The following is a 57120-nucleotide window of genomic DNA, read 5'->3' on the forward strand; positions in this document are numbered from 1 at the left end:
GAAGTGTTCCCAGTTGGCCCAGTGTGGCACCAGGTTGGAGTTGGCGATCAGCACGCGCGGGGCATTGGCGTGGGTCTTGAAGACACCGACCGGCTTGCCGGACTGGACCAGCAGGGTCTCGTCGTCTTCCAGGCGGGTCAGGGTCTCGACGATCTTGTCGTAGCACTCCCAGTTACGTGCGGCACGGCCGATACCGCCGTAGACCACCAGCTCCTTCGGATTCTCGGCGACCTGAGGGTCGAGGTTGTTCATCAACATGCGCAGCGGCGCTTCGGTCAGCCAGCTCTTGGCGGTCAGCTTGTTGCCACGCGGGGCGCGGATTTCTACGTCACGGTATTTGTTGTTGTCGGTCACGGGAATGTCCTCTGCGGTCAGGTCGACGGCGGTGTGTCGATGTGAATATACAAACACACCTTTACTTGTATGTACAAGCATGGACAACCAAATTTTTCGTACCGTTCCTCGGGAAGCCGAAAAACAAAAAGGGCCGCTGCGCGACCCAACCGCAGGAAAACCCGCGATCAGGCCGCGCAGCAGCCCCTTTCACAATGCCGGGTTTACCGCGGCATCAATTCGATCAGGCAGAACCGCCCTTGCACATCCAACCCGAGCAATCCGTCATTGCCTTCCAGGTGCAGACAGTCATACAAACCGAGCTGCTGCTTGGCCTGTCCCGATGCCGACACCTCTACCTGCCCGCTGGCGGCGAACAGCAATACCGTCGAGGCCGAGCTGAATATCCGGCTGGTGCCGTCGAACCACTGCAACCGCGCGCGGTAGCGTTGCGGCGCGTAGATCAGGTTGAAATCGCGGATCGCGCCACCGAGCAGCTTGCAACTGACCTGGCTTTCGCCATTGAAAGCAAAGGCGTCGAACGGCAGCAGCGGCCGGCTGGCCTGGCCATCGACCAGCAAACGCATGCCATCGCCTTGCAGCACGGTGATGATCCGCTGATAGCCAGCGAAGGTGGAAAATCCACCAGACTCCTCGATGTCGGCGATCGACAGGCGCCAGCCGAAGCCATCCAGGCCTTCGCCGGCGTCGCGGGTGATCTCTTCGGTGAAACCGCCACCGTTCTTCCAAGGCATGCGCGGGTAATCTTTGGCACGCAGCAACTGCAAATGAGTCATTTACTGAATCGTCCTTCGAGGCGATGACGGGAACCGGGGTGGATCAGCCGCGCCGCAGTCACCGGCTGGCGACCGGACCAAGTGCGGCGGCGAATCAGCAAGCAAGGCTCACCTTGCTCGATTTGCAGCAATCGGCATTCCTCGGGTTCGGCGAGGATCGCCTCCACCACGTGCTCGCCCTCGGTCAGTGGCGCGACCTGCGAAAGGTACGCATAGGGCGTTTGCTGGGTGAAGTCCTGCTTGAGGTAGTCCGGCGCGATCTGGGCATTGACGTAGCGATCTTCGATCTGCACCGGCACGCCGTTCTCGTAGTGCACGATCAGCGAATGGAACACCCGCTGGCCTTCGCGCATGTCCAAGGCCAGGGCGCGCTCGGAACCGGCGGTCTCCTCGGCGAGACGGATGACCTGGCAGCTATGCTGATGGCCACGGCCGGCGATCTCGTCAGCGATGTTGTTGACCTCGAACAGCGCCGAACGGGTCTTGGGCTCGGCGACGAACGTGCCCACGCCCTGCATGCGCACCAGCAGCCCTTCTGCGGTGAGCTCTCGCAGGGCACGGTTGATGGTCATGCGACTGAAGCCCAGTTGGCTGACCAGCTCGCTCTCGGACGGTACCCGGTGATGCGGCGGCCAGCTGCCGTTTTCGATCTGCTGGACGATCATCTGCTTGACCCGGGCGTAGAGCGGCGCCGGCCCTTCGCCCATCTGGGCAACCAGCGCGGAGACAGGAGGTGTCGGCACGGCGTTGAATCCTTGTGCAATTTGATTGAGCGGTAGCTTGCCGCAGTTTACCCGGCAGGCAAACGCCTGTATATGTATATACAAGTTAAACAATAACAGGATTTTCCCCGATGCCTGCCTTTTTCGCCGAACGCGCCCTGCTGCCTACTGGATGGGCCAGCAATGTCCGCCTGGAAGTTGCCGAGGATGGCCGCTTGACCCATGTCGAGGCCGACGCCTCGGCCGAAGGCGCCGAGCGCCTGGGTGGTCCGGTGCTGCCGGGCATGCCGAACCTGCACTCCCACGCCTTCCAACGTGCGATGGCAGGCCTGGCGGAAGTGGCTGGCAACCCTAACGACAGTTTCTGGACATGGCGCGACCTGATGTACCGTCTGGTCGGGCGCATTACCCCCGAGCAAGTGCAGGTCATCGCCCGCCAGCTGTACATCGAGATGCTCAAGGCCGGTTACACCTCGGTCGCCGAGTTCCACTACGTCCACCACGACCACAACGGCCACGCCTACGCCGACCCGGGCGAGCTGTCGCTGCGTATCAGCGCCGCCGCCGCCGACACGGGTATCGGCCTGACCCTGCTGCCCGTGCTCTACAGCCACGCAGGCTTCGGCGGTCAGGCGCCGAGCGAGGGCCAGCGCCGCTTCATCAACTCCAGCGAGCAGTACCTGCGTCTGCAGGAGCGCCTCGCCCCGCACCTGGCGGCCCAGCCAGCCCAGCGCCTGGGTTTGTGCTTCCACTCCCTGCGCGCAGTCACGCCGCAGCAGATCGCCGAAGTGCTGGCTGCCGGCGACCAGGCGTGCCCCGTGCACATCCATATCGCCGAGCAACAGAAGGAAGTCGACGATTGCCTGGCCTGGAGTGGTCGCCGTCCCTTGCAGTGGCTCTATGAGAATGTCGAGGTAGACGCGCGCTGGTGCCTGGTCCATGCCACTCACGCCGAGGCCGACGAGGTCAGCGCAATGGCCCGCAGCCATGCCGTGGCCGGCCTGTGCCTGACCACCGAAGCCAACCTGGGCGACGGCATCTTCCCCGCCGTCGACTTCATGGCCCAAGGTGGGCGCATGGGCATCGGCTCGGACAGCCATGTGTCACTCAGCGTCGTGGAGGAATTGCGCTGGCTGGAATACGGCCAGCGCCTGCGTGACCAGCGCCGCAACCGGCTGTATCGCGGCGACCAGCCAATGGTCGGTCGTACCTTGTACGACGCAGCCTTGGTCGGCGGCGCCCAAGCGATGGGCCAGGCTGTCGGCGAGCTGGCTGTCGGCAAACGCGCCGATTGGCTGGTGCTGGATGGACAGGACCCCTACCTCGCCACAGCCAGCGGTGATGGGATCCTCAATCGCTGGCTGTTCGCCGGGGGCGATCGCCAGGTGCGCGACGTGATGGTCAATGGGCAATGGGTTGTGCGCCAGGGCCGCCACGCGCAGGAGCAAACGAGCGCTCGAGCGTTCATGGAGGTACTGCGTCAGTTGCTGGACTGATCCGTCACCTGCCCAAACGCAATCGCGGCGGCCCGTTATGCCGGACCGCCGCGATTGCGTTCAACCTGCCTGAATTAGTGCGAAGCGACGATCTGCTTGTCCGAGGCACGCCAGATCAGGCGGGTAGTGTCATAGCCTTGCTGACGCGCCTTGGCCAGCAGGCTTTCGCGCTCCACCGCCGGCAGGGTCTGGGTTCGCGAGAGCAGCCATAGGTACTTGCGGTCCGGGCTGCCGACAATCGCCGTGCGGTAGCGCTCGTCCACATACAACACCCAGTACTCGCCCTTGGCCACGCCCGGCACCAGCTTCGTGAACCAATTGTTGAACTCTACCCACAGCCGGTCATTGTGCCCCGGCTCCTGCGGCCAGGCCGAACCTTCGGCGCGCAGCCATTCGCCATCGAACATGCGGCAGCGATTGAGCACACCCATCGTGCCATCGGGCCGCAGGTTGTAGTGGGCTTCGGACTGGGCGCAGTCACGCTGGAACAGCATCGGCAAGCGTGCCAGCTCGAACCACTTGCCTTCATAGCGCTTGAGGTCGATGTTTCCGGCAGTCTTGGGTACCAGAGGATCGGTCGCCGAAGTGGCGCAGCCACCCAGGACGACTACCGCGCAGAACGCCAACAGCAGGTGCAAACGCTTCATTTGAGACCCTGCCCGGAATAGATAAGGACTTTGTCCGCCGCATACTGCACGCTGATGAAGCTCTTTTCGTCCCCCCAGGTACAGCTGCTCATGCCCAGCGCGCCCGAACACTCAGCCGGGGTGCCGAGCAGTTGCTCCACTTCAGCCTTGCTCATGCCCGTCTTGAGCTTGGAATAGTTTTCCTGGTTGATCTTGCTGCAAGCGGTCAGGACGACGCACAAGGACAACAGGGCGAGGGAACGCAACGACATGAAGGGACACTCCTGGAGATGAAGGCACAGGCATGGTGGCCTGCAGACAGCTTAGAAGACAAAAAGCCGCCTCGGTTCCCTAGTCCCTTGGTTTTCACCCTACGCCATTGGTCGGCTGGCGCGCGCCGTGAGACGCTGATCACAGCGGAAACGATTGCGGGGCAGTTCACGTCCACGACAAGCGTGGGAGCGAACTGCCCCGCAATCGATTCAAATGCTCAGAAACGCGAACCCGGCTCCAGCAGAAAGTCAATTTCTTCGCTGGTGCTCGGTCGGCCCAGCACCAGGTTGCGGTGTGGGAAGCGGCCGAAGCGAGCGATCACCCGTTGATGCTGCTCGGCATAATCGAGGAAACCCTCGAACAACCGGGCATTGGCCTCGGGCTGCTCGTCGAGCAGCATCTGGTAGCGCTCGACACACAGGTTTTGCCAGTCCAGCACCTCGGCATGCTCCAGCACCAGCAGCACGAACACACGCTGGATCGGCAGCAGCTGGTAGTCCCAGCCCTTCTGCAGGCCCTGCATGGCGATCACCTGGGCACGACGGTCGCCATCGAAGGCGCGCGGCGTGTCACGGTAGATCATGCGCGGCAGCTGATCGAGCAGCAGGAGCAGGCCTAGCCAACCCTGGGGGCTTTGCTGCCACTCGTCCAAGCCGCCGGCCAGGGCATGCTCGACCAGCTCGCCGAAATACTCACGGGCTTCATCGTCATGGTGCTTGCCGAACCACAGCGAGCTCTTCTCGTCAGCCACGGCCTGGGGGCTACTACCCCATCCGAACCACCATTCCAGTAACGGCTGCCAAGGTGCGAGCATGACTTACTCCTTGTGGTAGGCGGTGACGCGCTCGACCTCTTCCTTCGAGCCGAGGATCACCGACACACGCTGGTGCAGGCTCTCTGGCTGGATGTCGAGGATGCGATCGTAACCGTTGGTGGACGCGCCGCCAGCCTGCTCGATGATGAACGACATCGGGTTGGCCTCGTACATCAGGCGCAGCTTGCCCGGCTTGCTCGGCTCGCGGGCATCGCGTGGGTACATGAACAGGCCGCCACGGGTCAGGATCCGGTGCACATCGGCCACCATCGAAGCGATCCAGCGCATGTTGTAGTTCTTTTTCAGCGGACCGGTCTCACCGGCCAGCAGCTCGCCCACGTAGCGCTGGACCGGAGCTTCCCAGTGACGCTGGTTGGACATGTTGATGGCGAACTCGGCGGTGGTTTCCGGTACGCGGATGTTTTCGTGGGTCAGGACGAAGCTGCCCAGTTCACGATCCAGGGTGAAGCCCTTGACGCCATTGCCCAGGGTCAGGATCAGCATGGTTTGCGGGCCGTAGATGGCGTAACCGGCGGCGACCTGCTGGGTGCCGGGCTGCAGGAAGGCTTTTTCGTTGAGGGTTTCGTTCTGGCTCAGGTATTCGTTGGGGCAACGCAGTACCGAGAAGATGGTGCCGACCGAAACGTTGACATCGATGTTCGACGAGCCGTCGAGCGGGTCGAAGACCAGCAGGTAGGCGCCTTTGGGATATTTGCCCGGAATCTGGTAGGCGTTGTCCATTTCCTCGGAGGCCATGCCGGCCAGGTGGCCACCCCATTCGTTGGCTTCGAGCAGGATGTCGTTGGAGATGACGTCCAGCTTCTTCTGCACTTCGCCCTGCACGTTTTCGGTGCCCATGCTGCCCAGGACACCGCCCAGGGCGCCCTTGGAAACGTGGTGGCTGATTTCCTTGCACGCACGCGCCACCACTTCGATCAGGAAGCGCAGATCGGCAGGGGTATTGTTGCTGCGGGTCTGCTCAATCAGATAGCGACTCAGGGTAACGCGGGACATGTATGGCTCCGAAATGGAAAGGGGGAGAAAAACCCCCGCAGTTTACAGGGAGAGTTGCGGGCTAGCGAGCGATGAGACTCGCCACGGCTCTCAGACGGCACAATAGGTGGGTAGTTCAGCCCTTGCCAGGCCGGTGGTCGGCGTTAGGGTCCATTCGCGGGCGGGCCGGTTCCCAAAGGACCGCATTCCCCCCAGGCCTGCGATGCACCCGTGGAGGCGGTCTACCCGCGAATGGCGACACCTCAGTCCAATGCCTTCCAGATCTCGCTGGCATATTCGCGAATGGTCCGGTCCGAGGAGAACCAGCCCATGCGCGCCGTGTTGAGCACCGCCATGCGCCACCAGTCCTGCGGCGCATGCCACAACGCCTCGACCCGCCGCTGGGCGTCCCAGTACGCATCGAAATCGGCGCACACCAGGAAACGGTCGTAGGCCACCAGCGCGTCCACAAGCCCGGTGTATCGCGCCGGATCATCCGGCGAGAACACCCCGCTGCGGATCGCTTGCAGCACATCGGCCAGGCGGCTGGACGCCGAGACCGCAGCGCCGGCACCAAAGTCACCGGAGCGCCGCCGTTCCTCCACCTGCTGGGCGGTCAGGCCGAAGATGAACATGTTCTCGCCTCCCACTTGCTCGCACATCTCCACGTTGGCGCCGTCGAGGGTGCCGATGGTCAGCGCGCCGTTGAGGGCGAACTTCATGTTGCTGGTGCCGGAAGCCTCATAGCCGGCCGTGGAGATCTGCTCGGAAAGATCGGCTGCCGGAATGATGCTCTCGGCCAGGCTCACGTTGTAGTTGGGCAGGAATACCACCTTGAGCAGGCCGCGCACGGTCGGGTCGTTGTTGACCACCCGGGCGATGTCGTTGGCCAGCTTGATGATCAGCTTGGCTTGGTGATAGCTGGCCGCAGCCTTGCCCGCAAAGATCTTCACCCGCGGCACCCAGTCGGTCCCGGGCTCGGCGCGCATGGCCTGGTACAGGGCCACGGTGTGCAGCAGGTTGAGCAATTGGCGCTTGTACTCGTGGATGCGCTTGACCTGCACGTCGAACAGCGCCTGCGGGTCGACCGTGACCCCGACCCGATCCTGGATGATGCTGGCCAGCGCCCGCTTGCTGTGCAGGCGCTGGGCGGCGAACTGTTTGCGGAAGGTCGCCTTCTCGGCAAACGGCACCAACGCCTTGAGCCTGCTTTCCGGGTCGTCCAGCACCTCCGGGCCCAGCGCGTCGACCAGCATCGCGGTGAGCTGCGGGTTGGCCTGGTACAGCCAGCGTCGGAAGGTGATGCCGTTGGTCTTGTTGTTGATCCGTTGCGGGTAGAGCTTGTGCAGCTCGGCGAACACCGTACTGCGCATCAGCCGGCTGTGCAGGGCCGACACGCCGTTGACGCTGTGTGAGCCGAGGAAGGCCAGGTTGCCCATGCGCACCCGACGGCCGTTGTCCTCTTCGATCAGCGACACCGCCCGCAGCACGTCGAAGTCATGCAGGCCTTTGGCCCGCAGCGCATCGATGTGGTAGGCGTTGATCAGATAGATGATCTGCATGTGCCGTGGCAGCATGCGCTCCATCAACGCCACCGGCCAGGTTTCCAGGGCTTCGGGCAGCAAGGTGTGGTTGGTGTAGGCCAGGGTGTTGACGGTCAGCTCCCAGGCGGTATCCCAGGGGATCTCGTGCTGATCCACCAACAGGCGCATCAACTCGGCCACAGCTATGGATGGGTGCGTGTCGTTGAGCTGAATGGCCGCCGCGTCCGGCAGGTTGAGCAGGTTGTCATGCATGTTCAAGTGGCGGCGCAACAGGTCCTGCAGGGAGGCCGACACGAAGAAGTACTCCTGGCGCAGGCGAAGTTCCTGGCCCGCCTCGGTGCTGTCGGCCGGGTACAGCACCCGCGAGATACTCTCGGCCCGTGCCACCTCGGCCACAGCGCCCAAATGGTCCCCGGCATTGAAGCGCTCCAAGTGCAGCTCTTCGAGTGCCCGGGCGCGCCACAAGCGCAGCGTGTTGACGCTCGCCCCGCGCCAGCCGACCACCGGCGTGTCGTAGGCCACCGCCCGCACCGTCTCGCCCGGCCACCAGACCTGACGCGGTTGGCCGTGGGTGTCCTGCACCGTCTCGACGCTGCCGCCGAAGCTGATCGGGTAGATCACCTCGGCCCGCTCGAACTCCCAAGGGTTGCCGAAATCCAGCCAGTTCTCGGTCTGCTCCTGCTGCCAGCCATCGACCATGGCCTGGCGGAACAGACCATGCTCGTAGCGGATACCGTAGCCATGGGCGGCAATCCCCAAGGTCGACATGCTCTCCATGAAGCAGGCCGCCAGCCGCCCCAGGCCGCCATTGCCCAGCGCAGCATCCGGCTCGAGCAGGCGGATGCGTTCGAGGTCTACGTCCAGGCCTTCGAGGGCCTCGCGGGCGATGTCCAGCAGTCCGAGGTTGCTCAGGCTGTCGTAGAGCAGCCGGCCGATGAGAAATTCCAGCGAGAGGTAATAGACCCGCTTCTGGCTGCGTCGATACGCCTGGCGGGTGTGGTCCATCCAATGATCGACCATGTGGTCGCGGGCAGCCAGGGCAATGGCTTCGAACCAATCGTGATCGAAGGCATGCTCCGGATCCTTGCCGACCGCGTAGGTCAGCTTGGCCAGTACAGCGGCGCGGAACTCAGCCACTTCTGCATCACGCGCTTTGGGTTCCTGGGACATGCGGCATCCTCGGGCAAGTTTGACGAAAGCACAGGTTGTTCAGCCTAGACGCTTCGACACAGAGCGACAGCGTGGGTTCGCGGTTTTCACATCCACTCGGCGATTCGGGCGAAAGGTTGTTCACAATTTGAACAACTCCGGTATTATCGCGCGCCCCAACTGTGATACGCCCACACAACGATGAAACCGACCCTGATCGCCGCCGCCGAAGTCGACCGCCTGGAAACCTGGCAACGCTATGCCAGCCATATGTGCGGGGGCTGCCACTCGACCTGCTGCACCCTGCCGGTGGAGGTCAAGATCAAGGACCTGATCCGCATCGGCGTGGTGGACGAGTTCGAAAAGGACGAACCCCCGAAGAACATCGCCAAGCGCCTGCAAAAGGACGGCATCATCGAGCGCTTCAACCAGAAGTCGGGGATCTTCACCCTGACCCGGATGAGCAACGACGACTGCCTGTACCTGGATCGCAAGAGCCGGCTGTGCACCATCTACGACAAGCGCCCGGACACCTGCCGCAATCACCCGAAAATCGGGCCACGCCCCGGGTATTGCGCCTACAAGCCCAAGGCGACCACCCGCTGATCGCTTGCCTGTAACGACCTGTTCGCGGCTCACCCCCCCACAGCGGTCACTGGGATCCCTGTGGGCGCGGTTTCCGACAGCCAGGGCGATACCAGAACATAAGACAAACAAAAACGCCCCCGGCCTTTCGACCGGGGGCGTTTTCGTTCAGCTCAGGCTAGTACATCAAGCCTTGGCTTTCTTGGCAGCGCGGGTACGCTCGCCTTCGTCGAGGATCTTCTTGCGCAGACGGATCGACTTCGGCGTGACTTCGCACAGCTCGTCGTCCTGGATGAATTCCAGGGCCTGTTCGAGGGTGTGGCGAACCGGCGGAACCAGAGCGATGACTTCGTCCTTGCCCGAAGCACGCATGTTGTCGAGCTTCTTGCCTTTGGTCGGGTTCACGCCCAGGTCGTTGTCACGGCTGTTCAGGCCGATGATCTGACCGTTGTAGATGTCCTGGCCGTGCTCGATGAACAGCTTGCCGCGAGCCTGCAGGGTTTCCAGCGAGTAAGTCAGGGCCTTGCCGGTCTCGATCGAAACCAGAACACCGTTCAGACGGCCCGACATGGTGCCTGGCTTCATGGTGTCGTAACGATCGAAGATCGAGGTCAGGATGCCTGCACCGTTGGTCAGGGTCAGGAACTGGTTACGGAAACCGATCAGGCCACGGGCCGGAACGTTGTACTCCAGACGCACACGGCCTTTGCCATCTGGCGCCATGTTGGTCAGGTCGCCCTTACGCAGACCCATTTCTTCCATGACCTTGCCCTGGGATTCTTCAGGGATGTCGATGGTGACGTTCTCGAACGGCTCCTGCTTGACGCCGTTGACTTCGCGGATGATCACTTCAGGACGGCCTACGGCCATTTCGAAGCCTTCGCGACGCATGGTTTCGATCAGAACCGACAGGTGCAGCTCACCACGACCGGAAACCTTGAACTTGTCGGCCGAGTCGCCTTCTTCAACGCGCAGGGCAACGTTGTACAGCAGCTCTTTGTCCAGACGCTCTTTGATGTTACGGCTGGTGACGAACTTGCCTTCCTTGCCGCAGAACGGCGAGTCGTTGACCTGGAAGGTCATCGAAACGGTCGGCTCGTCGACGGTCAGCGGCTTCATCGCTTCGACGTGGTTCATGTCGCACAGGGTGTCGGAGATGAACAGCTCGTCGAAACCGCTGATGCAGACGATGTCGCCGGCGGTGGCTTCTTCGACGTCAACGCGGTGCAGACCGTGGTGACCCATCAGCTTGAGGATACGACCGTTGCGCTTCTTGCCTTCGGTGTCGATGGCGACGACCGGGGTGTTCGGCTTGATGCGGCCACGGGCGATACGACCAACGCCGATAACGCCCAGGAAGCTGTTGTAGTCCAGTGCGGAGATCTGCATCTGGAACGGGCCGTCGACGTCGACGGTCGGTGCCGGCACGTGGTCGACGATGGCCTGGTACAGCGGGGTCATGTCTTCGGCCATGTTGGTGTGGTCCAGGCCGGCAATGCCGTTCAGGGCCGAGGCGTAGACCACCTGGAAGTCCAGCTGGTCGTCGGTGGCGCCAAGGTTGTCGAACAGATCGAAGATCTGGTCCAGAACCCAGTCAGGACGCGCGCCCGGACGGTCAACCTTGTTGATCACGACGATCGGCTTCAGGCCGGCTTCGAACGCTTTCTTGGTCACGAAGCGGGTTTGCGGCATCGGGCCGTCCTGGGCGTCGACCAGCAGCAGCACGGAGTCGACCATCGACATCACGCGCTCGACCTCGCCACCGAAGTCGGCGTGGCCGGGGGTGTCGACGATGTTGATGCGGTAGTCGTTCCAGCGGATGGCGGTGTTCTTCGCCAGGATGGTAATGCCGCGCTCTTTTTCCTGGTCGTTGGAGTCCATCACGCGCTCGTCGTTGAGCTCGTTACGCTCCAAGGTGCCCGACTGGCGCAGGAGTTTGTCGACCAGGGTGGTTTTGCCATGGTCAACGTGGGCGATGATGGCGATGTTACGCAGATTTTCGATCACAACTGTATCTCGATCAGAGGATTCGGTTGCCGCCAGTGTAGGCGGCGAATATGTACGGTTTGAGGCTCAGCGGGCCCGATGGTCGGGAGGGCGATGGCGGATGCTGCCGCCATACAGCCCTGGCGTCTTATGCCGGACGATAAACACGCACATTGGCATGTCCCTCACTGAGCAGGTGGTGTGCGTGCAGACGGCTCATCACACCCTTGTCGCAATACAGCAGGTACTGGCGGTTGGCATCCAGATGCTTGAACTTGCTGTTGATCGCGTAGAACGGCATGGCCTGGACTTCGACGCCGTCGATCACCAGGGGTTCGTCTTCCTGGGCATCGGGATGACGAATGTCGAGAACGATCTGGCCTGGCAAGGCCTCGGCCACTTCCTCGATCTCGATGTCCTTGCCCAGCTCGTCGATGACGTGGTCGATCGAGATGAACTTGGCGCGCTCCAGGGCTCGCTCGAGCACCGCCATGTCGAATTGCTTCTCTTCGTGCTCCATGCGGTGGCGCTTGGCATGGGTGGTCGGGTTCACCGAAATCACGCCGCAGTATTCAGGCATGTGCTTGGCGAACTCGGCGGTGCCGATCTGATAAGCGGTGTCGATGATGTCCTGCTTGTGGCTGGCGAGCAGCGGGCGCAGCACCAGCTTGTCGGTAGCCGAGTCGATGATCGACAGGTTCGGCAGGGTCTGGCTGGAAACCTGGGAGATCGCCTCGCCGGTGACCAGCGCCTCGATTTCCAGGCGGTCGGCCATGCGTGCGGCGGCGCGCAGCATCATGCGCTTAAGGGTCACGCCCATGTAGCTGTTGTCGACCTTGTTCAGGATCTCGCCGACCACTTCTTCGAACGGCACGCTGATGAACAGTACGCGCTGGCTGCTGCCAAACTTCTTCCACAGGTAGTGGGCGACTTCCATCACGCCGAGCTCGTGGGCGCGGCCGCCAAGGTTGAAGAAGCAGAAGTGGGTCATCAGGCCACGGCGCATCATCTGGTAGGCCGCGACGGTGGAGTCGAAGCCACCGGACATCAGCACCAGGGTCTGCTCCAAGGCGCCCAGCGGATAGCCGCCGATGCCCTGATGCTGGTTATGGATCACGTACAGGCGCTGATCGCGGATCTCGATGCGCACCAGGACTTCCGGGGTCTTGAGGTCGATGCCGGTGGCGCCGCACTGCTGGCGCAGTTGGCTGCCGACATAACGGTCGACATCCATGGAGGTGAAGTCGTGGTGACCACCGCGCTTGCAGCGTACGGCGAAGCGCTTGCCGGCCAGCAGGTGGCCGAAGTGGTGCTTGCACTTGGCGACGATGTCGTCGAAGTCGCCCAGCGGATACTCCTCCACCTGCAGGAAGTGGGTGATGCCCGGCGTGCAGGTCAGGCGTTCGATCATCTCGCGCTGGATCTTTTCGTCCTCGACGCGGGTGACCACCTCGAGATTGTCCCAGACGCCATCGACCGCGAGCTCAGGATCCAGATCCTTGAGCACGACGCGGATGTTCTTGCCGAGCTGGCGGATGAAACGCTTGCGCACCGGCCGGCTTTTGATGGTGATCTCTGGGAAGACTTTGACGATAAGTTTCATTGGTTTAACAGCGCGCACCGGGCCTGCCGAAAATGAGGGGCGCGAATTATAGCGGAAATTGCTCAAGCTTTGAGCAACTTTTGATCAGAAGCTTCCAGATATTGCCGAAGGCGCATTTTGCGCTGCCTGTGCTGCCCCTTTTGGGGTAATGCCCCTGCCGCCAGGGTCAGCATGAATTGCAGCCGGTGTGCGCCCCTTGCAGGAGCGCTTTTAGTCGCGAACGGACCTCAAGGGAAACACGCCACCCAAAGAATGCACACATTTGGTGCGCGCACTTAAAAGCACGCCTCGCAAGAGTGCATTTCTCGCCGCACCGGGGGCCCCAATTGCCTGTAACCGCCCCCTTTTGTCCCGCCTTCGCCATTTTCGGGCACTGGCATGCAATTTGCTCCCTTGTGAGGCAGGCAAGCTTGGCCGACTATCCGCGCCCGGCGACACCCTTTTTCCAGGGCAGCGGCCCACCGCGCCCTAGACCATCCGGAGGACACTATGTCGAAGTCGGTTCAACTCATCAAAGATCATGACGTCAAGTGGATTGATCTGCGTTTCACGGACACCAAAGGCACTCAGCATCACGTGACCATGCCGGCGCGCGATGCGCTGGAAGACGACTTCTTCGAAGTCGGCAAGATGTTCGACGGTTCCTCCATCGCTGGCTGGAAAGGCATCGAAGCCTCCGACATGATCCTGATGCCGGTCGATGAAACCGCCGTACTGGACCCGTTCACCGAAGAGCCGACCCTGATCCTGACCTGCGACATCGTCGATCCTTCGAGCATGCAGGGCTACGACCGCGACCCACGTGCGATCGCCAAGCGCGCCGAAGAGTACCTCAAGAGCACCGGCATCGGTGACACCGTCTTCGCCGGTCCGGAGCCTGAGTTCTTCATCTTCGACGAAGTGAAGTTCAAATCGGACATCTCCGGCTCGATGTTCAAGATCTTCTCCGAGCAAGGCTCGTGGATGACCGACGCCGACGTGGAAGGCGGCAACAAAGGCCACCGTCCAGGCGTCAAAGGCGGCTACTTCCCGGTCCCACCGTTCGACCACGACCACGAAATCCGTACTGCCATGTGCAACGCACTGGAAGAAATGGGTCAGACCGTCGAAGTTCACCACCACGAAGTGGCGACTGCCGGCCAGAACGAAATCGGCGTCAAGTTCAACACCCTGGTTAAGAAGGCTGACGAAGTACAGGCCCTGAAGTACGTCGTGCACAACGTTGCCGATGCCTACGGCCGCACCGCCACCTTCATGCCGAAACCACTGTACGGCGACAACGGCTCGGGCATGCACGTGCACATGTCGATCTGGAAAGACGGCAAGAACACCTTCGCCGGCGAAGGTTATGCCGGCCTGTCCGACACCGCCCTGTACTTCATCGGCGGCATCATCAAGCACGGTAAGGCCCTGAACGGCTTCACCAACCCATCGACCAACTCCTACAAGCGTCTGGTCCCAGGTTTCGAAGCCCCGGTCATGCTGGCCTACTCGGCTCGCAACCGTTCCGCCTCGATCCGTATTCCTTACGTCGGCAGCCCTAAAGCCCGCCGTATCGAAGCGCGCTTCCCGGACCCATCGGCCAACCCGTACCTGGCCTTCGCAGCCCTGCTGATGGCCGGCCTGGACGGTATCCAGAACAAGATCCACCCAGGCGATGCTGCCGACAAGAACCTGTACGACCTGCCGCCTGAAGAGGCCAAGGACATCCCGCAGGTTTGCGGCAGCCTGAAAGAAGCCCTGGAAGAGCTGGACAAAGGTCGTGCGTTCCTGACCAAGGGCGGCGTGTTCTCCGACGACTTCATCGATGCCTTCATCGAGCTGAAGAGCGAGGAAGAGATCAAGGTCCGTACCTTCGTTCACCCGCTGGAATACGAGCTGTACTACAGCTGCTGATCTGATCGGCGCCTCGCGCCGATGACATGATCAAAAACGGCCTCCCTCGGGAGGCCGTTTTCGTTTCTGCCCACGCAGAAACCTTCCCCACCACGCTATGCTCTATCTTGGTGCACGCCAGTGCGCCTAACCGCAGACTGTTCCCCAATCTGGTTCAAATGAAACGCTTCACCCAGAGTTTCTGGTCCGGATTTGCGCAAATTCAGGCCTTTATCGGTAAATGCCGCATCTTTTCAGAGCTTTGGTTTGTTTCTTGCATTTTGTAAAGGACGGAATCGCACCCGCGGATCCATCCCGCGCCCGGCCCTTCCAAAACAGTGCCTGGCAAGCGCCAAAAGAGGTCGACGACGCCTTATGACCATCAGCGATGCACAGCACCGACTGCTCCTCGACAACTTGACCACCGCCACGCTCCTGCTCAATGCCGAGTTGCGCCTGGAGTACATGAACCCTGCCGCCGAAATGCTGCTAGCGGTCAGTGGTCAGCGCAGTCACGGGCAATTCATCAGCGAGCTGTTCACCGAGTCGGCCGAAGCGCTCAACTCTCTGCGCCTGGCCGTGGAGCAGGCGCACCCGTTCACCAAGCGCGAAGCGCAACTGACCTCGCTGACCGGCCAGAGCATCACCGTCGACTACGCCGTGACGCCGATCCTGCACCAGGGCCAGACCCTGCTGCTGCTGGAGGTCCATCCCCGGGACCGCCTGCTGCGCATCACCAAAGAAGAAGCCCAGCTGAGCAAGCAGGAAACCACCAAGCTGCTCGTACGCGGCCTGGCTCACGAGATCAAGAACCCCCTCGGCGGCATCCGCGGGGCGGCGCAACTGCTGGCCCGGGAGCTGCCGCATGACGACCTTCGCGACTACACCAATGTGATCATCGAGGAGGCCGACCGCCTGCGAAACCTCGTCGACCGCATGCTCGGCTCCAACAAACTGCCATCTTTGGCCATGACCAACATCCACGAAGTGCTGGAGCGGGTCTGCAGCCTGGTGGAAGCCGAAAGCCAGGGCGGCATCACGCTGGTGCGCGACTACGACCCGAGCCTGCCGGATGTGCTGGTCGACCGCGAACAGATGATCCAGGCAGTGCTCAACATCGTGCGCAACGCCATGCAGGCGATCGCCAGCCAGAACGACCTGCGCCTGGGCCGCATCACCCTGCGCAGCCGCGCGGTGCGCCAGTTCACCATTGGCCATGTGCGCCATCGGTTGGTCGCGCGGGTCGAGATCACCGACAACGGCCCGGGCATCCCCGCGCAACTGCAGGACACCCTCTTCTACCCCATGGTCAGCGGCCGCCCGGACGGCACCGGGCTTGGCCTGGCCATCACTCAGAACATCATCAGCCAGCACCAGGGCTTGATCGAATGTGACAGCCACCCCGGCCACACCACCTTCTCGATCTACCTGCCCCTGGAACAAGGAGCCACCGCCTCATGAGCCGAAGTGAAACCGTCTGGATCGTCGATGATGATCGCTCCATCCGCTGGGTACTGGAAAAAGCCCTGCAGCAAGAAGGCATGACCACCCAGAGCTTCGACAGCGCCGACGGCGTCATGGGCCGCCTGGCCCGCCAGCAACCGGACGTGATCATCTCCGACATCCGCATGCCCGGCACCAGCGGCCTGGACCTGCTTGCACAGATCCGCGAGCAACACCCGCGCCTGCCGGTCATTATCATGACCGCCCATTCGGACCTGGACAGCGCCGTCGCCTCCTATCAAGGTGGCGCCTTTGAATACCTGCCCAAGCCGTTCGACGTGGACGATGCAGTCTCGCTGGTCAAGCGCGCCAATCAGCATGCCCAGGAGCAACAGGCACTCGATGTGCCGACAAGCCTGGCCCGCACGCCGGAAATCATCGGCGAGGCGCCGGCGATGCAGGAGGTGTTCCGCGCGATCGGTCGCCTCAGCCATTCCAACATCACGGTACTGATCAACGGCGAGTCCGGTACCGGCAAGGAGTTGGTCGCCCACGCCCTGCACCGCCACAGTCCGCGGGCGGCATCACCCTTCATTGCCCTGAACATGGCGGCAATCCCGAAGGACTTGATGGAATCCGAACTGTTCGGCCACGAGAAAGGCGCCTTCACCGGGGCCGCCAACCTGCGCCGCGGCCGCTTCGAGCAGGCCGATGGCGGTACGTTGTTTCTCGACGAGATCGGCGACATGCCCGCCGACACCCAGACCCGCCTACTGCGGGTCCTGGCCGACGGCGAGTTCTATCGGGTGGGTGGTCATGTGCCGGTCAAGGTGGACGTGCGCATCATCGCCGCGACCCACCAGAACCTGGAGTCGCTGGTGCAGGCCGGCAAGTTTCGCGAAGACTTGTTCCACCGCCTGAACGTGATCCGTATCCATATTCCGCGCCTGGCCGATCGGCGCGAGGACATCCCTGCCCTGGCGCGGCACTTCCTTGGCCGCGCCGCCAAGGAACTGGCCGTCGAGCCCAAGCTGCTCAAGCCGGAAACCGAAGAGTTCATGCGCAATCTGCCCTGGCCGGGCAACGTCCGCCAATTGGAGAACACCTGCCGCTGGATCACCGTCATGGCCTCCAGCCGCGAAGTGCTGATCGGCGACCTGCCGCCGGAGTTGCTCAACCTGCCGCAGGACTCGGCACCGGTCACCAACTGGGAGCAGGCCCTGCGCCAGTGGGCCGACCAGGCCCTGGCCCGCGGCCAGTCGAACCTGCTCGACAGCGCCGTGCCCAGCTTCGAGCGCATCATGATCGAGACCGCCCTCAAGCACACCGCAGGCCGCCGCCGGGATGCCGCCGTACTGCTGGGCTGGGGACGCAATACCCTGACACGCAAGATCAAGGAGCTGGGAATGCGCGTCGACGGCGGGGATGAGGAAGATGGCGACGATCATTGATCCTCGCTGAATCCGCCATTTATTGTGGGGCCGCACCGCGGCCCCCAGCAGCCCCAAAGGCTCCATCTGCACCGATCCTGTGCCTTCTGCACCGCACCGAGGCACAAAATCTCGAAAAACCCCGCCAAAACCGCTCAATACCCAGCGTTTCTGTAGGTTCAGAAACTGGCACGGCATCTGCAATAAGACAGATATCTCCAGTTTCGGGGACCTCGGTACAGGCAGGCCGGGATATCCCCTCTTTTATTCGTGCAGCCTCACCTGCACCCGCCAGCGCCCAGCGTCCTGTGCACCGCTCCACTCGCCGTGCAGAGGGCGCGCGGCGACTACCGTCAGCAACAAACCTTCCTCGCTGTTCTGTAACCGCCAGCCAGCCGGCTTTCCTTGCACTTGCAACTGGCCTCGCTGGGGCTGGCCCTCGGCCTGGAACACAACAGCCACCGTGCCCTGCACCGTTTCACCGTGCAGCTTGGGCTCGTCGTTGAACCACAAATCCAGGCCGTCCTGCACCACTTCCACCTGTTCGAGCACCCGCTCTTGGGGCGCAGTCAGGCGTCCGATCATCAACCCCACCATCATGCCGACGATTGCCAGGGACAACAGCACACGTGGCCAAGCCTTCGAACGCAGGTCGGGTTCAAGGGTAGAATGCTCGTCATCTTCACGCCTGGAGCCGTGCATGTTTCACGTCATCCTCTTTCAACCAGAGATTCCGCCGAATACCGGCAACATTATCCGCCTCTGCGCCAACAGCGGCTGCGCCCTGCACCTGATCGAGCCGCTGGGCTTCGAGCTGGACGACAAGCGCTTGCGCCGGGCAGGGTTGGATTACCACGAGTATGCCACGCTCAAGCGCTACCAGAGCCTGGCTGACTGCCTGGAGAGCCTCGGCCAGCCGCGACTGTTCGCCTTTACCACCAAAGGCTCGCATGCCTTCCACGAGGTCGATTACCAGCCGGGCGATGCCTTCCTGTTCGGCCCCGAGAGCCGGGGCTTGCCCACCGAGGTGCTGGACAGCCTGCCTGCGCAGCAGCGCCTGCGCCTGCCCATGCGGCCCGGCTGCCGCAGCCTGAACCTGTCCAACACCGTGGCGGTAACCGTCTACGAGGCGTGGCGCCAGCAGGGCTTTGCCGGCAGTTGATGCCCAGCCTGTTCGGGGGCAAACCCGCGAACCGGGAACTCACCGACAAAAAAGGGCGACCGAAGTCGCCCTTTGCTTTTTTTTACAGCGATTACTGCATGGTCGGCGCTTCGCCGGCTTCCTGCATGCGCTGCATTTCCTGCGCGTACAAGGCGTCGAAGTTGACCGGGGAGAGCATCAGCGCCGGGAACGAACCACGGGTCACCAGGCTGTCCAGGGTCTCGCGGGCATACGGGAACAGAATGTTCGGGCAGAACGCACCAAGGGTATGGCTCATGGAGGCCGCGTCGAGGTTCTTGATCAGGAAGATACCGGCCTGCTGCACTTCGGCGATGAAGGCCACTTCTTCACCGTTCTTGACGGTCACGGACAGGGTCAGCACCACTTCGTGGAAATCGCTTTCCAGGGCTTTCTGGCGGGTGTTGAGGTCCAGCGAGACGCTCGGTTCCCACTGCTGACGGAAGATCTGCGGGCTCTTCGGCGCCTCGAAGGACAGGTCGCGCACGTAGATGCGCTGCAGGGAGAATTGCGGGGAATTGTCGTCGGCGGCGCCGTTGTTCTGCTGGTCAGTCATGGCAGATCTTTTCCTAATGGTTATGTAAGAGCTGTGATTCAAGCCTCGAGCAGGGCATCGAGTTTGCCCGCCCGCTCCAATGCATAGAGGTCATCGCATCCGCCAACGTGGGTGGTGCCGATCCAGATCTGCGGTACCGAGGTGCGGCCCGCCTTCTGGCTCATCTCGGCGCGCACTTGCGGCTTGCCGTCGACCTTGATTTCCTCGAAGGCCACGCCCTTGCTCTCGAGCAGGTACTTGGCACGCATGCAATAGGGGCAATAGTCGCTGGAGTAGACGATGACAGGCTTCATGATCACTTCACCAGGGGCAGGTTATCGGCTTTCCAGCTGGAAACGCCACCGCTGAGCTTGGCGGCAGTGTAACCAGCCTTGAGCAGCTCGCGGCAGATGGTGCCGGACTGCTGGCCCATGCTGTCCACGACGATCAGGGTCTTGCCCTTGTGCTTGTCCAGCTCGGCCATACGGTTGACCAGTTTGTCCTGCGGGATGTTCAGGGCGCCGACGATATGGCCCGACGAGTATTCCTTGCTCGGACGGATGTCGATCACCACGCCTTTGTCGGCGTTGACCAGCGCGGTCAGCTGGCCGTTGCTCAGACTCTGGCCACCACGGCGGATTTCGTTGATGAGCAGCAGGACCAGCAGAACAACGAAGATCGCCACCAGGATGTAGTGGTTTGTCGCAAATTGAATCAGGTTAGCAACCATCTGAGGGTGTTCCACGCGATTGAAAATGCCGGCCAGTATACACAGCCCCCCAGGCCCGCCAAAGCCCGGCGGCCCCACTGGAAAATCCCTCGTATCGACAGCCTGTCGGGCACTGCCCGTTCATTTGGAGGAAATTGGCCGCCGCTGGCCGATTTGCCCTAAAATGCGTGTCTTTATCATCTTGCAACCGTGAGTAGGATTGATGACGAACACGCCAAAACCCTTGGTCCTGATTATCCTCGATGGTTTCGGGCATAGCGAAAGCCCCGAATACAACGCCATCTTCGCCGCCAATACACCGGTCTACGATCGCCTGCGCGCCAGCCAGCCCAACGGGTTGATCTCCGGTTCCGGCATGGATGTCGGCCTGCCCGACGGCCAGATGGGCAACTCCGAGGTCGGTCACATGAACCTCGGTGCCGGGCGAGTGGTGTACCAGGACTTCACCCGGGTCACCAAGGCCATCCGCGATGGCGAGTTCTTCAGCAACCCGGTGCTCACCGGCGCGGTGGACAAGGCCGTGGGCGCCGGCAAGGCCGTGCATATTCTCGGCCTGCTGTCCGACGGTGGCGTACACAGCCACCAGGATCACCTCATCGCGATGGCCGAACTGGCCGCACAGCGTGGCGCCGACAAGATTTACCTGCATGCCTTCCTCGATGGCCGCGATACTCCACCGCGCAGCGCGCAGTCGTCCATCGAACTGCTCGATGCCACCTTCGCCAAACTGGGCAAGGGCCGCATCGCCAGCCTCATCGGCCGCTACTACGCCATGGACCGCGACAACCGCTGGGACCGTGTCAGCGCCGCCTACAACCTGATTGTCGACAGCGTCGCCGACTACACCGCGCCATCGGCCCTGGCCGGCCTGGAAGCGGCCTACGCCCGTGATGAAAGCGACGAGTTCGTCAAGGCCACCCGCATCGGAGAAGCCGTCAAGGTCGAGGACGGCGACGCCGTCATCTTCATGAACTTCCGTGCCGACCGTGCCCGCGAGCTGTCCCGCGCATTCGTCGAGGCAGACTTCAACGAGTTCCCTCGCGCCCGTCTGCCCAAGCTGGCCGCCTATATTGGCCTGACCCAATACTCGGCCAAGATCCCGGCCCCGGCCGCATTCGCTCCAGCCAGCCTGGACAATGTACTCGGCGAATACCTGGCCAAGAAGGGCAAGACCCAGCTGCGCATCGCCGAGACCGAGAAGTACGCCCACGTCACCTTCTTCTTCTCGGGTGGTCGTGAGGAGCCGTTCGAAGGCGAGGAGCGCATCCTGATCCCATCGCCGAAGGTCGCCACCTACGACCTGCAGCCGGAAATGAGCGCACCGGAAGTCACCGATCGTATCGTCGAGGCCATCGAGCAGCAGCGCTACGACGTGATCGTGGTCAACTACGCCAACGGCGACATGGTCGGCCACACCGGTGTGTTCGAAGCCGCGGTCAAGGCGGTCGAGGCGCTGGACGGCTGCGTCGGACGCATCGTCCAGGCACTGGACAAGGTGGGCGGCGAAGCGCTGATCACCGCCGACCATGGCAACGTCGAGCAGATGGAAGACGCCTGCACGGGCCAAGCGCACACCGCCCATACCACCGAGCCTGTGCCGTTCATCTATGTCGGCAAGCGCAACCTCAAGGTTCGCGAAGGCGGCGTGCTGGCGGACGTGGCGCCAACCATGCTCAAGCTGCTGGGCCTGGAAAAGCCTGCCGAAATGACCGGTACGTCGATCCTCGTCGACGACTGATCCACACGTCGCGAAGCACACGCTGCAAGTGGCAATAAAAAGCGGGCCAGCGCTCGCTGTTTCTTGACACTTGCAGCTTGAAGCTGACCGCTGACACTGCGAGACGTTTTTTTTGCAGGCCCAGGCGGGCATACTAGGCCAGTCTCCATCCCTGGTACGCCCAACTCCATGCTTCGCGCCCTGATCCTACTCGCCCTGTCCTGCCTGCTCAGCCCGGCCTTTGCCGACGAGCGCGCGCAGACCCAGCAACAACTGGAAGCCACCCGCCAGGACATCGCCGAGCTGAAGAAGATGCTGGGCAAGCTCCAGGAGGAAAAGTCCGGCGTGCAAAAAGACCTCAAGTCCACCGAGACCGAAATCGGCGACCTGGAAAAGCAGGTGGAGGCTCTGCAACAAGAACTAAAAAAGACCGAGGGCGAGCTGGAGCGCCTTGATACCGAGAAAAAAAAACTCCAGAGCGCCCGCGTTGAACAACAGCGACTGATCGCCATCCAGGCCCGCTCCGCCTACCAGAGCGGCCGCGAGGAATACCTCAAGCTGCTGCTCAACCAGCAGAATCCCGAGAAATTCGCCCGCACCCTCACCTATTACGACTACCTGAGCAAGGCGCGCCTCGAACAACTGCGCACCTTCAACGAGACCCTGCGCCAGCTGGCCAACGTCGAGCAGGACATCAGCCGCCAACAGGCGCAATTGCTGGCCCAGCGTGGCAACCTCGACAGCCGCCGCCAGGAACTTGAGGCCGTGCGCAACGAACGCCGGCAAGTCCTGGCCAAGCTCAACACCGACATGCAGGCTCGCGACCAGAAACTGCAGTCCCGCCAGCAGGATCAGGCCGAGCTGACCAAGGTCCTCAAGACCATCGAGGAAACCCTCGCCCGCCAGGCCCGCGAAGCCGAAGAAGCCCGCAAGAAAGCCTTGCTGGCCCAGCAGCAGGCCGAAGAGCAGCGCCGCCAGCAGCAGGCCCTTGCCGCCAACGAAGAAGAAGCCCCGAAAAAAACCCGCACCACCCTCGGCCCCCTCGTTTCCAGCGAAGGCGCAAGCTACGGCGGCGCTTTTTCTGCTGCCCGCGGAAAACTTCCCTGGCCGGTCAATGGTCGATTGCTGGCACGCTTCGGCGATGCACGCGGTGGCGATGACCGGGCCAAGTGGGACGGTGTGATGATCGGCGCCAACCCGGGCACCCAGGTGCGCGCCGTACACGGCGGGCGCGTGGTGTTCGCCGACTGGTTGCGTGGCGCTGGACTTCTGGTCATTCTCGACCATGGTAATGGTTACCTGAGCCTGTACGGCCACAACCAGAGCCTGCTCAAGCGCGCCGGCGACATCGTCAAGGCCGGAGAGGCCATCTCCACCGTTGGCGACAGCGGTGGACAGGACAGCTCGGGCCTGTATTTCGCCATTCGCCAGCAGGGTCGCCCCACCGACCCTTCGCAGTGGTGCCGCGGTTAGTCACCTTTTTTACGGCATAGCCACAGCTGCGCCGATGCTCCTTCGAGGGAGCACCAACAGGATCAGGAGTTCGTTCGACATGCTGCACTCGTCTCGCCTCACCCAGCTGGCCCTGACCATCGCCCTGGTGGTCGGCGCGCCCCTGGTTTCCGCCGCCGAGCCGGCCGCACCGGCCAGCCGCGCGGCGGTACCGGCCACCGAGGTGACCGCCAAGGCGCCGCTGCCGCTGGATGAGCTGCGCACCTTCGCCGAGGTCCTTGATCGCATCAAGGCCGCCTATGTCGAGCCGGTGGACGACAAGACCCTCCTGGAAAACGCCATCAAGGGCATGCTGAGCAATCTCGATCCTCACTCGGCCTATCTGGGGCCAGAGGACTTCCAAGAGCTGCAGGAAAGCACCAGCGGCGAGTTCGGCGGCCTGGGGATCGAAGTGGGCATGGAGGACGGCTTCGTCAAGGTGGTGTCGCCGATCGACGACACCCCGGCCTCGCGCGCCGGCATCGAGGCAGGCGATCTGATCGTCAAGATCAACGGCGCCCCGACCCGCGGCCAGACCATGACCGAAGCCGTGGACAAGATGCGCGGCAAGGTGGGCGAGAAGATCACTCTGACCCTGGTCCGCGACGGCGGCACGCCCTTCGACGTGACCCTCGCCCGCGCGGTGATCCAGGTCAAGAGCGTCAAGAGTCAGCTGCTGGAGAACGACTACGGCTACATCCGTATCACCCAGTTCCAGGTCAAGACCGGCGAGGAAGTCGGCAAGGCATTGGCCAAGCTGCGCAAGGACAACGGCAAGAAACTGCGCGGCGTGGTCCTGGACCTGCGCAACAACCCCGGCGGCGTCCTGCAATCGGCGGTGGAAGTGGCCGACCACTTCCTCACCAAAGGCCTGATCGTCTACACCAAGGGCCGCATCGCCAACTCCGAGCTGCGCTTCTCCGCCGACCGGGCCGACGCCAGCGAAGGCGTGCCGCTGGTGGTGCTGATCAACGGCGGCAGCGCCTCGGCTTCGGAAATCGTCGCAGGCGCCCTGCAGGACCAGAAGCGTGCGGTGCTGATGGGTACCGACAGCTTCGGCAAGGGCTCGGTACAGACCGTGTTGCCGCTGAACAACGACCGCGCGCTCAAGCTCACCACCGCGCTGTACTTCACGCCCAACGGCCGTTCGATCCAGGCCCAGGGCATTGTCCCGGACATCGAGGTACGCCCAGCCAAGCTCACCGCCGAAGCGGACACCGAGAACTTCAAGGAAGCCGACCTGCAGGGCCACCTGGGCAACGGCAACGGCGGTGCCGACCGTCCGACCGGCAGCAGCAAGCGCAAGGAGCGGCCGCAGGATGGTGACTTCCAGCTCAGCCAGGCCCTGAGCCTGCTCAAAGGCCTGAACATCACCAAGGGCGACTGACCCGTCTCATGCGTTACCTGCTGTTGACGCTGTTCTGCCTGTTGGCCGGCACCGCCCATGCGGCGCCGGCCAAGGCCTACATGAGCATCATCATCGACGACCTGGGCCAGAGCAGCGAGCGCGACAGCCGCACCCTCGCCCTGCCGGGCCCGATCACGATGGCTATCATGCCCGATACGCCCCATGCCACCGACTTCGCCCGCCAAGCCCACAAAGCCGGGCGCACGGTGATCCTGCACATGCCCATGGACCCTGCCACCGGCCCGTACGCCTGGCACCCAGGCACCCCGATCGAAGAGCTCGCCCGCCGCCTGGATGCCGCCTTGGCCAAAGTGCCCTTCGCCGCCGGCATCAACAATCATATGGGCAGCCGCATGACCTCCCAGGCCGAGCCCATGACCTGGCTGATGGCAGAGTTGCAGCGGCGCCACCTGTTCTTCGTCGACAGCCGCACCAGTGCCGCCACCGTGGCCGCGGCCAAGGCCCAGGCACTTGGACTGGCGCATGTTTCGCGAGATGTCTTCCTGGACGATACCCGCACCACCGAGGCCATCTCCGCGCAGCTGCAGCAGGGCGTGGCCTTGGCCCGCAGACAAGGCTCGGCAGTGCTCATCGGCCACCCCTACCCTCAGACCCTGGACGTGCTGGAACGAGAACTTCCCCGACTCAAGCAGCAGGGCATAGAGCTGATCGGCCTTCACCAGATGATCGCCGAACGGAGCAACCAGGCCATGCCCGCCCATGGCAAGCATGGCCGTTACAGCAACCGCTGAAGCCATCACGCTTCACTAAAGATGTACCGCGCTGCGCTCACTTTCAGCACTCACAGTGACCCTTCTACACAAATAAGGAGGGTCACCATGCTCGCGCGACATTCGATCTGCCTAGGGCTGGTATTCGCCTGGATTGCCTCGCCTGCGTTGGCCGGCCCAGTGCCCGGCAAGCAGGCCTGGCCTTCTGCGCGGATGCTCTGGCCAGCGCCCGTTCCCGATCCGGACATGACCCTAGAGCGCCTCGACAACGGCGACATGAAGGTCACCTGGAAGATCGCCCCGCCGGACCTTCAGTGCTATCGCATCAAGCACGGCCCGCACGGGACCCTCGACTGCAACGAGCCGGCTGGCTACCAAATGCTTCGCCATGCCAGCCAGGAATTCAAATGGCAGGACCTGCCCCTGAAGCTCTGCACCAAAGCCGAGGACATCGCCAAACACCACTCGGCGCCACGCGAAGACCTGTTGCTCCTGCAAGCCCCCTGAAACGACAAAGGCCCGACTCTCGCGAGTCGGGCCTTTGTCATGACAAGCTCAGGCGCTATCAGCTATAGACACGCCCCAGCAACTGGCGGTGGCTTTCGAACTGATCCAGCACGTCGCGCACGATCTGCTCCGGCGTGAAGCCCATCAGGTCGTATTCCTGGCTGCCATCATGCAAGTAGACCTCAGCGCGGTAGAAACGCTGGCGCACTTCTGCATCACCTTCTGCCGCGGCCTCGCTCGGCGCGGCCTGGTAGCCATCCAGGCTCACTTCGTAGACGAAGGGATTACCCTCTTCCATCATCACGCGCAGACCCATCAGCGAACGGGAGTGACCGGCACGTGCCTCGACATCGAAGCCCTGGTTACGCATCTGCGCGGCGGCTTCCTTGAGCGCCGGGCTGACGTACTTGTCCATGAAGCGCTGGACCACGGCCTGGCTCGGCTGCAAATCCATCTGGCTCAGGCGCTCGCTGAAGCCACGACGGCCACGGGCAGCCAGTTCGGCACGCTCCTGCTCGACCGCAACGTCCTGCTTCATGGCCTTGTACAGACCGAACATGAACAGCACCAGCACCACGGAGAACGGCAAGCCAGCCAGAACCACCATGGTCTGCATGGCTTCGAAGTTACCGGCGAACAGCAGGCCGATGGTTACCAGCGTAATGACGACCGACCAGAACACCACCATCCAGTGCGGGGCGTCTTCATCCACCTTGCCGCCTTTGCACGACAGGTTGGCCATCATCACTGCACCGGAGTCGGCCGGGGTGAGGAACAGCACGAAGCCGACGAACACCGCCACACCGATGACGAACTTGGCTGCCGGGAAGAATTCCAGCAACTGATAGATCGACATCGACGGCTGTTCCAACGCGGTCTTGCCCAACTCCACAGCGCCCTGGTTAACCACCAGGTCCAGCGCGGTGTTGCCGAAGATCGACAGCCACGCCAGGGTAAAGCCCAGCGGGATCAACAGCACGCCACTGACCAGCTGGCGCACGGTACGGCCCTTGGAGATACGGGCAATGAACATACCGACGAATGGGCCCCAGGAGATCCACCAGGCCCAGTAGAACACGGTCCACAGGCCCAGCCAGCGCTCGGACTTGGCGCCGTCGCCTTCATAGACGTACAGGTCGAACGTCTTGAGCACGATGCCATTGAGGTAGTCACCGATGTTCTGCACGAAGCCGTTGAGCAGGTGCAGGGTGTTGCCACCCAACAGAACGAAGATCAACAGACCACTGAACAGCATGATGTTCAGGTTGGACAGACGGCGGATACCGTTTTCCACGCCCGACACCGCAGCCACGGTCGCCACGCCGGCCATGACCAGAATCACCGCCAGCAGGTTGGTCTTGCTGTGGTCGATGCCGAACAGGTACTCAAGGCCCGACGCCACCTGCATCGAACCGATACCCAGGTTGGTCACCAGGCCCAGCAAGGTGACGAACATGCCGAAGATGTCCACTGCGTTGCCGGCAGCGCCCTTGACCCAGCGCTCACCGACCAGCGGGTACAGAGCCGAACGCAGGGCCAACGGCTGGTTGTGGCGATAGGCGAAGTAGCCCACGGCCAAGCCAACCAGGGCGTAGATCGCCCAGCCATGCAGGCCCCAGTGCAGGAAGGTCAGTTGCAGCGCCTGGCGCGCGGCTTCATGGCTCGCGGCGGCACCTTCAGGCGGGTTGAAATAATGGTCCAGCGGCTCGGAGGCGCCGAAATACAGCAGCGAGATACCGATACCTGAGGAGAACAGCATGCCGGCCCAGGCGCCGTAGCTGAAATCGGGTTGGTCATCTTTGCCGCCAAGCTTGAGCTTGCCGAAGTCGGAGAAGGCCAGATAGACGACGAACAGCAGGTATCCGCAGATCACCAGCATGTAGTACCAACCGAAGGTACGGGTCAGCCAGGCCTGCGCCACGCTCAGCACACGGCCGGCGGTTTCAGGGACAGCGATAAGCAGGGCGGTCAAAACGAGGACCAGCAACGCGGAGGTATAGAACACAACGCGGTTGACCCGTACCCGTTCGGCGGGAGGGTTGGTTAGGGAGGCAGAACTCATTGCACGAATGCTCCGGGCAGTGCGGGAGTGGAGGCTAATCAGTCTTTCCCGAGCAAATGGTGCAATAGCCCCACAGCATCAGGTGTTATAAAAGCACCTAGGAAATCGCGATCCCGAATCGAATCGTTGCAAATAAAACAGATCCAAGCCCGCTCCAGTGGCTGCCCGCGCGGCCCATGACCGCTCGGCGGAATCTGCATTTCGCATCGCTCTTGCCCGTCAACGCCTTGTATTCCGGGGGTTACGCGATTTCCTGGGGTGTCAATCCGTGCCTTCTCGATCAGCTGAAAAACTGTCAATGGCACAAATTGTCGCAGAGCTTATTCTTTATTGATTGAACGTTCAATCAAAACAAAATAGACTGGCCTTCGCCGAGGCAGCCGCTCGTCGTCTGCTCGCAGGCCTGAGGAGATATGCAACATGCCCAAGGTCGGTATGCAACCCATCCGCCGCCAGCAGTTGATCGAAGCCACGTTGCAGGCGGTCGATCAGGTGGGACTGGGAGATGCCAGCATTGCGCTGATTGCCCGTTTGGCCGGTGTGTCGAACGGCATCATCAGTCACTACTTTCGGGACAAGAACGGCCTGATCGCAGCGACGATGGGTTACATCATGAGCATGCTCAACGAAGGCGTTGCGGCGCGTCGCCAGGCACTGACGGACGACAGCCCGCGCGCCCACCTTAAAGTGATCATCGAGGGCAACTTCGATGCGAGCCAGGTGAACGGCCCGGCAATGAAAACCTGGTTGGCCTTCTGGGCCTCCAGCATGCACCAGCCAGACCTGCACAGGTTGCAGCGGATCAACGACCACCGCTTGTATTCCAACCTGTGCTGCCAGTTCCGTCGCGTCCTGCCGCTCTACCATGCGCGCAAGGCTGCCCGCGGACTGGCGGCCCTGATCGATGGCCTGTGGCTGCGTGGCGCGCTGTCCGGTGATGCATTCGACACCGACCAGGCAATACGGATTGCTTACGAATACATGGATCTACAACTGGCTAAACAGCAGAGTCTGGACACTACCGGCCAGGCCTCTGAACAACCGCGCGCGGCGATTGCCAACCAGGCAGGAGCGTGACGCGGTAGCCAACCACACACTGCACTTGCGAGGACACTATGGCCCGTTTCGGAACGCAAAAACTCTACATTGATGGTGGTTACGTCGACGCTAGCACCGACGCCACTTTCGAAGCCATCAACCCGGCCACCGGCGAAGTCCTCGCCCACGTGCAACGTGCCACCCAGGCTGACGTCGAGCGCGCCGTCGAAAGCGCCGAGCGTGGCCAGAAAGTCTGGGCCGCAATGACCGCCATGCAGCGTTCGCGCATCCTGCGCCGCGCCGTCGAGATCCTGCGCGAGCGCAACGACGAGCTGGCCATGCTGGAAACCCTGGACACCGGCAAGTCCTATTCCGAAACCCGTTACGTCGACATCGTCACCGGCGCCGACGTGCTGGAATACTACGCAGGCCTGGTTCCTGCCATCGAAGGCGAGCAGATCCCGCTGCGCGAGAGCTCCTTCGTCTACACCCGCCGCGAGCCACTGGGCGTGACTGCCGGCATCGGTGCCTGGAACTACCCGATCCAGATCGCCCTGTGGAAATCCGCCCCGGCCCTGGCCGCCGGCAACGCCATGATCTTCAAGCCTTCGGAAGTCACCTCGCTGACCACCCTGAAGCTGGCCGAGATCTACACCGAAGCCGGCCTGCCGGACGGCGTGTTCAACGTCCTGACCGGCAGCGGTCGCGAAGTGGGCACCTGGCTGACCGAGCACCCGCGCATCGAGAAAGTCTCCTTCACCGGCGGCACCACCACCGGCAAGAAAGTCATGGCCAGCGCCTCGAGCTCCACGCTCAAGGAAGTCACCATGGAACTGGGCGGCAAGTCGCCGCTGATCATCTGCGACGACGCCGACCTGGACAAGGCCGCCGACATCGCCATGATGGCCAACTTCTACAGCTCCGGTCAGGTCTGCACCAACGGCACCCGCGTATTCATCCCGTCGTCGATGAAAGCGGCCTTCGAAGCCAAGATCGCCGAACGCGTCGCCCGCATCCGTGCCGGCAACCCGGAAGACGAGAACACCAACTTCGGTCCGCTGGTCAGCTTCGCGCACATGGAAAGCGTCCTGGGCTACATCGCCAAGGGCAAGGAAGAAGGTGCCCGCGTCCTGTGCGGCGGCGAGCGTCTGATGGCCGGTGACTTCGCCAAGGGCGCATTCGTTGCCCCGACCGTCTTCACCGACTGCACCGACGACATGACCATCGTCAAGGAAGAGATCTTCGGCCCGGTCATGAGCATCCTGACCTACGAAACCGAAGAAGAAGTCATCCGTCGCGCCAACGACACCGAGTACGGCCTGGCCGCCGGCGTCTGCACCAACGACATCAGCCGCGCCCACCGCATCATCCACAAGCTCGAAGCGGGCATCTGCTGGATCAACGCCTGGGGCGAATCGCCGGCCGAAATGCCGGTCGGCGGTTACAAGCAGTCGGGTGTCGGCCGTGAGAACGGTGTCAGCTCGCTGGCTCAATACACTCGCATCAAGTCGGTCCAGGTCGAGCTGGGCGGCTACAACTCGGTTTTCTGAACCCTGTCTAGCTAGCCACGCCCGTGCCGCTGCGCACGGGCGTTTCCGCTCCCTGATCACCGCCAACATGAGGGTACTTTCATGTCCAAAGAATACGATTACATCATCGTCGGTGCCGGCTCCGCCGGTAACACCCTGGCGACCCGCCTGACCGAAGATGCCGGCGTCACTGTACTGCTGCTGGAAGCCGGTGGCCCCGACTACCGCTTCGACTTCCGTACCCAGATGCCAGCCGCCCTGGCCTTCCCGCTGCAGGGCCGTCGCTACAACTGGGCATACGAAACCGATCCTGAGCCGCACATGAACAACCGCCGCATGGAGTGTGGCCGTGGCAAGGGCCTGGGTGGCTCTTCGCTGATCAACGGCATGTGCTACATCCGCGGCAACGCCATGGACTTCGACGGCTGGGCGAAACTGCCAGGCCTCGAAGACTGGACCTACCTGGACTGCCTGCCGTACTTCCGCAAGGCCGAAACCCGCGATATCGGCCCGAACGACTACCACGGCGGCGAAGGCCCGGTCAGCGTGACCACGCCTAAAGCCGGCAACAACCCACTGTTCCACGCCATGGTCGAAGCCGGCGTGCAGGCGGGTTACCCACGTACCGAAGACCTCAACGGCTACCAGCAGGAAGGCTTCGGTCCGATGGACCGTACCGTGACCAAGAACGGTCGTCGCTCCAGCACCGCCCGCGGCTATCTGGACCAGGCCAAGAAGCGTCCGAATCTGACCATCGTCACCCACGCCCTGACCGACCGCGTGCTGTTCGACGGCAAGCGCGCCATCGGCGTGACCTACCTGGTCGGCGACAGCGAAGAGCGCGTCGAAGCCCGTGCCCGCAAGGAAGTCATCGTCAGCTCCGGCGCCATCGCCTCGCCGCAGCTGCTGCAGCGCTCCGGCGTCGGTCCGCGCGAATTGCTCGAAAGCCTCGACATCCCGGTCGTCCACGATCTGCCAGGCGTCGGCGAGAACCTGCAGGACCACCTGGAGCTGTACCTGCAATACGCGTGCACCCAGCCGGTTTCGCTGTACCCGTCGCTGCTGTGGTGGAACCAGCCAGCCATTGGCGCTGAATGGATGTTCAACGGCACTGGCATCGGCGCCAGCAACCAGTTCGAGGCAGGCGGTTTCATCCGCACCCGTCCTGAGTTCGAATGGCCGAACATCCAGTACCACTTCCTGCCGGTTGCGATCAATTACAACGGCTCCAACGGCGTGAAGGAACACGGTTTCCAGGCCCACATGGGTTCGATGCGCTCGCCTAGCCGTGGCCGCATCAGACTCAAGTCCAAGGATCCGCGCCAGCACCCAAGCATCCTGTTCAACTACATGGCCACCGAGCAGGACTGGCAGGAATTCCGCGACGGCATCCGCCTGACCCGCGAGATCATGGCCCAGCCGGCGCTGGATCCATACCGTGGTCGCGAGATCAGCCCGGGCGCCCACGTGCAGACCGACGAGGAACTGGACAAGTTCATCCGCGAGCACGCCGAAACCGCCTTCCACCCGTCCTGCTCGTGCAAGATGGGCACCGACGACATGGCGGTGGTCGATGGCGAAGGCCGCGTGCACGGCATGCAGGGCCTGCGTGTGGTCGACGCGTCGATCATGCCGATCATCATCACCGGCAACCTCAATGCCACCACGATCATGATCGCCGAGAAAATCTCGGACAAGATCCGTGGCCGCAAGCCGCTGCCGCGCAGCACCGCCAAGTACTACGTGGCCAATGGCGCACCGGTGAAGGGCAAGCCTATGCGCGAGGTCAAGCAGGGCTGAACCTGTCCCGGCTTGTCCGTGACCAACGCCGCTCCCACAGGGATATCGCTGCCCATAAGCGCAGCGCAGTACCTGTAGGAGCGGGCTTGTCCCGCGATAGCGCCCGTACTGGCAACACCTGAAAAGGCACCCTCCGGGGTGCCTTTTTCATTTTCAGAAACGCTTTACAGGCTGCCAATTCATCAGGTTAGAATCGATTGGCACGCGACCTGCTAGTCAACGCTATCAAGTCCTTTTTCCCCGCGATGTACCGGAGTACTGCCTTTGGATGCGAGCACCATCAACAGCCTGTTTCTGATCGGCGCACTGCTGGTCGGAGCAAGTATCTTGGTCAGCTCGCTGTCATCGCGCCTTGGCATTCCTATCCTGGTCATCATCCTCGCCGTCGGCATGGTCGCCGGCGTCGATGGTGGCGGCATCATCTTCAACAACTATCCGACCGCCTATCTGGTGGGCAACCTGGCCCTGGCCGTGATCCTGCTGGACGGCGGCCTGCGCACGCGGGTGGCGAGCTTTCGCGTGGCGCTGTGGCCCGCGTTGTCGCTGGCCACGGTCGGCGTGCTGATCACCACCGGGCTGACCGGCATGGTCGCCGCCTGGCTGTTCGACCTGAGCCTCATCCAAGGCCTTCTGATCGGCGCCATCGTCGGCTCCACCGACGCCGCGGCGGTGTTCTCCCTGCTCGGTGGCAAGGGCCTGAACGAGCGTGTCACCGCGACGCTCGAGATCGAGTCGGGTAGCAACGACCCGATGGCGGTCTTTCTCACCGTCACCCTGATCGACATGATCGCCAGCGGCCAGACCGGCCTGCACTGGAGCCTGCTGACCCACTTGGTGCGCGAGTTCGGCATCGGCAGCCTGCTGGGCCTGGGCGGTGGCTGGCTGATGCTGCAACTGGTCAATCGCATCAACCTGGCCGGCGGGCTGTATCCGATCCTGGTGATCGCCGGCGGCCTGGTGGTGTTCTCGCTGACCAACGCCTTGCACGGCAGCGGTTTTCTGGCGGTCTACCTGTGCGGCCTGGTGTTGGGCAACCGCCCCATCCGCAGCCGTCACGGCATTCTGCACATGCTCGATGGCATGGCGTGGTTGGCGCAGATCGGCATGTTCCTGGTGCTGGGCCTGCTGGTCACGCCTCACGATCTGCTGCCGATCGCCTTGCCAGCGCTGGGCCTTGCGCTATGGATGATCCTGTTCGCGCGCCCCCTGTCGGTGGTGGCCAGCTTGCTGCCGTTCAAGGCCTTCCACGGCCGCGAGAAAGCCTTCATCAGCTGGGTCGGCCTGCGCGGCGCGGTGCCGATCATTCTTGCCGTGTTCCCGCTGATGGCCGGCCTGCCCGATGCCCAGCTGTTCTTCAACCTGGCCTTCTTCATCGTCCTGGTCTCGCTGTTGGTGCAAGGCACCAGCCTGCCGTGGATGGCCAAGCTGTTGAAAGTCACCGTGCCGCCGGACCCGGCCCCGATTTCCCGCTCCGCTCTGGAGGTGCACATCACCAGCGAGTGGGAGCTGTTCGTCTATCGCCTGGGTGCTGAAAAATGGTGCATTGGCGCCGCCCTGCGCGAGTTGAAGATGCCAGAGGGCACCCGTATCGCCGCACTGTTCCGCGGCGAGCAACTGCTGCACCCCTCAGGCAGCACCGTGCTGGAGGTCGGCGACATGCTGTGCGTGATCGGCCACGAGCACAACCTGCCGGCCCTGGGCAAACTGTTCAGCCAGGCGCCGCAGCGGGGGCTGGACCTGCGCTTCTTCGGCGACTTCGTGCTCGAAGGCGATGCCGAGCTCGGCGCGGTGGCGGCGCTTTATGGTCTTAAGCTGGACGGATTGGACGCGAAAATGCCGCTTGCCCAGTTCATCCGACAGAAGGTCGGAGGCGCTCCAGTAGTGGGCGACCAGGTCGAATGGAACAGTACGATCTGGACTGTGGCGACCATGGACGGGAACAAGATCCAGAAAGTGGGCGTCAGATTCCCGGAAGGTACTCGACCCGGCCCCGGGTTGTTCCTCTAAACTTCGATTTGCCTCGTTTCGCAAGAATTCTGCCTATGTCCCTGCGTGTGTCCCTCCGCGCAGCCCTGCTCGGGCTGTGCCTGTCCCTCTCGTTCGCCGTCATGGCGGCCGAGGTCCCGACCACCGCCAGCGTCCAGCACAGCCTCGACAAGATCGCCGAGCGCAAACTTCCGGAAGCCGAGCAGAAGGCCCTGCAGCAAGTGCTCGAGCAGACCCTGGTCCTGCTCGCCAGCAAGGAAGACAGCGAAAAGAAACTCGCCGAGCTCAAACAGCAGCTGGCCAGCGCGCCCAACGAGATCCGTGACGGTCAACGCGAGCTGACCAAGCTCAAGCAAACCAAGAGCGTGCCGGTGGCTGAGCGCTATGCCAACCTGGCCGTACCCCAGCTGGAGCAGATGCTCAGCGAGCGCAGCACTGAGCAAGGCGAACTGCAAAAAGCGCTCTCCGAAGCCAACAGCCTGATCATCAACTCCCAGACCCGCCCTGAACGGGCTCAGGCCGAAATCAGCAGCAGCCAGACCCGCATCCAGCAGATCAACAGCAGCCTAAAATCGGGCAAGGACGGCGGCAAACCGATTTCCGCAGACCAACGCAACCAGCTCAACGCCGAGTTGGCCGCGCTCAATGCACGCATGGCTCTGCGCCGCCAGGAAATGACCAGCAACAGCCAACTGCAGGATCTGGGCAATGCCCGCCACGACCTGTTGATCGAGCGCGCCGCGCGCCTAGAGCAAGAAATCCAGGAGCTGCAGACGCTGATCAACGACAAGCGTCTGGCCCAGTCCCAGCAGACCGTCACCCAACAGTCGCTCGAAGCCCAGAAGGCCGGCAGCAGCACCTTGCTGGCCACCGAGAGCACCGCCAACGTCAAGCTTTCGGACTACCTGCTCAAGAGCACCGACCGGCTCAACGAGGTCACCCAGCAGAACCTGCGCACCAAACAGCAACTCGACAGCCTGACCCAGGCCGACCAGGCTCTGGACGAACAGATCGACGTGCTCAAGGGCAGCCTGCTGCTATCGAAGATCCTCTACAAGCAAAAGCAATCCCTGCCGCACCTGAAAGTCGATCGCAACCTGGCCGACCAGATCGCCGACATTCGCCTCTATCAGTTCGAGATCAATCAGCAGCGCGAGCAGATGAGCAGCCCCTCGATCTACGTCGACAAGCTGCTGGCCGCCCAGCCCGAGGAAGAGGCCACACCACAGCTGCGCAAGGCCTTGCTGGAGGTGGTGATCACCCGCAGCGACCTGCTCGAGCGCCTGAACCGCGAGCTGTCGGCGCTGCTCAATGAGTCCATCACCCTGCAGCTGAACCAGAAGCAATTGCTCAGCACCGCCCAAAGTCTGCGCACCACCCTGGAAGAGCAGATGTTCTGGATTCCCAGCAATAAGCCGCTGGACTGGGAGTGGCTGAGCCATGTGCCCGAGCGGTTTGCCGACCAGGTCGCCAACCTGCCATGGGGCTCGGGCCTCAAGGAGCTGACCGACGGCCTGGCGCAGCGCCCGCTGTTGTTCCTGCCGCTGCTGCTGGTGATCGGCGCACTGCTATGGCGGCGCAAGTACCTCTATCAGCGCCTGGGCAAGGTTCACCAGGACATCGGCCACTTCCGTCGCGATAGCCAGTGGCATACGCCCCAGGCGATCCTGATCAATATCCTCCTGGCCATGCCGGTCGCCCTGGCCCTGGCCCTGGGCAGCTACGCCCTGCAGATCGACGCTCGCGGCCAGAACGCTAACCTGGGCGCCGCCCTGTGGCAGATCGCCCAGGCCTGGCTGGTGTTCTACACCGCCTACCGCATCCTCGCGCCGGGCGGCGTTGCCGAGATCCACTTCCGCTGGCACAAGCCGCAGGTCGAGTTCCTGCGCGGCTGGGTGCGCCGACTGGGCACCGTGGTGCTGGCCCTGGTAGGTGTGGTGGCGGTGGCCGAGCATCAGCCGTCGGCCCTGGCCGATGACGTGCTGGGCATCGGTGTGGTGCTCACCTGCTATGCCCTGATGGCCTGGTTGCTCAGCCGCCTGCTGCTGAGCAGCCCCGCGCACCGAGACACCTCGCTGTTCCGCAAAGCGGTCGGGGTGGCCTTCACCGCGCTACCCATCGCCCTGTTCGTGGCCGTGTGCTTCGGCTACTACTACACCGCGCTCAAGCTCACCGACCGACTCATCTATACCCTTTACCTGCTGTTGTTCTGGCTGGTGATCGAGGCCGCGTTCGTACGCGGGCTCTCGGTTGCGGCCCGGCGCCTGGCCTACCAGCGCGCCCTGAGCAAACGCCAGGCTGCCAAGGAAGGGCTGGACGGCGAGGTGATCGTCGAAGAACCAACCTTGGATATCGAACAGGTCAACCAGCAGTCGCTGCGCCTGATCCGCCTGGCCCTGCTTGGCGGCTTCATCGCCGGCCTGTACTGGGTCTGGTCGGACCTGATCTCGGTCTTCGCCTATCTCAACAACTTCACCTTGTACGAATACACCAGCGGCACTGGCGCGGCGGCCAGCATGGTGCCGATCAGCCTGGGCGACCTGCTCGGTGCGTTGGTGATCGTCGGTATCACCTTCGCCCTGGCCGGCAACTTGCCGGGCCTGCTGGAGGTGCTGGTGCTGTCGCGCCTGAACCTGGCCCAAGGCAGCGCCTACGCCACCACCACGCTGCTCTCCTACACCATCGTGGGTGTGGGCATCGTGAGCACCCTGTCGACCCTCGGGGTGAGCTGGGACAAGCTGCAATGGCTGGTGGCGGCCCTGTCGGTGGGCCTGGGCTTCGGCATGCAGGAGATCTTCGCCAACTTCATCTCCGGCATCATGATTCTGTTCGAGCGCCCCGTGCGCATCGGCGACACCATCACCATCGGCAATCTATCCGGCACGGTGAGCAAGATCCGCATCCGTGCGACCACCATCACCGACTTCGACCGCAAGGACATCATCGTCCCCAACAAGACCTTCATCACAGGCCAGCTGATCAACTGGTCCCTGACCGACACCGTCACCCGCGTCACGCTCAAGCTGGGCATCGACTACGGCTCGGATCTGGATCTGGTGCGCGAACTGCTGCTCAAGGGCGCCCACGAAAACCCACGGGTGCTCAAGGATCCTGAGCCGATCGTGTATTTCCTCAACTTCGGCGAAAGCTCGCTGGACCACGAACTGCGCATGCACGTCCGCGACCTGGGCGACCGCAACCCGACGCTGGACGAGATCAACCGCTACATCAACCGCGAGTTCAAGGCGCACAACATCAAGATCTCGGTGCGCCAGGTCGAGGTGTTCCTGATGGACATGCAAGGCGGCAAACAGCAGTTGATTCCGGTGGAGAACCCGAAACCGGATGGCACTGCACCGGCCTGAGTGCACTCGAATACTTTATTCTGTGCACAACCCTTGCGAGGGCTACGCCCTCGTTCGCGGGTAAACCGCTCCTACAGGCACAGCGCTGGACCTGTGGGAGCGGGATTACCCGCGAAGGGCCGCAAAGCGGCCCCTGACCCCCGATCCCAGGAGCCGGCCTGTGAAAGCCCTCGACCAACTGACCTTCGACAACCGCTTCGCCCGCCTGGGCGATGCCTTTTCCACCGAGGTCCTGCCCGACCCGATTGCCGAGCCACGCCTGGTGGTGGCCAGCGAATCGGCCATGGCCCTGCTCGACCTCGACCCGGCCCAGGCCGAACTGCCGGTGTTCGCCGAGCTGTTCAGCGGCCACAAGCTTTGGGAAGAGGCCGAGCCGCGGGCGATGGTCTATTCCGGGCACCAGTTCGGTTCCTACAACCCACGCCTGGGCGACGGCCGTGGCCTGCTGCTGGGCGAAGTGCTCAATGACGCCGGCGAGCACTGGGACCTGCACCTCAAGGGCGCCGGCCAGACCCCCTATTCGCGCATGGGCGATGGCCGTGCCGTACTGCGCTCCTCGATCCGCGAGTTCCTGGCCTCCGAGGCCCTCCACGCCTTGGGCATTCCCAGCAGCCGCGCATTGTGCGTGATCGGCTCGAGCACCCCGGTGTGGCGAGAGACCCGCGAAAGCGCCGCGATGCTCCTGCGCCTGGCGCAAAGCCATGTGCGCTTCGGTCACTTCGAGTACTTCTACTACACCCGCCAGCCAGAGCAGCAGCGCCAACTCATCGACCATGTCCTGGAGCAGCATTACCCCGAGTGCCGGGAGGCAGAACAGCCCTACCTGGCAATGTTCCGCACCATCGTCGAACGCAACGCCGAGCTGATCGCCCGGTGGCAGGCCTACGGCTTCTGCCATGGCGTGATGAACACCGACAACATGTCGATCCTGGGCATCACCTTCGACTTCGGCCCCTACGCCTTCCTCGACGACTTCGACGCCAATTTCATCTGCAACCATTCCGACGACCGCGGTCGCTACAGCTACGCCAACCAGGTGCCCATCGCCCACTGGAACCTGAGCGCCCTGGCCCAGGCCCTGACCACGGTGATCGAGGTGGAGCCGCTCAAGGAAGCGCTGGGCCTGTTCCTGCCGCTGTACCAGGCTCACTACCTGGATCTGATGCGTCGGCGCCTGGGCTTCACCACAGCCGAGGACGGTGACATGGCCTTGGTGGAGCGCCTGCTGCAACGCATGCAGAGCGGCGGCGTGGACTACACCCTGTTCTTCCGCAGGCTTGGCGACCAGCCCGTGGCCGATGCCCTCAAGGTGGTGCGCGATGACTTCATCGACCTGGCCGGGTTCGACGCCTGGGGCGAGGATTACCTGGCCCGCTGCCAGCGTGAACCCGCCAACGCCGAAGGCCGGCGCGAGCGCATGCATGCGGTCAACCCGCTGTACATCCTGCGCAATTACCTGGCACAAAAAGCCATTGAAGCGGCCGAAGCGGGGGATTACAGCGAAGTACGGCGGTTGCATCAGGTGCTGAGCAATCCATTCGAAGAACAACCTGCAATGCAGGCCTATGCCGAACGTCCGCCCGAGTGGGGCAAGCACCTGGAAATCAGCTGTTCCTCGTGAATGCCCTGCCAGGGCTGTCGCCAGTATCCACAAGATGTAGCTGCTTCAGATCAGGCCCCGTGGGCGCTGCGACAGCCTGTGATAAACCGAACAGGAGATGAAATGTCCGAACCTCTGCTGATTCCCTGCCCCCATTGCAACGGCCTCAACCGCCTGCCCGCCGAACGCCTGGGGGACCACCCCAAGTGTGGACGCTGCAAGCAAGAGGTACTGCTGGCCACGCCGTTCGACCTCGATGAACGCAGCTACGCCAGCCAGATCAAAGGCGATTTGCCCCTGCTGCTGGACGTCTGGGCAGACTGGTGCGGGCCGTGCAAATCATTCGCCCCGGTCTTCGAACAAGCCGCCCGCCAGCTTGCCGGGCGCTGTCGCCTGGCCAAGCTGGACAGCGAGGCCAACCGCAACCTCGCCGGTCAGTTGGGCATCCGCTCGATCCCCAGCCTGATCCTGTTCAAGAATGGTCGTGAGGTCGCCCGCCAGGCAGGCGCCTTCCCACTCCAGTCTTTGCTGGAGTGGTTGCGCAGCCAGGGGGTCTAGGCGTTCTCTTCGAGCAGCGCGTGCAGCTCGACGAACTGCTGGGTCAGCTTGTGTCGAGGCTCCAGGTGGATCAACGGCAAGCTCGCATGGTGGGATTCACGCATCTTCACCGAACTGGCCAGATACACCGGCAGGACCGGCAAGCCCTCGGCCAGCAACTCGTCGAGCATCTGCTGCGGCAGGCTGGCGCGTGACTGGAACTGATTGACGACGATGCCTTCGACCAGCAGGTCTTCGTTGTGGTCGTCCTTGAGTTCGTCGATTTCCGCGAGCAGGCCATACAGCGCCTGGCGTGAGAAGCTGTCGCAGTCGAATGGGATTAGCACCCGATCGGCGGCGATCAACGCAGAAACCGCGTAGAAATTGAGCGCAGGTGGCGTATCGATGTATATTCGCTCGTAGTCATCGTCCAGCTCATCGAGCAGTTTGCGCAGCTTGTTGATCTTGTGCTTGGCCTCGAGCTTGGGCTGCAGGTCGGCCAGTTCCGGGGTCGCAGTGACCACGTGGAGGTTGTCGAACGGCGTTTCGTAGATATCGACCTTGTTCTTCTTGGCAAAGGGCCCGCTGGAAAGGGTTTGCTTGAAGAAGTCGGCGATGCCCATGGGAATGTCCTCGCCGGTCAGCCCGGTGAGGTACTGGGTGGAGTTGGCCTGGGCATCCAGGTCGATCAACAGGGTCCGATAGCCTTCACTGGCACTGACCGCCGCCAGGTTGCAGGCGATGCTCGACTTGCCCACGCCACCTTTCTGATTGAACACCACGCGCCGCATGGAAGACCTCCGTGTATCAACGAATGCCCGAGTATGTGTCCGGCGAGCGACAATGACCAGTACCGCCCGCTCAACCTTTCCTACCCCGGTGCCGATAACCTTCGTAACCGTTCATCGGAAACCGCGGGTAATCGATCGGAGCGGGTCGACTAGCCAGAGCGTTGTTCATTGGTCATTGTCCAAGGCGTATTTGCTAGCGGTCCCCTGCACCGGGATAATGCGCGCCACTCGGCGAGTGTGAATCCCTCAGGCCGCTCCGAGCCACTCCGACGCCAAAGGTCGCCCGCAGGGCGGGAAACAAGCACATCGTGATCACTTTCAACATCAGCCAATGGCGCGCCTGGGCCCCCGGTCTGCACACGCCTGCCGACTGGCATGCCTGGGCCGACGGTGAGTCCGTGTCGCCAGGCGACAGCCAGGTACCGGACGTGTCCTTCCTTCCGGCCCTGCAGCGCCGGCGCCTGAGCCCATTGGCACGCATGGCGTTCGCTGTCGGCTGGCCGCTAGCCGAGGGGTACGAATCGCTGCCGCTGGTGTACGTCTCGCGCCATGGTGAAACCCCGCGCACCTTCTCCATCCTCAGCGACCTCGCCCAGGGCGAGCCGCTCTCGCCCACCCAGTTCAGCCTCTCGGTGCACAATGCGGTGATCGGCCTGTGGTCGATCCTGCGTGGGCAGAGCTGCGAAATGACCGCCCTGGCCGCGGCCGACGACGGATTCGAACATGGCCTCGTCGAGGCGGCCGGCCTGCTCCATGAAGGCGCGCCGGCCGTATTGCTGATCGTTGCCGAAGAACTGCCGCCAGCGGCTTATGCACCCTGGATCAGCGACGTACCGCTCTCCTATGCCCTAGGGCTGCTATTGACCCCTGGCGAGCAATGGCAGTTGGACCTGACCCCAGGCAGCGAAGCCGTCCCTGGCAACTTGCCCCACGCCTTGAGCTGGCTGCGCGCCCTGCTGACCGACCAGTCCAGGCTCACCCACCCAGGAAAGCAACGCTCATGGAACTGGCAACGGCTCGCGTGAACAAGCCACGGGATGCCTACCCCTGGCGCCTGGTGGCGACCGCACTGAGCTTTGCCCTGTTCGGTGTCGGCAGCCTGTGCCTGCGCGTGTTGGTGTTTCCGCTGCTCGCCTGCCTGCCCGGTGGCGTCGAACGCCACCAGCAACGCGCCCGCCGAACCATCGGCTGGCTGTTCTGGCGGTTCATACGTTTCATGCGGGTCAGCGGCGTGCTCACCTACGAGGTCGTCGGAGCCGAGGGTCTGGGCCGTCCGGGGCAGCTCATCATCGCCAATCATCCATCGCTGATCGACGTGGTGTTTCTAATCGGCCTGGCCCGCAACGCCAATTGCGTGGTCAAGCAGAGCCTGTTCGACAACCCCTTCACCCGCGGCCCGGTGCGCGAGGCACGCTACATCGGCAACGATGGCAGCGTGCAGATGCTCGAAACCGCCGCCGACACCCTGCGCCAGGGACAGCCGCTGATCATCTTCCCCGAGGGCACCCGCACACCGCCCGGCCAGGCCCCGGCCTTTCATCGCGGTGCCGCCGCGATCGCCTTGCGCGGTGCGAAAATCATTACACCCGTGACCATCAGCGTCAGCCCCAGCACCCTGACCAAACATGAGCCCTGGTACCGCATTCCGCGCCGACGCGTGCATTTTCGTCTACATGTCGGTGCCGATATCGACCCCGCCTCGTTCGCTGCGCTGGGCCCGGCACCGGTGGCCTCTCGACGCCTCAACGATTACCTGCATCAGTATTTCATCAAGGAGCTCGCCGAAGATGAGCGATCCACAGCAAGACCTGCACCGTGATATCAAGCAATTGATCATCGACGCCCTGGGGCTGGAAGACATCGACGTCCAGGACATCGATGACCAACAACCCCTGTTCGGCGAGGGCCTGGGCCTGGACTCGGTGGACGCCCTGGAGCTCGGCCTGGCCTTGCAGAAACGTTTCGGGATCAAGATCGACGCCGACGCCAAGGACACCCGCTCCCATTTCACCAATATCGCCACCCTGGCAGCATTCGTCACTGCCCGTCAGGCCGCCTGAGACCGCACCATGCAAAACCGCGAAGACATCTTCAACCTCCTGCGCAACGCCCTCGTCGAGCTGTTCGAGCTCGACCCGGCCAGCATCAGACTGGAGTCCCACCTGTACCAGGATCTGGAAATCGATAGCATCGATGCCATCGACCTGATCGATCACATCAAGCGCCAGACCGGCAAGAAGATCACCGCCGAGGACTTCAAGTCGGTGCGCACCGTCAATGACGTGGTCGAAGCGGTCTTCCGCCTGGTCAACACCGCAGCATGAAACGCCTGTTCGGCCTCGCTCTGGTCATCGCCGGGGTGCTTTATCCCTTCGCCGTGTACTTCGGCCTGGCCCGGTTCGCACCCTGGCAGTTCGCCTTGCTGCTCGCTGCCCTTTGGCTGGCCCGCGCCGTGGGCACGGCGCGCAGGCCAGGCGACCTGGGGATGACCGCCGTGGCCCTGGCGTTCTGCGCTGTGCTGGCCTTGAGTGACAGCGCGCAGTTGCTGCGCTGGTACCCGGTACTGGTCAATGCGTTCATGTTGGCCCTGTTCGCCTCGAGCCTGAAGTACGGCCCGCCCGTCGTCGAGCGCATGGCACGCCTGCGCGAGCCTGACCTGCCGCCTGCGGCCGTCGCCTATACGCAGCGCGTGACGCAGGTTTGGAGTCTGTTTTTCGTGATCAATGGCGTGATCGCCGCCGGGCTCACGCTCTGGGCGCCACTGACCTGGTGGACGCTGTACAACGGCCTGATCGCGTACCTGGCGATGGGCGTGCTGTTCGCTGCCGAATGGCTGACACGACACCATGTGCGAGGACGCTCATGAACTGGATCGATCCCGAGCACCTGTTGCGCCCACTGACGACCGCGCGCCCAGTGACCCTGGAGCCGCCCCTGGACCACGAAGGGCTGCGAAATGCCGCCCTGGGCCTGGCCGCGGCCCTGCAGCAGCGGGGCGTGCGCCGTCTGGCGGTGCATCTGGAAGACGCCGCCGACCTGGCCATCGCGCTATTGGGTGCCTGGCGCGCAGGCGTCCAGGTCCTGCTGCCCGCCGACCTGCAGCCCCAGACCCGGCTGCGCTGGAACGACCAGGTCGACCTGTGGCTCACTGATCAGCCCGGCGACCTCGACCTGGCGTCGCTGCATACTTCCCCGCTGGCGCCGGTCGACCTCGATCCGGACCAATGCCGCATCGGCCTGTGCACCTCGGGCTCGAGCGGCGAACCCAAGCTCATCGGCAAGACCCTGCGCCAGCTGGCCAACGAGGTACGCGCCCTGGAGCAGCAATGGGGCACCGCGTTGGGCGACGCCTGGATCATCGGCAGTGTCGCCTCGCAGCACATCTATGGGCTGCTGTTCCGCGTGCTCTGGCCGCTGTGCGCCGGGCGCGGCTTCCTGCGGCGTCAGGTGCCGTTCCCTGAAGACCTGCAACGCGCCAGCCTGGCCCAGCCAGCCTTTGCCTGGGTCGCCAGCCCCGCCCTGCTCAAGCGCATGGGCGACAATCTGGACTGGACGGCCCTGGCCAAGGTGCGCTGCGTGTTCTCATCGGGCGGCGAACTGCCCGGCGATGCCGCGCAGCGCTTGCAGCAGCGCCTGGGGCAATGGCCGGTGGAAATCCTCGGCAGCTCCGAGACAGGCGGCATCGCCTGGCGCCAAGGGGAGCAGCGCTGGTCGCCCTTCGCAGGCGTGGTCTTGAGCCTGTCGGCCGAGGGTGCCCTGTGCGTGAGCTCGCCCTACCTGCCCGAGGGGCACGTGGAACACACCGCCGATGCAGCGCACATCGAGGCCGACGGACGCGTACGCCTGCTCGGGCGGCTGGACCGGATCGTCAAGCTCGAAGAAAAACGCATCGCCCTGCCCAGGCTGGAGCAAGCCCTGTGCACCCATGCCTGGGTCAGCGAGGCGCGTTTGGGCATGGTCGAGCAAGGCCGTGCCTTCCTCGGCGTCTTGCTGGTACTCACCCCTCTGGGGCTGCACCAATTGCGCAACCATGGGCGGCGTGCCCTGATCGAGGCGCTACGCGAGCACCTGGCCCAGCACTGCGAAGCCGTGGCCCTGCCCCGGCGCTGGCGCCTGGTGCGCCAACTGCCGCTCAATGCCCAGGGCAAGCTGCCCCAGGCGCAGGTTCAGACCCTGCTGGCAGCGCCCAGGAGTAATGCGCCGGAGGTCCTCGATACCCTGCAGGACGCCCATCAGTTGCGCTTGAAACTGGCAGTACCAGCGGATCTGGCCTGCTTCACCGGCCACTTTCCGAGCACCCCTATTCTGCCGGGTGTGGTGCAGATCGACTGGGCCATGGACCTCGCCGCGCCGCTGATTCCCAGCGGGCATCGGTTTGCCGGCATGGAAGTGCTGAAGTTCCAGCAACTGGTCCGCCCCGGAGACGAGATCGAGCTGACGCTTCGTTTCGACGCCGAGCGCGGCAAGCTCTATTTCACCTACACCAACGGCGAGCAGGCCTGTTCCAGTGGCCGCATCCTCCTGGAGCACGCCGGTGCATAATCCCTGTGCGGTCATTCCGGTGTACAACCATGAGCGCGCCGTGCCCACGGTGGTCGCCGAGTTGTTGCGTGCCGGGCTGCCCTGCATTCTCGTGGACGATGCCAGTCACCCTGGTTGTGCCCAGGTGCTGCGCGAGCTGGCGCAGCAGCCGCAGACATTCCTCGTTCGCCTGGACCTGAACCAGGGCAAGGGCGGCGCGGTGATGACCGGCTTGCGCGAGGCCGCGCGGCTGGGGTTCAGCCATGCCCTGCAAGTGGACGCCGATGGCCAGCACGACCTGACAGCGGTCGGGGACTTCCTGGCGCTGTCGCGTGCCCAGCCCCAGGCGCTGGTGTGCGGTTATCCACAGTACGACGCCAGTGTCCCGAAGGGCCGGCTCTACGCCCGCTACCTGACCCACGTGTGGGTCTGGATCAACACCTTGTCCCTGGCCATTCCGGACTCCATGTGCGGCTTTCGTGTCTATCCCCTGCCGCCGACCCTGGCGCTGATCGACTCAGTGAGCCTGGGCCGGCGCATGGATTTCGACACCGAAATCCTGGTGCGCCTGTCGTGGCGTGGGCAACCGATGCGCTGGCTGCCGACCCGGGTGCACTACCCCGCCGACGGCGTCTCGCATTTTCGTCTGCTCCATGACAACGTTCTGATTTCGCGCATGCACGCCAGATTGTGTGTCGGCATGCTCCTGCGTGCGCCGATGATCCTCTGGCGCAGGTGGCGTCGATGAGCGACCGATCGCAGCATTGGGCGGCGCAACGTGAACGCGGCAGTTTCTGGTTGATGAAACTCACCGCCGTGCTGGCGCGCCTGCTCGGTCGTCGTCTGCTCAGCCCCTTGATCCATGCCATCGTGCTGTACTTCTTCCTGTTCGGTCGCAAGGCCCGGCGCAGTGCCTGGCAATACCAGCAGCGTTTGTGGCAATGCAGTGGTGGCCGAACTCCGAAGCCCAATCACTGGCGAGTGTTTCGCCAGTTCATGGCTTTTGCAGAAGCCCTATTGGACAAACTCGATGCCTGGAACGGCAGGCTGCGCCTGGAAGACATCGAGATCCGCGACACCAGCGAACTGCGCCAGCAACTGCGCGGCGCACGTGGGCAATTGCTGGTGGGCGCGCACCTGGGCAACCTGGAGGTGTGCCGAGCCCTTGCCGAACTGGGAGAGCAGGTGCGCATGAACGTGCTGGTGCACACCCGCCACGCCGAACGCTTCAACCGTCTGCTCGGCGAGGCCGGCGCCAGCCACCTGCGGCTGATCCAGGTCAGCGAGCTGGACCCGGCGATCATGCTGCAGCTCTCCGAGCGCCTGGAGCGCGGCGAATGGCTCGCAATTGCCGGCGACCGCATCCCCTTGCATGGCGCCCGTACGGTCGAGGTGGACTTCCTCGGCTATCCGGCGGCCTTTCCCCAGGGCCCTTGGCTGCTGGCCGGCCTTTTGAAGTGTCCCGTCAACCTGCTGTTTTGTCTCAAGCAGGACGGGCGCTACCGGATCACCCTGGAGCCCTTTGCCGAGCAACTGCACTGGCGCCGCGAGCAGCGCCAGCAGGTGATCGCCCAATGGGCCGGTCGCTATGCCGCCCGCCTGGGCCATTATTGCCAGCAGGCGCCGGACCAATGGTTCAACTTCTACCCTTTCTGGAGCGACGATGACGACGCATCCGCATGAGTCCGTGACCTTCGGCGAAGCGCCGTTGGCCATCGAGGACATCCTTGCCCTCAGCCAACGCCACGCCCGCCCCTTGCTGCAGGCCGACGCCGAGTACCGGGAGCGCATCGCCCGCGGCGCACGTTTTCTCGATACTCTGCTGCACAAGGAAGGGGTGATCTACGGCGTCACCACCGGTTACGGCGACTCCTGCGTGGTGGCCGTGCCCCTGGAGCACGTCGAGGCCCTGCCGCGCCACCTGTACACCTTCCATGGCTGCGGCCTGGGGCAGTTGCTCGATGCGCCCGCCACCCGTGCGGTGCTGGCGGCGCGTCTGCGCTCGCTGAGCCATGGCATGTCTGGCGTGCGCCTGGAGCTGCTGGAGCGCCTGCGCGATTTTCTCGCCCACGACATCCTGCCGCTGATTCCCGAAGAAGGCTCGGTGGGCGCCAGCGGCGATCTGACGCCGCTCTCCTACGTCGCCGCCGCGCTCTCGGGCGAGCGTGACGTGATGTACCAGGGCGTGCGCCGCAGCAGCGCGGACGTGCACCGCGAACTGGGCTGGCAGCCACTGGTGCTACGCCCCAAGGAAGCCCTGGCGCTGATGAACGGTACCGCCGTGATGACTGGTCTGGCTTGCCTGGCCTACGCCCGTGCCGACTATCTGCTGCATCTGGCAACGCGCATCACTGCGCTGAACGTCATCGCCCTGCAAGGCAACCCCGAACACTTCGACGAACGCCTGTTCGCCGCCAAGCCGCACCCAGGCCAGAACCAAGTCGCGGCCTGGCTGCGCCAGGACCTGGCCTTCGACGCCCCAGCCGCCCCCCTGCACCGCCTGCAGGACCGCTATTCGCTGCGTTGCGCGCCGCATGTGCTGGGCGTTCTGGCCGACAGCCTGGGCTGGCTGCGCAGCTTCATCGAGACCGAACTCAACAGTGCCAACGACAACCCCATCATCGATGGCGATGCCGAGCGGGTGCTGCACGGCGGGCATTTCTATGGCGGGCACATCGCCTTTGCCATGGACAGCCTCAAGACCTTGGTGGCCAACGTCGCCGACCTACTCGACCGCCAGCTCGCCCTGCTGGTGGACACCCGCTACAACCATGGCCTGCCCAGCAACCTCTCCGGGGCCCAGGCCGACCGGGCCATGCTCAACCATGGTTTCAAAGCCGTGCAGATCGGCGCCAGCGCCTGGACCGCCGAGGCGCTCAAGCAAACGATGCCGGCCAGCGTGTTCTCGCGCTCCACCGAATGCCACAATCAGGACAAAGTCAGCATGGGCACCATCGCCGCCCGGGACGCGCTGCGCGTTCTGCAACTGTCCGAACAGGTCGCCGCCGCTACCTTGCTGGCCGCTAACCAGGGCGTCTGGCTGCGCGGCCGCCAAGCCGTTACCGCCCCGCTGCCGCCTGCCCTTGCGCAGATGCACCAGGCGTTGCTGGCGGACTTCGCCCCGGTCACCGAAGACCGCGCCCTGGAACACGAACTGCGGCTGTGCCTGACGCGCATCGGCGAACGCCATTGGAGGCTGCATGCGTAACCCCGGCGTGTTCCATGTCGACAGTGAGATCGTCGTGCCCTTCTTCGACGTGGACAGCATGCACGTGGTCTGGCACGGCCATTACGTGAAATACCTCGAAGTCGCCCGCTGCGCGCTGCTCGAACGCCTCGGGCAAGACTATCGGCGCATGCAGGCCAGCGGCTACATGTGGCCGGTGATCGACTTGCAGTTGCGCTATATCCGTGGCGCCACCTTCGGCCAACGCCTGAAGGTCCGCGCCAGTCTGGTGGAATGGGAAAGCCGCCTGAAAATCCACTACCTGATCAGCGACGCAGACACCGGTGAACGCATGACCCGCGCCAGCACCGTACAGGTCGCGGTGCACATCGAGAGCGGCGAAATGCAGTTGGCCTCGCCCCAGGTGATGCTCGATGCCGTAGCCAAGGTGCTGCCATGAACCGCTTGCACCGCTTGCTGGCGGTATTGCTGATGCTGCTTTCAAGCCCGATGGCGATGGCCTTCGACCTGGCCGACTTGCAAAAGCAGTTGAGCGCGCCAGCGGTGGTCAGCGGCAACTTCGTGCAGGAGAAACACCTGCGTGCCCTGGCGCAACCGCTGACGAGCCAGGGCCGCTTCGTCCTGGCACGCGACCATGGCTTGCTCTGGCTACTGCGCACCCCGCTGCGTCAGGACTACCGCATCGACGCAAGCGGCATCGCCCGTCGTGATCCGGGTGGCTGGCAACCGCTGCCCAGCCAGAGCGCCGGAGCACAGCAGAACCGTTTGTTCTTCGCGGTCCTGCAAGGCGACAGCAGCGGCCTGCAACGGGACTTCGAGCTGAGCCTGAGCGGTGACGCCGAGCATTGGCAACTGCGCCTGACGCCGCGCTCGATGTTGCTCAAGCAGATCTTCACCCGCATCGATATCACCGGCGGGCGTTTCGTCGAACGCATCGTGCTGGCCGAAACCCAGGGCGACAGCACGGTCCTGCGCATGCAGGACAGCCGCGGTGCCAGCGCCTTGAGCGACTCGGAGCGTCGTGACTTTGCCGATTGAACGCCTGTTGCCGCGCCTGTTTCTCGCCCTGTTGCTGGCCATGCTCGCGCTCGCGGCCTGGCAGTGGCACCGCGGTGCGCCCCTGTCCTCCGACCTGATGACCCTGGTGCCTGGCGCGCCCCAGGACCCGCAGGTGCAACGCGCCGAACAACGCATGCAGGCGCCGCTGAACCGCGAAATGCTGGTGCTGGTTGGCCACCCTGATCGCCAGCAAGCCCTTGCCCTGGCCGAGGGCCTGGCCACCCGGTGGCAGGCCAGCGGCCTGTTCGAGAAGGTGCAGTGGAACCTGCACACCGACCTGCAGGCGGTGCGTGCGCAGCTACTGCGAGGCCGCCTGGCGATGCTCTCGGCCGCTGACCGGCAGCAACTGGCCGAACAGCCCGACGCCTTCATCGAGCAACGCGTCCAGAGCCTGGTCGACCCCTTTGCGGGCTTGAGCCTGGTCTCGAGCCAGGACGACTGGCTGGGCCTGAGCGGACGCATCCAGGCCAGCCAGCCCAGGCCCGCCAATGTCCAGCTCGACACCGCCAGCGGCGCGCTGGTGGCCGAAGCGGACGGCAAGCATTGGGTGCTGCTGCGCGCGCGCACCGTGGGCAACGCCTTCGACCTTAACTTGCCCTTGCAAGTAGAGGCGTTGCTCGCCCAGGCCCGTCGGCAGGCCGACCAGGCAGGCGCCCAGCTGCTGGCGGCCAGCGGCCTGCTGCACGCCGCCGCCGGTCAACGCCAGGCCAGCCGGGAGATCACCTGGGTGGGCGGCGGGGCAACCGTGGGCATTTTCCTGCTGCTGTTGCTGGCCCTGCGGCGCTGGCGCGCGCTGCTGGCGTTCGTACCGGTGGCGGTCGGCATGCTGTTCGGCTCGGTGGCCTGCGTCGCGCTGTTCGGCCAGATGCACGTGATGACCCTGGTGCTCGGGGCCAGCCTGATCGGCGTGGCGGTGGACTACCCGCTGCACTACCTGTCCAAGGGCTGGAGCCTGCGCCCCTGGCACAGCTGGACGGCGCTGCGCCTGACCTTGCCCGGCATGACCTTGAGCCTTGCGACCAGTTGCATCGGCTACCTGGCCCTGGCCTTCACGCCGTTCCCGGCATTGACCCAGATCGCGGCGTTTTCCGCCGCAGGCTTGCTGGGTGCCTACCTGTGCGCCGTCTGCCTATTGCCTGCGCTGTTGCAGCACATGGACCTGCGTCCTTCCCCCTGGCCGCTGCGCGTGGCCCAGGCCCTGACCGACCTGCGCGAGCGCCTGCTGCGCAAAGTGCCCAGCGTCATGCTGCTCGGTCTGTTGCTGGTGTTCTGTGTGGCCGGGTTGTGGCAGTTGCAAAGCCGCAACGACATCCGCCAGTGGATCAGCGCCCCTCCGCAACTGCTCGAACAGGCCCAGGCCGTGGCGCGCATCACTGGCTACCAGCCGACCAGCCAGTTCTTCCTGGTGCGTGCCGATAACCAGAGCCAATTGCTCGACCGCTTGCAGACGCTGAGCGGCAAGCTCGATGAGTTGGTCGACCTGGGCAAGCTCAAGGGCTACCTGTCCCTTAGCCAGTTGGTGACCAGCCCAGCGACGCAGCAGCAAGTGCGCAACGCCCTGCTGCAGTTGCCTGGGCATTGGCAGCCATTGCTGGCCCTTGGTGTGCCCGAGCAGGCCTTGCAGACGGAGATCGCTCAACTGCAGACATTGGCACCGCTGTCGATCGACGAGGCCCTGCAGGGGCCGCTGGGCGAAGCCTGGCGCCCCTTGTGGCTGGGCCAGGACGGCCAGGGCGTGGCGGCGATCGTCAGCCTGCAAGGCCATGCAGATGTCTCGCTGTTGCGCCTTCAGGCCCAGGACCTGCCCGGCGTACACTTGGTCGATCGCCTAGGCGAGCTCAACCAGCTGTTCACCGCCACTCAGGTCAGTGCCGCCGAACTCAAGTTGCTGTCGTGCGCGTTGATAGCGATGGTGCTGATGCTGCCGTTCGGCCTGCGCAGCGCCCTGCGCATCGTCGCCCTGCCGCTGCTCGCGGCGTTGTGCAGCTTGGCGAGTCTTGGTTGGCTGGGACAACCGCTGACCCTGTTCAGCCTGTTCGGCCTGCTGCTGGTGACCGCCATCGGCGTGGACTATGCGATCCTGATGCATGAGCGCATCGGCGGCAGTGCCGTCAGCCTGCTGGGTACCTTGCTGGCAGCACTCACCACGTGGCTGTCGTTCGGTTTGCTGGCGCTTTCCAGCACCCCGGCAGTGAGTAATTTCGGCATGGCCGTGAGCCTGGGCCTGGTGTTCAGTTTTCTCCTGGCGCCCTGGGCCGGCGCCAACGATGGAGGGCCTCGGCAACCATGAAACATCTGTGGATTCTGCTGGCCTGCCTGCTGCTCGGCGCCTGCACCGGTAGCCCCCCCCTGCCTGAGCGGCTGCCGGAGTTGCAGTTGCCTCGTCAGTTGCATGTACAACGCGAACAGGATGGCCAGCGCCAGGACTGGCTGCTGGTGATCCAGCGAGAGGAGGGCCGCTTGCGCTGGTCGTTGCTCGATCTGATGGGCATTCCCCAGGCGCGCCAACTGTTCGACGGCCGCCAATGGCACGCAGACGGTCTGCTGCCCCCCAACCCGGCCGCCCGCGAACTGTTCGCCGCCCTGCTCTTCGCGCTCACCCCAGAGGCCCAGCTGACACAGCTCTATCCCGGTGCCCTCCAGCACGGACAGCGGCGTTCGCTAAAGACGCGTTGGCAGGTGGACTACCAGGATCCGGATGATTTCACCTTGAACCTCGGCCAGGGCCTGCGTTATCTAGTCACCCCCTTGCCCAGCGAGAACACGCCATGACCGCCTTCCTCGACGCCCTGGGCCTGGTCTGCGCCCTCGGCCACGGCCAAGCCCAGGTTGCCCGCGCACTGTTTGCCGGCGACTGCGGTGGCATGCAGCAGCAAGAGGGTTGGGTAGCCGGACGCCGTCTGCCCGTCGGGGTCGTGCCAGACCCTCTGCCCGAGCTGCCATTGCCCGGTCACCAAAGCCGTAACAACCAATTGCTCTATAGCGCGGCACTGCAAATCGAGCCTGCCATTCGCCACGCCATCGAACGCCACGGCCCACAGCGCGTGGGCGTGGTGCTGGGCACCAGCACTTCGGGGATCGCCGAAGGCAGCGACGGCGTCGCGCAGTACGTGCGCACCGGCCGCTTCCCGGATAGCTACGACTACGATCAACAAGCCCTCGGCGCACCGGCCACATTCCTGGCCGCATGGCTGCAACTGTCTGGCCCGGCCTATGTGTTGTCGACCGCATGCACCTCCAGTGCCCGAGCGTTGCTCAGTGCCCGCCGCCTGCTCGACCTGGGCCTGTGCGATGCCGTGCTGTGCGGAGGCGTGGATACCTTGTGTGGCCTGACGCTCAACGGCTTCAGCGCACTGGAGGCCGTCAGCACCGAGCGCTGCAATCCCTTCTCGGCCAACCGCGACGGTATCAACATCGGCGAGGGCGCAGCCCTGTTTCTCATGACCCGCCAACGCACAGGCGACGGGCCAGGCATCGCCCTGCTCGGCGCAGGCGCAAGCTGCGATGCGTTTCATATCTCAGCACCAGAGCCCACCGGCAAGGGCGCCTTGCAGGCCATGGGCAAAGCACTGGACAATGCCGGCCTAACGCCTGCACAGATCGACTACCTGAACCTGCACGGCACCGCCACCGTCCACAACGACGCCATGGAGAGCCTCGCCGTGCACGGGCTGTTCGGCGATCGCGTGCCCTGCTCCTCCAGCAAGCCCATGACCGGCCATACCCTGGGGGCCGCCGGCGCCTTGGAAGCGGCGTTCTGTTGGCTTGCCCTGAGCCGGCACAACCCAGAGGGCCTGTTGCCGCCTCATGTCTGGGATGGCCAGCGCGACCCCCGGTTGCCGGCCCTGAACCTGGTCGATGGCAGCCAACGCCTGCCTCCGCAGGGGCCGCGCCGCCTGATGAGCAACTCGTTCGCCTTCGGTGGCAACAATGTCAGCCTGATTCTCGGAGACGCCCCATGAACACCTGGCCACTGTCCGAACTGCTGCCGCATGCCGCAGATATGATCCTCATCGACCGCATCGACAGCTGCGACGACGAACAGATCCATACCCGTGCAACGGTCCGCCCGGGCGGTCAGTTCAACCGCGCCGACGGCAGCCTGCCCGCCTGGCTGGGCCTGGAGCTGATGGCCCAGAGCGTGGCCGCCTATGCTGGGTACCAGGCTCGCCGCGCCGGGCGTGCGGTGGAAATGGGCTTTCTGTTGGGTACCCGTCGCTTCGAATGCGATGTGGCGCAGTTCCCCGCCGGCGCCGAGCTGCGCATCCATGCCCTGCGATCGCTTGAAGACGAGAGCGGCATGGGCGTGTTCGAATGTCACCTGCGCGGTGAGGGTATCCATGCCAGCGCGCGCCTGAACGTCTACCGTCCGCCCCAGGCCACTGGCTACCTGGCCGAAGCGGCACCCGAGGAAACACCCCATGACTGACACTATCCTGGTCACCGGCTCCAGCCGCGGTATCGGCCGCGCCATTGCCCTGCGCCTGGCACGCGCAGGCTTCGACCTGGTGCTGCATTGCCGCAGCGGCCGCGACGCGGCCGAGGCGGTCGCCGAACAGGTGCGTGGGCTGGGGCGTCAGGCGCGGATCCTGCAGTTCGACGTCGCCGACCGGTCGGCCTGCGCCCGCATCCTGGGCGAGGACGTCGAAGCTCACGGGGCCTACTATGGAGTGGTGTGCAATGCCGGACTGACCCGCGATGGCGCATTCCCTGCGTTGAGTGAAGACGACTGGGACCAGGTCATGCGGACCAACCTGGACGGCTTCTACAACGTCCTGCACCCGCTCATGATGCCCATGATCCGCCGTCGCGCACCTGGTCGCATCGTCTGCATCACTTCAGTATCCGGCCTGATCGGCAACCGCGGCCAGGTCAACTACAGCGCCTCCAAGGCGGGCGTGATCGGTGCCGCCAAGGCTCTGGCCATCGAGCTGGGCAAGCGCCGCATCACGGTCAACTGCGTGGCCCCGGGGCTGATCGACACCGACATGCTCGATGACCAGGTGCCGGTCGATGAACTGCTCAAGATGATTCCTGCCCAACGTATGGGGACCCCGGAGGAAGTGGCCGGCGCGGTCAATTTCCTGATGTCGGACGAAGCGGCCTACATCACCCGCCAGGTACTGGCCGTCAACGGAGGGCTATGCTGATGCGTCGCGTTGTGGTCACCGGCATGGCCGGCATCACTGCCCTGGGCAGCGACTGGGACAGCATTGCCCGGCAATTCGCCGCCAATCGCAGTGGTATCCGGCGCATGGACGAGTGGGACCGCTTCGAAGAACTCAACACTCGCCTGGCCGGCCCTGTGGATGACTTCCAAGTGCCAGGGCACTGGACACGCAAGCAACTGCGCAGCATGGGACGCGTGTCACGGCTGGCGGTCGCCGCAGCCGAACGCGCCCTGGCCGATGCCGGGCTGCTGGACGACCCGAGCATCCGCGATGGACGCATGGGCGTGGCTTGCGGGTCATCGATCGGCAGCACCGAAGAGATCAAGGCCTTCGGCAACATGTTGCTCAATTCAAAGGCCGACGGGCTCAATGCCAACTCCTACGTGCGCATGATGCCGCACACCACAGCCGCCAACATCAGCATTTTCTTCGGGCTGACCGGGCGCCTGATCCCGACATCCAGCGCCTGCACCAGCGGCAGCCAGGGTATCGGTTATGCCTATGAAGCAATCAAGTTCGGGCGCCTGCCGCTGATGCTGGCCGGCGGTGCCGAGGAGCTGTGCCCCAGCGAGGCGATGGTGTTCGATGCCCTGTACGCGACCAGCCTGAAGAACGACACCCCCACCCTGACCCCGCGCCCCTATGACCGCGCACGCGATGGGCTGGTGGTGGGTGAAGGCGCCGGCATGCTGGTACTGGAAGAGCTGGAGCATGCATTGGCCCGGGGCGCGCATATCCACGCCGAGATCGTAGGGTTTGGCAGCAACGCCGACGGCCAGCACATCACCCGCCCGGAGCAGGTGACCATGCGTCGGGCGATGGAACTGGCGCTCGAAGATGCCGGCCTGCCCGTCGAGGCCATTGGCTACGTCAACGGCCATGGCACTGCCACCGAACAAGGCGACATCGCCGAGACCCTGGCCACCCACGCGCTGTTCGGCCCGCGCATGCCGATCAGTTCCCAGAAAAGCTTCCTTGGCCACACCTTGGGCGCCTGCGGCGCGCTTGAGTCCTGGTTCAGCATCGAGATGATGAATCGCGACCAGTACGTGCACACCCTGAACCTCGATGACATCGACCCTCGCTGCGCCGAGCTGGATTACCTGCGCGGGGGCATGCGCGCCATGAGCCACGAGCATGTGATGAACAACAACTTTGCCTTCGGCGGCGTGAACACCTCGTTGATCTTCCGGCGCTGGCGCTGAGGCTTGCACTGATTCCTCGGGGAGCGGGTTTACCCGCGAACAGCACCGCAGACCGCATTCATCCTCAATCCAGTACCTGCTGCGTCAACAACTCGGCAAAGGCACGGGCCATGGCCGATCCGCCGAGCTGGCGCTGGACAAGCCATACCGCCGTGATCGCGCCCTCGTCCAGCAATGTGCGATAGACCACCCCGTCGATGCGCATGCGCTGGAACGACGCCGGCAATACCGACACCCCCAACCCCGCCGACACCAACCCAATGATGGTCATCGCCTCCCCTGCCTCCTGGGCAAAATGCGGGCTGAACCCAGCCTGGCGCGCCAGGCTCAGTAACTGCGCATGCAGGCCACTGCCGTAGCTACGCGGAAAGAACACGAAGGGCTCATGGGCCAAGGCTTCCATATACAGCCCCTGCTCATTGCCCTGGGCCAGCGGATGAGAGGCATTGATCACCGCCACCAGCGGCTCGCTGAACAACTCGGTGGCGACCAACCCCTCCGGCAAGGGCATCGGCCGCATAAGGCCGACTTCGATGGACTCGTCGAACACCGCCTCGGCCACATCCCGACTGCTCATCTCCCGAAGGCTCAGGTGTACCGCCGGAAACCGCTGGCGGAACGCATGCAATGCTTTGGGGATTTTTGACGTGAAGGGGGCCGATGAGGTGAAGCCGATCTTCATTTCGCCCAACTCGCCCAACTGCGCCCGCCGGGCGACATCGGCAGCCTTCTCCACCTGCGCCAGGACCTGACGCGCCTCTTCGAGAAACAAGCGCCCGGCCTCGCTCAGTTCCACCCGCCGATTGGTGCGCTCGAACAGGCGCGCGCCAAGCTCCTGCTCCAGGGCCTGGATCTGCTGACTCAAAGGTGGTTGGGAAATCCCCAGTTGCTGGGCCGCGCGTCCAAAATGCAGTTCTTCAGCCACGGCGATGAAATACCGCAAATGGCGCAGTTCCATGAAGCCTCCGAATCAGTCGCAGAACCTATTAAACAGGTCGAACAATATATTGGATCTAATCATTAGCCAGCTATATGCTTTTTTCCATCGCAACGCCGGCCCCGCGCCCCGAGGTACCCTGCCGTGAAATCCGCCGTCGCCCCGCTATCCCTTGAGCCTGACCCCGTCCTGAACGACGCTTGGATAGAGAAAGGCACCCCCGCCTTCATGAAGACCGTACTGGCCTTGTTCAGCGGCGGCTTCGCCACCTTTGCCTTGCTCTACTGCGTGCAGCCGATGATGCCGTTGTTGTCGCGGGAGTTTTCCATCAATGCGGCGCAAAGCAGTCTGGTGCTCTCGGTCT

The 57120-nt window shown here is 63.6% G+C and carries 52 protein-coding genes and 1 pseudogene (1 of these 53 only partly in view); 36 read left to right on the forward strand and 17 right to left on the reverse strand.

Annotated elements, in window-relative coordinates:
- From DQ397_RS13370 to hutC, 3 genes and pseudogenes are all read right to left on the reverse strand, one after another.
- Positions 1-354: pseudogene (locus DQ397_RS13370) on the reverse strand (urocanate hydratase); the annotation flags it as partial.
- A 203-nt stretch (positions 355-557) separates the two neighbouring features.
- The gene (locus tag DQ397_RS13375) at positions 558-1130 is read right to left on the reverse strand and encodes a HutD family protein (RefSeq protein WP_043212582.1); all 573 of its coding nucleotides are present in this window, start codon (positions 1128-1130) and stop codon (positions 558-560) included.
- Positions 1127-1837 carry a histidine utilization repressor gene (gene hutC, locus DQ397_RS13380; RefSeq protein ID WP_177343683.1) on the reverse strand — a complete coding sequence of 237 codons (711 nt, stop codon included), beginning with the start codon at positions 1835-1837 and terminating at the stop codon, positions 1127-1129. Before hutC ends, DQ397_RS13375 begins: the two co-directional genes overlap by 4 nt.
- A gap of 146 nt (positions 1838-1983) precedes the next feature.
- Between hutC and DQ397_RS13385 the strand changes: the two genes are divergently transcribed.
- Complete coding sequence (locus tag DQ397_RS13385; protein WP_043212578.1) at positions 1984-3348, forward strand: formimidoylglutamate deiminase; 1365 nt, start codon at positions 1984-1986, stop codon at positions 3346-3348.
- Between the two features lie 74 nt (positions 3349-3422).
- Here DQ397_RS13385 and DQ397_RS13390 read toward each other — a convergent pair whose 3' ends face one another.
- From DQ397_RS13390 to DQ397_RS13410, 5 genes are all read right to left on the reverse strand, one after another.
- Positions 3423-3995, reverse strand: a complete 573-nt coding sequence (locus DQ397_RS13390; RefSeq protein ID WP_043212575.1) for a lipocalin family protein — start codon at positions 3993-3995, stop codon at positions 3423-3425.
- Positions 3992-4246, reverse strand: coding sequence for an outer membrane protein assembly factor BamE (gene bamE / locus DQ397_RS13395; protein WP_043212571.1), 255 nt, complete (start codon positions 4244-4246; stop codon positions 3992-3994). Before bamE ends, DQ397_RS13390 begins: the two co-directional genes overlap by 4 nt.
- Before the next feature lie 218 nt (positions 4247-4464).
- Positions 4465-5061 carry a DUF924 family protein gene (locus DQ397_RS13400; RefSeq protein ID WP_043212570.1) on the reverse strand — a complete coding sequence of 199 codons (597 nt, stop codon included), beginning with the start codon at positions 5059-5061 and terminating at the stop codon, positions 4465-4467.
- A gap of 3 nt (positions 5062-5064) precedes the next feature.
- Positions 5065-6075, reverse strand: a complete 1011-nt coding sequence (locus DQ397_RS13405) for a class 1 fructose-bisphosphatase (protein WP_013974568.1) — start codon at positions 6073-6075, stop codon at positions 5065-5067.
- Positions 6076-6317: 242 nt separating this feature from the next.
- Complete coding sequence (locus DQ397_RS13410) at positions 6318-8768, reverse strand: glycogen/starch/alpha-glucan phosphorylase (RefSeq protein WP_043212566.1); 2451 nt, start codon at positions 8766-8768, stop codon at positions 6318-6320.
- 180 nt (positions 8769-8948) lie between these two features.
- Between DQ397_RS13410 and DQ397_RS13415 the strand changes: the two genes are divergently transcribed.
- On the forward strand, positions 8949-9353 hold the full coding sequence (locus DQ397_RS13415; RefSeq protein ID WP_043212564.1) for a YkgJ family cysteine cluster protein: 405 nt from the start codon (positions 8949-8951) through the stop codon (positions 9351-9353).
- Positions 9354-9518: 165 nt separating this feature from the next.
- Here the strand turns inward: DQ397_RS13415 and typA are convergent, their stop codons facing one another.
- Both typA and thiI read right to left on the reverse strand, forming a co-directional pair.
- Positions 9519-11339: a translational GTPase TypA gene (gene typA / locus DQ397_RS13420; protein ID WP_043212561.1), complete on the reverse strand. Its 1821-nt coding sequence runs from the start codon at positions 11337-11339 to the stop codon at positions 9519-9521.
- A 127-nt stretch (positions 11340-11466) separates the two neighbouring features.
- A complete protein-coding gene (gene thiI / locus DQ397_RS13425) occupies positions 11467-12921 on the reverse strand; it encodes a tRNA uracil 4-sulfurtransferase ThiI (RefSeq protein WP_043212559.1) in 1455 nt (484 codons plus the stop codon).
- Positions 12922-13410: 489 nt separating this feature from the next.
- Between thiI and glnA the strand changes: the two genes are divergently transcribed.
- The 3 genes from glnA to ntrC all read left to right on the forward strand — a co-directional run bounded on the left by glnA (position 13411) and on the right by ntrC (position 17690).
- Positions 13411-14817 (forward strand): type I glutamate--ammonia ligase, encoded by a 1407-nt coding sequence (gene glnA / locus DQ397_RS13430; protein WP_043212556.1) that lies wholly within the window; start codon positions 13411-13413, stop codon positions 14815-14817.
- Between the two features lie 354 nt (positions 14818-15171).
- Positions 15172-16257, forward strand: a complete 1086-nt coding sequence (gene glnL, locus DQ397_RS13435) for a nitrogen regulation protein NR(II) (RefSeq protein WP_043212554.1) — start codon at positions 15172-15174, stop codon at positions 16255-16257.
- Positions 16254-17690 carry a nitrogen regulation protein NR(I) gene (ntrC, locus tag DQ397_RS13440; RefSeq protein ID WP_043212552.1) on the forward strand — a complete coding sequence of 479 codons (1437 nt, stop codon included), beginning with the start codon at positions 16254-16256 and terminating at the stop codon, positions 17688-17690. Before glnL ends, ntrC begins: the two co-directional genes overlap by 4 nt.
- A 243-nt stretch (positions 17691-17933) precedes the next feature.
- On the opposite strand, the gene DQ397_RS13445 is transcribed toward ntrC, so the two are convergent.
- The gene (locus DQ397_RS13445) at positions 17934-18371 is read right to left on the reverse strand and encodes a hypothetical protein (RefSeq protein ID WP_043212550.1); all 438 of its coding nucleotides are present in this window, start codon (positions 18369-18371) and stop codon (positions 17934-17936) included.
- Between DQ397_RS13445 and trmL the strand changes: the two genes are divergently transcribed.
- Entirely contained in the window at positions 18370-18831 is a 462-nt protein-coding gene (trmL, locus tag DQ397_RS13450; RefSeq protein WP_043212548.1) for a tRNA (uridine(34)/cytosine(34)/5-carboxymethylaminomethyluridine(34)-2'-O)-methyltransferase TrmL, read from the forward strand. The genes DQ397_RS13445 and trmL overlap by 2 nt on opposite strands.
- 91 nt (positions 18832-18922) lie before the next feature.
- Here the strand turns inward: trmL and secB are convergent, their stop codons facing one another.
- From secB to DQ397_RS13465, 3 genes are read right to left on the reverse strand one after another with little or no spacing between them, the layout of a single operon-like run.
- Positions 18923-19405: a protein-export chaperone SecB gene (gene secB, locus DQ397_RS13455; protein ID WP_043212546.1), complete on the reverse strand. Its 483-nt coding sequence runs from the start codon at positions 19403-19405 to the stop codon at positions 18923-18925.
- Between the two features lie 38 nt (positions 19406-19443).
- Positions 19444-19698 (reverse strand): glutaredoxin 3, encoded by a 255-nt coding sequence (grxC, locus tag DQ397_RS13460; RefSeq protein WP_043212544.1) that lies wholly within the window; start codon positions 19696-19698, stop codon positions 19444-19446.
- A 2-nt stretch (positions 19699-19700) separates the two neighbouring features.
- On the reverse strand, positions 19701-20114 hold the full coding sequence (locus tag DQ397_RS13465; protein ID WP_043212541.1) for a rhodanese-like domain-containing protein: 414 nt from the start codon (positions 20112-20114) through the stop codon (positions 19701-19703).
- 202 nt (positions 20115-20316) lie between these two features.
- Here DQ397_RS13465 and gpmI point away from each other — a divergent pair, with 202 nt between their 5' ends.
- The 5 genes from gpmI to DQ397_RS13490 all read left to right on the forward strand — a co-directional run bounded on the left by gpmI (position 20317) and on the right by DQ397_RS13490 (position 25968).
- On the forward strand, positions 20317-21852 hold the full coding sequence (gene gpmI / locus DQ397_RS13470; RefSeq protein WP_043212538.1) for a 2,3-bisphosphoglycerate-independent phosphoglycerate mutase: 1536 nt from the start codon (positions 20317-20319) through the stop codon (positions 21850-21852).
- Between the two features lie 168 nt (positions 21853-22020).
- The gene (locus tag DQ397_RS13475; protein ID WP_090343308.1) at positions 22021-23304 is read left to right on the forward strand and encodes a murein hydrolase activator EnvC; all 1284 of its coding nucleotides are present in this window, start codon (positions 22021-22023) and stop codon (positions 23302-23304) included.
- A 79-nt stretch (positions 23305-23383) separates the two neighbouring features.
- Positions 23384-24709, forward strand: a complete 1326-nt coding sequence (locus DQ397_RS13480; RefSeq protein ID WP_043212530.1) for a S41 family peptidase — start codon at positions 23384-23386, stop codon at positions 24707-24709.
- An 8-nt stretch (positions 24710-24717) separates the two neighbouring features.
- Positions 24718-25482, forward strand: coding sequence for a divergent polysaccharide deacetylase family protein (locus tag DQ397_RS13485; RefSeq protein WP_043212528.1), 765 nt, complete (start codon positions 24718-24720; stop codon positions 25480-25482).
- An 87-nt stretch (positions 25483-25569) separates the two neighbouring features.
- Positions 25570-25968: a hypothetical protein gene (locus tag DQ397_RS13490; RefSeq protein WP_043212525.1), complete on the forward strand. Its 399-nt coding sequence runs from the start codon at positions 25570-25572 to the stop codon at positions 25966-25968.
- 58 nt (positions 25969-26026) lie between these two features.
- Here the strand turns inward: DQ397_RS13490 and DQ397_RS13495 are convergent, their stop codons facing one another.
- Positions 26027-28030, reverse strand: coding sequence for a BCCT family transporter (locus DQ397_RS13495; RefSeq protein ID WP_043212522.1), 2004 nt, complete (start codon positions 28028-28030; stop codon positions 26027-26029).
- A gap of 420 nt (positions 28031-28450) precedes the next feature.
- On the opposite strand from DQ397_RS13495, the gene betI reads away from it, so the two are divergent.
- The 7 genes from betI (at position 28451) to trxC (ending at position 39906) form a co-directional block, all read left to right on the forward strand.
- Positions 28451-29107 (forward strand): transcriptional regulator BetI, encoded by a 657-nt coding sequence (gene betI / locus DQ397_RS13500; RefSeq protein ID WP_043212519.1) that lies wholly within the window; start codon positions 28451-28453, stop codon positions 29105-29107.
- Between the two features lie 38 nt (positions 29108-29145).
- Positions 29146-30618, forward strand: a complete 1473-nt coding sequence (betB, locus tag DQ397_RS13505) for a betaine-aldehyde dehydrogenase (protein WP_043212517.1) — start codon at positions 29146-29148, stop codon at positions 30616-30618.
- A gap of 81 nt (positions 30619-30699) precedes the next feature.
- Positions 30700-32397 (forward strand): choline dehydrogenase, encoded by a 1698-nt coding sequence (gene betA / locus DQ397_RS13510; protein WP_043212515.1) that lies wholly within the window; start codon positions 30700-30702, stop codon positions 32395-32397.
- A gap of 264 nt (positions 32398-32661) precedes the next feature.
- The gene (locus tag DQ397_RS13515) at positions 32662-34404 is read left to right on the forward strand and encodes a potassium/proton antiporter (protein WP_043212513.1); all 1743 of its coding nucleotides are present in this window, start codon (positions 32662-32664) and stop codon (positions 34402-34404) included.
- Between the two features lie 35 nt (positions 34405-34439).
- Positions 34440-37748 carry a mechanosensitive channel MscK gene (gene mscK, locus DQ397_RS13520; protein WP_043212512.1) on the forward strand — a complete coding sequence of 1103 codons (3309 nt, stop codon included), beginning with the start codon at positions 34440-34442 and terminating at the stop codon, positions 37746-37748.
- Between the two features lie 160 nt (positions 37749-37908).
- The gene (selO, locus tag DQ397_RS13525) at positions 37909-39369 is read left to right on the forward strand and encodes a protein adenylyltransferase SelO (protein WP_043212510.1); all 1461 of its coding nucleotides are present in this window, start codon (positions 37909-37911) and stop codon (positions 39367-39369) included.
- A 102-nt stretch (positions 39370-39471) separates the two neighbouring features.
- On the forward strand, positions 39472-39906 hold the full coding sequence (gene trxC / locus DQ397_RS13530) for a thioredoxin TrxC (RefSeq protein WP_043212507.1): 435 nt from the start codon (positions 39472-39474) through the stop codon (positions 39904-39906).
- Here trxC and DQ397_RS13535 read toward each other — a convergent pair.
- Positions 39903-40676: a ParA family protein gene (locus tag DQ397_RS13535; protein ID WP_043212506.1), complete on the reverse strand. Its 774-nt coding sequence runs from the start codon at positions 40674-40676 to the stop codon at positions 39903-39905. The genes trxC and DQ397_RS13535 overlap by 4 nt on opposite strands.
- A 308-nt stretch (positions 40677-40984) precedes the next feature.
- Here DQ397_RS13535 and DQ397_RS13540 point away from each other — a divergent pair, with 308 nt between their 5' ends.
- Genes DQ397_RS13540 through DQ397_RS13620 form a run of 17 tightly spaced genes read left to right on the forward strand, consistent with a single transcriptional unit; the run spans position 40985 to position 55819 of the window.
- Complete coding sequence (locus DQ397_RS13540) at positions 40985-41701, forward strand: beta-ketoacyl synthase chain length factor (protein ID WP_043212504.1); 717 nt, start codon at positions 40985-40987, stop codon at positions 41699-41701.
- Positions 41677-42495: a 1-acyl-sn-glycerol-3-phosphate acyltransferase gene (locus DQ397_RS13545; protein WP_043212502.1), complete on the forward strand. Its 819-nt coding sequence runs from the start codon at positions 41677-41679 to the stop codon at positions 42493-42495. The genes DQ397_RS13540 and DQ397_RS13545 overlap by 25 nt, the downstream gene beginning before the upstream one ends.
- Complete coding sequence (locus DQ397_RS13550; RefSeq protein WP_043212500.1) at positions 42464-42736, forward strand: phosphopantetheine-binding protein; 273 nt, start codon at positions 42464-42466, stop codon at positions 42734-42736. The genes DQ397_RS13545 and DQ397_RS13550 overlap by 32 nt, the downstream gene beginning before the upstream one ends.
- Positions 42737-42745: 9 nt before the next feature.
- The gene (locus DQ397_RS13555; RefSeq protein ID WP_043212498.1) at positions 42746-43000 is read left to right on the forward strand and encodes an acyl carrier protein; all 255 of its coding nucleotides are present in this window, start codon (positions 42746-42748) and stop codon (positions 42998-43000) included.
- Positions 42997-43542 (forward strand): membrane protein, encoded by a 546-nt coding sequence (locus DQ397_RS13560; RefSeq protein WP_043212496.1) that lies wholly within the window; start codon positions 42997-42999, stop codon positions 43540-43542. The genes DQ397_RS13555 and DQ397_RS13560 overlap by 4 nt, the downstream gene beginning before the upstream one ends.
- Entirely contained in the window at positions 43539-45218 is a 1680-nt protein-coding gene (locus tag DQ397_RS13565; protein WP_148921569.1) for an AMP-binding protein, read from the forward strand. Before DQ397_RS13560 ends, DQ397_RS13565 begins: the two co-directional genes overlap by 4 nt.
- Positions 45211-45945: a glycosyltransferase family 2 protein gene (locus DQ397_RS13570; RefSeq protein WP_043208549.1), complete on the forward strand. Its 735-nt coding sequence runs from the start codon at positions 45211-45213 to the stop codon at positions 45943-45945. Before DQ397_RS13565 ends, DQ397_RS13570 begins: the two co-directional genes overlap by 8 nt.
- Complete coding sequence (locus tag DQ397_RS13575) at positions 45942-46880, forward strand: glycosyl transferase (protein ID WP_043208551.1); 939 nt, start codon at positions 45942-45944, stop codon at positions 46878-46880. Before DQ397_RS13570 ends, DQ397_RS13575 begins: the two co-directional genes overlap by 4 nt.
- Positions 46861-48405, forward strand: coding sequence for a histidine ammonia-lyase (gene hutH, locus DQ397_RS13580; protein ID WP_043208554.1), 1545 nt, complete (start codon positions 46861-46863; stop codon positions 48403-48405). Before DQ397_RS13575 ends, hutH begins: the two co-directional genes overlap by 20 nt.
- Entirely contained in the window at positions 48398-48823 is a 426-nt protein-coding gene (locus tag DQ397_RS13585) for a thioesterase family protein (RefSeq protein WP_043208556.1), read from the forward strand. The genes hutH and DQ397_RS13585 overlap by 8 nt, the downstream gene beginning before the upstream one ends.
- The gene (locus tag DQ397_RS13590) at positions 48820-49422 is read left to right on the forward strand and encodes an outer membrane lipoprotein carrier protein LolA (RefSeq protein ID WP_043208558.1); all 603 of its coding nucleotides are present in this window, start codon (positions 48820-48822) and stop codon (positions 49420-49422) included. The genes DQ397_RS13585 and DQ397_RS13590 overlap by 4 nt, the downstream gene beginning before the upstream one ends.
- On the forward strand, positions 49406-51733 hold the full coding sequence (locus DQ397_RS13595; protein WP_372240765.1) for an MMPL family transporter: 2328 nt from the start codon (positions 49406-49408) through the stop codon (positions 51731-51733). Before DQ397_RS13590 ends, DQ397_RS13595 begins: the two co-directional genes overlap by 17 nt.
- Entirely contained in the window at positions 51730-52215 is a 486-nt protein-coding gene (locus DQ397_RS13600) for a DUF3261 domain-containing protein (RefSeq protein WP_043208561.1), read from the forward strand. The genes DQ397_RS13595 and DQ397_RS13600 overlap by 4 nt, the downstream gene beginning before the upstream one ends.
- Positions 52212-53405 carry a beta-ketoacyl-[acyl-carrier-protein] synthase family protein gene (locus DQ397_RS13605; RefSeq protein WP_043208563.1) on the forward strand — a complete coding sequence of 398 codons (1194 nt, stop codon included), beginning with the start codon at positions 52212-52214 and terminating at the stop codon, positions 53403-53405. The genes DQ397_RS13600 and DQ397_RS13605 overlap by 4 nt, the downstream gene beginning before the upstream one ends.
- Positions 53402-53872 (forward strand): hotdog family protein, encoded by a 471-nt coding sequence (locus DQ397_RS13610; protein ID WP_043208565.1) that lies wholly within the window; start codon positions 53402-53404, stop codon positions 53870-53872. The genes DQ397_RS13605 and DQ397_RS13610 overlap by 4 nt, the downstream gene beginning before the upstream one ends.
- Entirely contained in the window at positions 53865-54593 is a 729-nt protein-coding gene (gene fabG, locus DQ397_RS13615; protein WP_043208567.1) for a 3-oxoacyl-ACP reductase FabG, read from the forward strand. The genes DQ397_RS13610 and fabG overlap by 8 nt, the downstream gene beginning before the upstream one ends.
- Positions 54593-55819, forward strand: coding sequence for a beta-ketoacyl-ACP synthase (locus DQ397_RS13620; RefSeq protein ID WP_043208697.1), 1227 nt, complete (start codon positions 54593-54595; stop codon positions 55817-55819). The genes fabG and DQ397_RS13620 overlap by 1 nt, the downstream gene beginning before the upstream one ends.
- Before the next feature lie 64 nt (positions 55820-55883).
- Here DQ397_RS13620 and DQ397_RS13625 read toward each other — a convergent pair whose 3' ends face one another.
- Positions 55884-56777 carry a LysR family transcriptional regulator gene (locus DQ397_RS13625; RefSeq protein ID WP_043208570.1) on the reverse strand — a complete coding sequence of 298 codons (894 nt, stop codon included), beginning with the start codon at positions 56775-56777 and terminating at the stop codon, positions 55884-55886.
- A gap of 207 nt (positions 56778-56984) precedes the next feature.
- On the opposite strand from DQ397_RS13625, the gene DQ397_RS13630 reads away from it, so the two are divergent.
- A protein-coding gene (locus DQ397_RS13630; protein ID WP_372240766.1) for an MFS transporter crosses the window boundary here: on the forward strand, positions 56985-57120 show its beginning. Its footprint extends 1025 nt past the window's final position; the window shows 136 of its 1161 coding nt (coding positions 1-136); it begins with the start codon at positions 56985-56987; its stop codon lies beyond the right edge, outside the window.

The sequence above is a fragment of the Pseudomonas sp. CK-NBRI-02 genome, from assembly GCF_008124495.1.
GTDB lineage: Bacteria > Pseudomonadota > Gammaproteobacteria > Pseudomonadales > Pseudomonadaceae > Aquipseudomonas > Aquipseudomonas guariconensis.

Bases quoted from the DNA above. Each gene is read 5' to 3' on its own strand.
- DQ397_RS13375 (WP_043212582.1), bottom strand. From the start codon at position 1,130: ATGACTCATTTGCAGTTGCTGCGTGCCAAAGATTACCCGCGCATGCCT.
- hutC (WP_177343683.1), bottom strand. From the start codon at position 1,837: ATGGGCGAAGGGCCGGCGCCGCTCTACGCCCGGGTCAAGCAGATGATC.
- DQ397_RS13385 (WP_043212578.1), top strand. From the start codon at position 1,984: ATGCCTGCCTTTTTCGCCGAACGCGCCCTGCTGCCTACTGGATGGGCC.
- DQ397_RS13390 (WP_043212575.1), bottom strand. From the start codon at position 3,995: ATGAAGCGTTTGCACCTGCTGTTGGCGTTCTGCGCGGTAGTCGTCCTG.
- bamE (WP_043212571.1), bottom strand. From the start codon at position 4,246: ATGTCGTTGCGTTCCCTCGCCCTGTTGTCCTTGTGCGTCGTCCTGACC.
- DQ397_RS13400 (WP_043212570.1), bottom strand. From the start codon at position 5,061: ATGCTCGCACCTTGGCAGCCGTTACTGGAATGGTGGTTCGGATGGGGT.
- DQ397_RS13405 (WP_013974568.1), bottom strand. From the start codon at position 6,075: ATGTCCCGCGTTACCCTGAGTCGCTATCTGATTGAGCAGACCCGCAGC.
- DQ397_RS13410 (WP_043212566.1), bottom strand. From the start codon at position 8,768: ATGTCCCAGGAACCCAAAGCGCGTGATGCAGAAGTGGCTGAGTTCCGC.
- DQ397_RS13415 (WP_043212564.1), top strand. From the start codon at position 8,949: ATGAAACCGACCCTGATCGCCGCCGCCGAAGTCGACCGCCTGGAAACC.
- thiI (WP_043212559.1), bottom strand. From the start codon at position 12,921: ATGAAACTTATCGTCAAAGTCTTCCCAGAGATCACCATCAAAAGCCGG.
- glnA (WP_043212556.1), top strand. From the start codon at position 13,411: ATGTCGAAGTCGGTTCAACTCATCAAAGATCATGACGTCAAGTGGATT.
- glnL (WP_043212554.1), top strand. From the start codon at position 15,172: ATGACCATCAGCGATGCACAGCACCGACTGCTCCTCGACAACTTGACC.
- ntrC (WP_043212552.1), top strand. From the start codon at position 16,254: ATGAGCCGAAGTGAAACCGTCTGGATCGTCGATGATGATCGCTCCATC.
- trmL (WP_043212548.1), top strand. From the start codon at position 18,370: ATGTTTCACGTCATCCTCTTTCAACCAGAGATTCCGCCGAATACCGGC.
- DQ397_RS13445 (WP_043212550.1), bottom strand. From the start codon at position 18,371: ATGCACGGCTCCAGGCGTGAAGATGACGAGCATTCTACCCTTGAACCC.
- secB (WP_043212546.1), bottom strand. From the start codon at position 19,405: ATGACTGACCAGCAGAACAACGGCGCCGCCGACGACAATTCCCCGCAA.
- grxC (WP_043212544.1), bottom strand. From the start codon at position 19,698: ATGAAGCCTGTCATCGTCTACTCCAGCGACTATTGCCCCTATTGCATG.
- DQ397_RS13465 (WP_043212541.1), bottom strand. From the start codon at position 20,114: ATGGTTGCTAACCTGATTCAATTTGCGACAAACCACTACATCCTGGTG.
- gpmI (WP_043212538.1), top strand. From the start codon at position 20,317: ATGACGAACACGCCAAAACCCTTGGTCCTGATTATCCTCGATGGTTTC.
- DQ397_RS13475 (WP_090343308.1), top strand. From the start codon at position 22,021: ATGCTTCGCGCCCTGATCCTACTCGCCCTGTCCTGCCTGCTCAGCCCG.
- DQ397_RS13480 (WP_043212530.1), top strand. From the start codon at position 23,384: ATGCTGCACTCGTCTCGCCTCACCCAGCTGGCCCTGACCATCGCCCTG.
- DQ397_RS13485 (WP_043212528.1), top strand. From the start codon at position 24,718: ATGCGTTACCTGCTGTTGACGCTGTTCTGCCTGTTGGCCGGCACCGCC.
- DQ397_RS13490 (WP_043212525.1), top strand. From the start codon at position 25,570: ATGCTCGCGCGACATTCGATCTGCCTAGGGCTGGTATTCGCCTGGATT.
- DQ397_RS13495 (WP_043212522.1), bottom strand. From the start codon at position 28,030: ATGAGTTCTGCCTCCCTAACCAACCCTCCCGCCGAACGGGTACGGGTC.
- betI (WP_043212519.1), top strand. From the start codon at position 28,451: ATGCCCAAGGTCGGTATGCAACCCATCCGCCGCCAGCAGTTGATCGAA.
- betB (WP_043212517.1), top strand. From the start codon at position 29,146: ATGGCCCGTTTCGGAACGCAAAAACTCTACATTGATGGTGGTTACGTC.
- betA (WP_043212515.1), top strand. From the start codon at position 30,700: ATGTCCAAAGAATACGATTACATCATCGTCGGTGCCGGCTCCGCCGGT.
- mscK (WP_043212512.1), top strand. From the start codon at position 34,440: ATGTCCCTGCGTGTGTCCCTCCGCGCAGCCCTGCTCGGGCTGTGCCTG.
- trxC (WP_043212507.1), top strand. From the start codon at position 39,472: ATGTCCGAACCTCTGCTGATTCCCTGCCCCCATTGCAACGGCCTCAAC.
- DQ397_RS13535 (WP_043212506.1), bottom strand. From the start codon at position 40,676: ATGCGGCGCGTGGTGTTCAATCAGAAAGGTGGCGTGGGCAAGTCGAGC.
- DQ397_RS13545 (WP_043212502.1), top strand. From the start codon at position 41,677: ATGGAACTGGCAACGGCTCGCGTGAACAAGCCACGGGATGCCTACCCC.
- DQ397_RS13550 (WP_043212500.1), top strand. From the start codon at position 42,464: ATGAGCGATCCACAGCAAGACCTGCACCGTGATATCAAGCAATTGATC.
- DQ397_RS13555 (WP_043212498.1), top strand. From the start codon at position 42,746: ATGCAAAACCGCGAAGACATCTTCAACCTCCTGCGCAACGCCCTCGTC.
- DQ397_RS13560 (WP_043212496.1), top strand. From the start codon at position 42,997: ATGAAACGCCTGTTCGGCCTCGCTCTGGTCATCGCCGGGGTGCTTTAT.
- DQ397_RS13565 (WP_148921569.1), top strand. From the start codon at position 43,539: ATGAACTGGATCGATCCCGAGCACCTGTTGCGCCCACTGACGACCGCG.
- DQ397_RS13575 (WP_043208551.1), top strand. From the start codon at position 45,942: ATGAGCGACCGATCGCAGCATTGGGCGGCGCAACGTGAACGCGGCAGT.
- hutH (WP_043208554.1), top strand. From the start codon at position 46,861: ATGACGACGCATCCGCATGAGTCCGTGACCTTCGGCGAAGCGCCGTTG.
- DQ397_RS13585 (WP_043208556.1), top strand. From the start codon at position 48,398: ATGCGTAACCCCGGCGTGTTCCATGTCGACAGTGAGATCGTCGTGCCC.
- DQ397_RS13590 (WP_043208558.1), top strand. From the start codon at position 48,820: ATGAACCGCTTGCACCGCTTGCTGGCGGTATTGCTGATGCTGCTTTCA.
- DQ397_RS13600 (WP_043208561.1), top strand. From the start codon at position 51,730: ATGAAACATCTGTGGATTCTGCTGGCCTGCCTGCTGCTCGGCGCCTGC.
- DQ397_RS13605 (WP_043208563.1), top strand. From the start codon at position 52,212: ATGACCGCCTTCCTCGACGCCCTGGGCCTGGTCTGCGCCCTCGGCCAC.
- DQ397_RS13610 (WP_043208565.1), top strand. From the start codon at position 53,402: ATGAACACCTGGCCACTGTCCGAACTGCTGCCGCATGCCGCAGATATG.
- fabG (WP_043208567.1), top strand. From the start codon at position 53,865: ATGACTGACACTATCCTGGTCACCGGCTCCAGCCGCGGTATCGGCCGC.
- DQ397_RS13620 (WP_043208697.1), top strand. From the start codon at position 54,593: ATGCGTCGCGTTGTGGTCACCGGCATGGCCGGCATCACTGCCCTGGGC.
- DQ397_RS13625 (WP_043208570.1), bottom strand. From the start codon at position 56,777: ATGGAACTGCGCCATTTGCGGTATTTCATCGCCGTGGCTGAAGAACTG.